The sequence below is a fragment of the Nonomuraea sp. NPDC005501 genome, assembly GCF_040605905.1.
In the GTDB taxonomy this organism is placed as follows: Bacteria; Actinomycetota; Actinomycetes; order Streptosporangiales; family Streptosporangiaceae; genus Nonomuraea.
In genome coordinates this window covers 1-55,905 of record NZ_JBEXDT010000013.1, presented here as the reverse complement: position 1 = coordinate 55,905, position 55,905 = coordinate 1, and the positions used below count along the sequence as shown (strand labels likewise).

Genomic DNA, 55,905 nt, shown 5'->3' with positions numbered 1-55,905 from the left:
CACCATCGAGAACACCCACGAGGTCGCCCAGTTCGCCGACCCCTCGACGCGCGTCGTGTACGTGGACGTCGATCCGTCGGTGGAGCCGCACGCGCGCGCCATCCTCAAGGGCAACCCGCACGTGGTCGCCGTCACCGAGGACGCCCGCGACGTCGCGGCCGTGCTGGGCAACGCCGAGCTGCGGCGGCTCATCGACCTGTCCCGGCCCGTCGCGGTGCTGGCGATCGGGCTGCTGCACCTGTTCCCCGACCAGGACGACCCGCACGGGATCGTCCGGCGCTACATGGACGCGCTGCCGTCCGGCAGTCACCTGGCGGCCTCGAACATGCTGGCCTCGGCCAACCCGAAGGCCCAGGCGCTGGAGGCGATGCTCCGGGTCACGATGGGCACCGGCCACTTCCGCTCCCGCGAGGAGATCGGCCGCTTCTTCGACGGGCTGGAGCTGGTGGAGCCCGGCCTGGTGCGCTTCCCCGAGTGGCGGCCCGACGACCGGCTGCCCCACCCGCCGGCCGCCTGGGAGGAGCTCCTCCTCGGTGGAGTCGCCCGCAAACCGTGAGGCCCCGCAGACCCCGGAGCCGCTAGGGTGAGGGACGTGCCGCGCTTCCTGATCTGCTCCCCGCCGCCCGCCCGGTAGCGGGCGGCCTCTTCTGACATCTCGCCGGATCTGACCGATCCGGGGGTGGTCGCTGCCCGCGTACGGGCCCCCTTCCGACCACTCCATCCGGAGAGATCTGTCATGACGCATGTCCCCTCACCCGTCTCCGCGCGCCGGGGAGCCCTCTACGTGTCCGTGGCGGCGGCCGCCTGGGGCACCGGCGGCGCCGCGGGATCCCTGCTCTTCCAGTCCGGCGGGCTCGGCCCGGCCGGTGTGTCCCTGTGGCGCTACGCCCTCGGCGCCGTCTTCCTGCTCGCCCTCACCCGGCTGACCGGCGGCGTCCTCCCGCGCCTCGACGTCCGGATGGTGGTCGTGGGCGCCGGGATGGCCGTCTACCAGACCGCGTACTTCGCGGCCATCGAGCGGTCCGGCGTGGCCGTCGCGACCGTGGTGACGATGGGCGCCACCCCGGTCGTCACCGAGCTGGGCGGGCGGCTCCTGCTCGGCGAGCGGTCCGGCCGCACCGGCCTGCTCGCCCTGGCCGCCGCGCTCGCCGGGCTGTTCCTGCTCACGGGCGAGAGCCTGCTCGCGGGCGGCGGCCGGCTCGGGGGCGTCGCGTTCGCCCTGGTGTCGGCCGCCGGGTACGCCGCGGTGACGCTGTACTCGCGGCGGCACCGGGAGGACCCCGGCGGCATGGCCGTGGGCGGGTTCGTGGTGGGCGCGGTGTGCCTGGCGCCGTTCGCGCTGGCCGGCGGCGCGGTGCCCGAGCCGACCGTGACGACCGTGGCGCTGCTGGCCTACCTCGGCGCGGTGCCGACCGCGCTGGCCTACGCCCTGTTCTTCCGGGCGCTGACCGCGCTGCGGGCCGCCACCGTGTCGGTCATCTCCCTCGGCGAGGCCGTCGGCGCGGCCGTGCTCGGCGTGCTGCTGTTCGGGGAGCGGCTGAGCGTGGCCGGCTGGGCCGGGTGCGCGCTGCTGGCCGCCGCCGTGGTGGTGCCGGCCCTACGCCCCGAGCAGCGATGACACGGTGACGGACGGTTGATCGAGGGCCGACCGGGGAGCGGGGCGGCGGCGCGGAACGCCGTGCACGTCCCCATATGGGTTAGGGTCCGGTACGGCGACGCATGCCGTACCGTCGCTCCGCTCCCCACTTCGGTCACACTCGTGGAGGTGGGCACGAGAGGAACGCTGCCGGGCAGAGCGCGCGTTGGAGGGACTGTGGCGTCTATTTCCGGAATCTTGAAGAACCTCCTGGACCGGCCGGGAGGAGTGAGTCTGGGCCCGTACCAGAAGGTCGTCAAGGCGGCCCGCGAGCTGGCCGGCCCGGTCGGCGAGCTGGACGAGCTCGCCCGCCCCGCGATGGACGACCTGGCGAGGTTCTGCGCCGTCGCCCGGGAGGCGGCCGACCGCTCGCTCGGGCTCCGGCCGTACGACGCGCAGCTCCTCGGCACGCTGGCGCTGCTCGACGGAAAGGTCGCCGAGATGGCGACCGGCGAGGGCAAGACGCTGTCCGGCGCGATGGCCGCCGCCGGCTACGCGCTGCAGGGCAAGCGCGTCCACGTCATGTCCGTCAACGACTACCTGGCCCGGCGCGACGCCGAATGGATGGCGCCGTTCTACGAGGCCATCGGCGTCACCGTCGGCTGGGTCGGGCAGTCCTCCACGCACGAGGAGCGGCGCGAGGCGTACTCCAGGGACGTCACCTACGGCGCGGTCAGCGAGATCGGCTTCGACGTGCTGCGCGAGCGCCTGCGCACCGACGCCGCCGAGCTCATCGTGCCCGCCCCCGAGGTCGCGCTGGTCGACGAGGCCGACTCCGTGCTGGTGGACGAGGCCCGCGTGCCGCTCGTCATGGCCGGGGCCTCCGACGCGGGCAGCGCGGTCCCCGAGATGGCCGCGCTGGTCAGGCAGCTCGTCCGCGGCTACCACTACGAGGTGGACGACCAGGCGCGCAACGTCTACCTGACCCCCAAGGGCGCCGACACGGTCGAGAACCTCCTCGGCGTCGACCTCTACGACGAGAACGAGCCCGGCACCCTCATCGAGCTCAACCTCGCCCTGCACGCCCACATCCTGCTGGCCCGCGACGTCGACTACATCGTCCGCGACGGCCGGGTGCAGCTCATCAACGCCTCCCGCGGCCGGGTCGCGCTGCTCCAGCGCTGGCCCGACGGCCTCCAGGCGGCCGTGGAGGCCAAGGAGGCGCTGGCGCCCAGCGAGAAGGGCGAGATCCTCGACTCCATCACCGTGCAGGGCCTCGTCCGCCGCTACCCGCAGATCTGCGGCATGACGGGCACGGCCGTCGCGGTCAGCGAGCAGCTCGGCGAGTTCTACGGGCTCAAGGTCGCCGTCATCCCGTCCAACCGGCCCTGCGTCAGGAAGGACGAGCCCGACCGCGTCTACCCGGACGTGCCCGAGAAGGACGCCGCCCTCGTCGAGGAGATCGAGGAGGTCCACGCCACCGGCCGGCCCATCCTCATCGGCACCCTCGACGTCGCCGAGTCGGAGAACCTCGCCGGGCTGCTGCGCCGGCGCGGCCTGGACCCCGTCGTCCTCAACGCCAAGAACGACGCCGAGGAGGCCGCGATCATCGCGCGGGCGGGCGAGCGCGACGCGATCACCGTCTCCACGCAGATGGCCGGTCGCGGCACCGACATCCGCCTCGGCGAGGGCGTGGCCGAGCTGGGCGGCCTGTACGTGATCGGCTCCGGCCGCCACGCCAGCAGCCGGCTGGACGACCAGCTCCGCGGCCGGGCCGGGCGGCAGGGCGACCCCGGTGGCTCGGTCTTCTTCGTCAGCATGCGCGACGAGCTGGTCACCCAGTTCGCGGCCGACGAGCGGCCGCCCGCGGCCGACGCCGACGGCGTGGTCAGGCACCGCCGCGGCGCCTACATCGTGGCCCACGCCCAGCGGGTCGCCGAGGGCGTCAACCTGCAGATCCACCGCAACACCTGGCGCTACACCCGGCTGCTGGAGCAGCAGCGCGAGCTCATCCTGGAGTGGCGCGACAAGGTGCTGCACGGCGACTCCGCCGCGCGGGCGCTGGCCGAGGGCGACCCCGAGCGGTGGGCCTCCATGCCCGAGGAGACCCGCGAGGAGACGGCCCGGCAGATCGTGCTGCACGCCATCGACCGCTGCTGGACCGAGCACCTGGCCTTCCTCACCGACCTGCGCGAGGGCATCCACCTGCGGGCCCTCGGCCGGATGAGCCCGATCGACGAGTTCCACCGGGAGGCGGTCGCCGAGTACAAGGCGATGCTGGCCGAGGTGGAGCGGCGGTCGCTGGAGGCGTTCGAGGCGCCCGAGCCCGACCTCAAGCGGCCCACGGCGACCTGGACGTACATGGTGCAGGACAACCCGTTCGGCACCGAGTGGGACCGGATACTCAAGCGGGTGGGGTCGGGCGGCCGGCGCCGTTAGAAACCGGCCGCCGTACCTGACAGAAGATGGCAGGTACGGCTGCGAGGCTTGGGCCATGACAACGAAGGCGAAGCTCCTGGCCGTCACCATCGACTGCGCGGAGCCCAAGAAGCTGGCCGAGTTCTACCACGAGATCACCGGTCTCGACGTGCAGTACGCCGAGGACGAGTACGCCGCGGTGGGCGACGGCACCACCGCGATCTACTTCGGCCGCGTCCCCGAGCGCGAGCCGGCCCCCTGGCCGGGCGCGGCCAAGCAGTTCCACCTCGACTTCCGGGTGCCCGACGTGGAGAAGGCGGTCGAGGAGTACATCGCGCTCGGCGCGACCAGGCCCGACTTCCAGCCGGGCGTCACGGACGAGGGCGTGGGCTGGATCGTGCTGCGCGACCCCGAGGGGCACCTGTTCTGCGTCTGCCCCGAGCGTTCCTGACGCCGGCTTCGGCCCTGGTCACAGGGCCCGTCCGGGGACTTGGCGGGCTGATGTTGTCCAAAAGGATGATTCGTGTGCTCCGCTTCCCTCTTAAGCTGGAGCAATGCGCCTCCACACGTCCCTGCCCCTGCGTGGGCGCCGATGACCTGGGCCGGACTCCTCATCGCCCTGCTCGGCGCCCTGGGATACGCGCTCGGGGCGGCCCTGCAACAATACGAGGCCGTGGCGGGCGGTGCCTCGCTCAAGCTGGTGAGACGCCCCCGCTGGGTGATCGGCGGGGTCATCGGGTTGACGGGGGCGAGCCTGCACGCCGTCGCGCTCAGCTTCGCGCCGCTGGTCGCGGTGCAGCCCATCAGCGTGGCCACGCTGGTGTTCGCCGTGCCGCTGGCCGCGCTCATGTACGGGCGGCGGCCGTACCGCGCGGAGATCCTCGGCTCGCTCGCGGTCGCCGTGGGCCTGGTGTGGCTCATGCTGCTCGTGCCCGCCCACAACGTCGTCCCGCACCTCACCGACGGGGCCGCGCTCGCGTTCATCGGGGTGATCGCGGCGATCGCGCTCGTCTCCGAGCTCGTCGCCCGCCGGCTGCGCGGCCCCGGCAAGGCGCTGCTGATGTCGGTGGGGGCGGGAGTCGTCACCGCCAGCGTGTCCACGTTCGTGCGCGTGGTGGGCGGCGGCATGCAGGGCGACTGGGGCAGGCTGCTGCACTGGTTCACGCTGGTCGTGCCGGTGCTGCTGGTCTGCGCGGTGGTGCTGCTCCAGCGCTCGTACGCCATCGGCTACTTCGGCATCGCCTACGCGGGCGTCCAGGTCGTCGACCCGGTCACCTCGGTGCTGGCCGGGGCCATCCTGCTGGGCGAGCCGCTGCCGGCCGGCCCGTCCACGGCCGTCCCGGCGCTCCTGGCCGGCGCGCTCACCATCGCCGGCACGATCACGCTGGGGCGCCTGGCCCCCGACCACTCGCGGCCCGTCGCGGTGGAGTCCATTCCAGTACCTCCCGCATTGACTTCGGCATCAGATCGGAGCTGAGCCGGGCCGCCAGGGCCATCCCCGCGTCGCGCAGCGACACCGCGACGGGGTTGCGCACCTTCGTCGCCCGGCACACCGCCGTCGAGCGCCGCACGAGCGTGGCCGTCCGCTCCACGCGGGCCGCCGAGTAGGCGGCCAGATCGCCGCCCGCCACGTACGCGAGCACGACCCCGTCCTCGATCGCCTGGCAGGCGCCCTGCCCCAGGTTCGGCGTCATCGGGTGGGCCGCGTCGCCCACCAGCGCCACCCGTCCCCGGTGGAAGGCGGGCAGGGGCGTGGCGAACGCGTATATGTCGTTGCGCAGGATCCGCTCCGCCGCGACGTCGCGCAGCAGTGACGGGATCGGCTCGTGCCACCCGCCGAACCTGCGCAGCAGCTCCTCCCGCTCGTCGCCGCCCGACTCCCCGGCCGGGGACACGTCGGTCGCGTAGAAGTAGACCAGGCCGCCCGCGAGGAGGTGGGCGCCGAACACCCTGCCCCTGCCCCACGTCTCGGTGCTGGGCAGCGGGCCGCCCGTCCACGGCACCAGCCCCCGCCAGGCCGTCACCCCGGAGTACACCGGGCCCGGGTGGAGGGGGAAGAGGGCGCGGCGGGTCGCCGAGTGGATGCCGTCGGCGGCCACGACCAGCTCGCCCACGCGCTCGCCCTCGCTCGTGCGGACGGTGCCCGTGTCCGGATCCACCTCCGTCACCCGGACGCCCAGGTGAAGGGCGTCCGCGCCCAGCGCCTCCGCCAGCAGCTCCACGAGCGCCGCCCGCGGCAGCACCACGACCGAGTCGCTGAACTCCTTCCTGACGCTCTCCTCCGTGCCGCGCGCCAGCCACCGGCCGTCCGGTCTGCGGATGCCCAGCGTTCCCTGGACCCGGGACAGCGCGCGCACGGGGTCGCCGAGTCCGAGGGTGTCGAGGGCCCGCAGCGCGTTCACCGCCACGGCCAGGCCCGAGCCGACCGGCTTCAACCGCTCGGCCCGCTCCAGCACCGTCACGTCCCACCCCGCCTGGCGCAGGGCGATCCCCGCGGTAAGCCCGCCGATCCCCGCACCGATCACCACAGCAGCCGGCATCTTCGCCTCCTCAACTACGTCTGTAGTTCCACGATACTACTCCTGTAGTGCGAAAACTACAGGGGTAGTGAGTTGCCCGTAGGATCGGGTGCTGTGAAGCGTTCAGAGGCGGTTGCGGAGGCGGCGATCACGCTGCTGGCCGAGCGGGGGATGCGCGGCCTGACCCATCGGGCCGTGGACGAGACCGCCGGCCTGCCGCCCGGCTCGGCCTCCAACCTCGCCCGCACCCGCGCCGCGCTGCTCGAACTCGCCCTGGCCCACCTCGTCGAGCTGGAGGAGCGCGCCCTGGCCCCGGCCCTGGAAGCCGGGCTGCCGGCGCGCGACCGGCGCCCGTCGCGCGAGGACCTGGTGGTGCTGCTCGTGGAGGCGCTGGACGTCCAGCTCTCCGACACCCGGCGCACGCTGGCCCGCTACGAGCTGGCCCTGGAGGCCACCCGCCGGCCCGAGCTGCGCCGCGTCTACGACCGGGCCGGCCGCCGCTTCCGCGACCCCGCCGTGGCGTTGCTGGCCGCACTGGGCTCCCCCGATCCGGTACGGCACGCGCACCAGCTCGTGGCGTACACCGAGGGCGTCATGTTCGACGCGATCGCCGGAGCGGGGGAGCGTCCGTCCAAGGACGACGTCCGGGCGGCGATGCGCGAGCTGCTGACCGGCATGCTGGGAGCCGGCTGAGCCCGTCCCGGCCGGGCGGGCCCGTGCGGCCGGTCCGACGGGGGCTCGTCGGGCGGGCTCGTCGGGCGGCCCCGTCAGGCGGGCCCGTCAGGCGGGTTCGTCAGGCGGTGAGGCGGGCCCGGTGGGGCGGCCACTCCTCCTGGAGGATGCCGAAGAAGACGGTGTCGCGCCAGGTGCCGTCCGGCCGCCTGCGGTGACGCCGCAGCGTGCCCTCGTGGACGCCGCCGATCCGCCGGATCGCGTTCTGCGAGCGCGTGTTGAGCACGTCCGTCTTGAGCAGCACGCGGTTGTACCCCAGCTCGCCGAAGGCGTGGTCGATGAGCAGCACCTTGCAGTTCGTGTTCACGGCCGTGCGCCAGACCGCCCTGCCGTACCAGGTCCAGCCGATCTCCACGCTCTCGTCGAAGCCCGGCACGTCGCCGTAGGTGGTCCAGCCCACCGCCCGGCCGCTCTCGCGGGGGACGACCGCGAGCGGGACGTGCTTGTCGTCCGCCATCAGCCCGGCGGCCACCTCCCTCAGCTCCTCCTCGGTCCGGGGATGCGCCGGCATCCAACGCCACACCTCCGCGTCGTCCCCGCCGGCCGCGAACAGGTCGGGCACGTGGGAGAGGGTGAGGGGTTCGAGCCGGACGACGTCGTTCTCGAGCACCACGGGAGAGGGGAGCCTGGCGGTCATGGCGGCCAGCCTAGGAGATGACCGGAAACCGGGTTATGGCCACATGGCGCCTTTTGACGAAGACCACTGTCTTCGACGCAGACCACTGTCGACACGCATACCGGCCGGTCGGTAGGCTCGGCGGCATGGACTTCGCCTACGACAGCGTCACCCAGGAGTTGCGCGAGCGGCTGCTGCGCTTCATGGACGAGTGCGTCCACCCGGCCGAGGCCGCCTTCGCCGAGCAGGCCGCCACCAGTGGCTGGAGCGCTCCGCCGCTGCTGGCCGACCTCAAGGACGAGGCGCGCAAGCGCGGCCTGTGGAACCTGTTCCTGCCCGGCGCCGACGGGGCCGGGCTGACGAACCTCCAGTACGCGCCGCTGGCGGAGATCATGGGCCGCAGCCCGCACCTCGCTCCCGTCGCCACCAACTGCGCCGCGCCGGACACGGGCAACATGGAGGTGCTGTCCATGTTCGGCGACGACTGGCAGCGCGAGGAGTGGCTGCGGCCGTTGCTGGACGGGGAGATCCGGTCCGCGTTCGCCATGACGGAGCCCGACGTGGCCTCCTCCGACGCCACCAACATCGCCACCTCGATCGTCAGGGACGGCGACGAGTACGTCATCAACGGCCGCAAGTGGTTCATCTCAGGCGCCATGAACCCCGAGTGCAAGATCTTCATCGTCATGGGCAAGACCGACCCGCAGGCGCCGTCGCACCGGCAGCAGAGCATGGTGCTGGTGCCGCGTGACACGCCCGGCATGCACATCAGGCGCGGCATGAGCGTGTTCGGCTACGACGACGCCGACCACGGCGGCCACGCCGAGATCGTGTTCGAGGACGTCCGCGTCCCGGTGGACAACCTCATCGGCGAGCAGGGCGGCGGCTTCGCGATCGCCCAGGCCAGGCTCGGGCCGGGCCGCATCCACCACTGCATGCGGCTCATCGGCATGGCCGAGCGGGCCGTCGAGCTGATGTGCCGCCGCGCGCTGAGCCGGACCACGTTCGGCAAGCCCGTCGCCCAGCAGGGCGTGGTCCAGGACTGGATCGCCGAGTCCCGCGTCCGCATCGAGCAGCTGCGGCTGCTCGTCCTCAAGACGGCCTGGCTCATGGACACCGTCGGCAACCAGGGCGCGCACACCGAGATCCAGGCCATCAAGATCGCGACTCCGGTGACCGTGGAGTGGATCCTCGACAAGGCCATCCAGGTCCACGGGGCGGGCGGGGTCTCGCAGGACTTCCCGCTGGCCGGTCTGTGGGCCGGGGCCCGCTCCCTGCGCCTGGCCGACGGCCCGGACGAGGTCCACAAGCGGTCCCTGGCCTACCGCGAGCTCAAGAAGTACATGTGACACCGATCGGAGGACCCCGAGTGGACGAAGCGCGGCTCAGGGAGCTGGTGGCGGACTTCCTCGCCCGCCACGACCCCGGAGGCGACCGGCTGGAGTTCCTGCGTGCCAGGTTCGACGCCGGGCTGGCCTGGGTGTGGTATCCGGAGGGGCTCGGCGGTCTCGGGCTCTCACCCGAGCTGCAACGGGTCGTGGAGGAGGGGCTCGCCGGCACGCCGCAGATCGACACCGGCGTCCAGGGCATCGGCCTCGGCATGGCGGCGCCCACGATCCTGACGTTCGGCACCGAGGAGCAGAGGCGGCGGTTCCTGCGCCCGCTGTGGACCGGCGAGGAGATCTGGTGCCAGCTCTTCAGCGAGCCCGGCGCCGGGTCCGACCTCGCCACGCTCGCCACCCGGGCCGTCCGCGACGGCGACGAGTGGATCGTGGACGGGCAGAAGGTGTGGACGTCCGGCGCCCACCACGCCCGGTGGGCGATCCTCGTCGCCCGCACCGACCCGGGCGTGCCCAAGCACCGCGGCCTGACGTACTTCGCCTGCGACATGCACGCCCCCGGCGTAGAGGTCCGGCCGCTGCGGCAGATCACCGGCGAGGCGGAGTTCAACGAGGTCTTCCTGACCGGTGTGCGGCTCCCCGACGACCTGCGGCTCGGCCAGGTCGGCGACGGCTGGCGCGTCGCGCAGACCACGCTCATGAACGAGCGCGTCGCCATCGGCGGCGCGCGCGTGCGGCGCGGCGGCGGCATGCTCGCGCCGGTGCTGGAGACCTGGAGCGAGCACCCCGAGCTGCGCACCCACGACCTGCACCAGCGGCTGCTCGCCCTGTGGGTGGAGGCCGAGGTCACCCGCCTGTCGGGCGCGCGGCTGCGCGAGCAGCTCGCCGCCGGCCAGCCCGGCCCCGAGGGGTCGGGCATGAAACTGTCGTTCGCCAGGCTCAACCAGGCGCTGTCGGGCCTCGACGTGGAGCTCCGCCGCGACCTCGGCTACGACGACTGGGCGTTCCGCCGCTCCGACACCGTCGACTTCTACGGCCGCGGCGCCGGCTACCGCTACCTGCGGGCCAAGGGCAACTCCATCGAGGGCGGCACCTCGGAGATCCTCCGGAACATCATCGCCGAGCGCGTGCTCGGCCTGCCCGCCGAACCCCGCGTCGACAAGGACGTCCCCTGGAAGGACCTGCCGCGATGACCCTGCTGTACTCGGAGGTCGAGGAGGAGCTGCGGGCCGCCGTCCGGGCCGTGCTCGCGGACCGCTGCCCGCCCGCCGCCGTCCTGGCGCGCGTCGAGTCCGAGCCGTACGACCCGGGCCTGTGGAAGACCCTCACCGGCGAGATCGGCGTGGCGGGGCTGCTGGTCCCGGAGGCGCACGGGGGAGCCGGGGCCACGGCGAGCGAGGCGGCCGTGGTGCTGGAGGAGCTGGGCCGCGGGGTGGCGCCGGTGCCGTTCTTCACCAGCTCGGTCCTGGCCACGTACGCGCTGGTCCGCGCCACGGGGACGGGCGCCGGTGAGACGGCCGCCGGTGAGACGGCCGCGGGCGTCGGGCTGCTGCGGGGACTCGCGGAGGGCCGGGTGACGGCCGCGTTGGCGGTCCCGTTCGCCGCCTCGCCGTACCGGCCCTGGCACGGCTCCCCGGTGAGCTCCGGAGAGCCCGGAGGCGGCGGCGAGGCGCTGCTGTCGGGGAGCGTGCGGAGCGTGGCGGGGGCCGACGTGGCCGACGTCCTGCTCGTCCCGGTCCCCGGGGCCTCGGCGGGCGGCTCGGCGACCCTCTACGCCGTCGAACGCGACGCCGCGGCCGTCCAGGCGGTGCCGTCGCTGGACCTGACGCGCCCGGTGGCGACCGTGACCCTCGACGGCGCGCCCGGCACGCGGCTCGGCGTGGTGGACCTGGCCGAGGTGCTTCGGTTCGGCGCGGGGCTGCTGGCCTCGGAGCAGCTCGGCGTGGCCGAGTGGTGCCTGGAGACCACGCTCGCGTACGTCAGGGAGCGCCGTCAGTTCGCCCGGCCGGTGGGGTCGTTCCAGGCGGTCAAGCACCGGCTGGCGGACCTGTGGCTCGATGTGGTCAGGGCCAGGGCCGCCGCCCGAGGCGCCGTCTCGGCCTCTGAGGAGGGAGCGCCGGGCGGGGCCGGGCTCGACCCGGTGGCCGTCGCCGTGGCCCAGGCGTGGAACGGCGACGTGGCCGTGCACGCGGCCGAGGAGGCACTCCAGCTCCACGGCGGGATCGGGATGACCTGGGAGCATCCCGTGCATCTCTTCCTCAAGCGCGCCAAGGCCGGAGAGATCGCTCTTGGCACCCCCGGCGACCACCGGGAGGCGCTGGCCTCACTCGCCGGTGTGCCCGGCCCCGGCGCGGAGTGAGGTGAGCAGCAGGTCGGCGAAGTGCCTTCCCACCTGGGCGCCGGTCAGCGGCCCGTCCGCGTGGTACCAGGTGCCCAGGTGGTGGACCGAGCCGAAGAAGTAGTCGACGACCAGGTCGGCCGGGACGTGGTCGCTGAAGGTGCCCTCGCGCTGCCCCTCGGCCACGAGATCGCGGAATCGCTCGTGGTAGCGTCGGCGCTCGGCCCGCACGCTCTTCTGCGTCTCGGGCGCCAGCAGGTGCATCGACCGGAAGAAGATCTTGGAGTCGTCGAGGTTGGCGGTGGTGGTCTCGACGACGTCGGCCGCGGCGGCGTGCAGCCGCTCGGCGACCGTGCCGGAGCCGTCGGCGATCAGGGTGAGCCTGTCCATCTGCATGCGCAGCACGCGAGCGTAGATCTCGTGCAGCAGGTCATCCTTGGAGCTGAAATAGTGGTACATGGCGCCCTTGGTGACGCCCGCCGCCAGCACGATCTCCTGCACCGAGGTGCCCTCGAAGCCTCTCGCGGCGAACAACCGCGTCGCCGCGCTCAGCAGCCGGCCGCGTACCGGTTCTTCCTTCACGTGTCCCCCTTGGTCACCTCCGACAGGATACCGACTGGTCGGTTGAGCGGTCTTCCCGGTGCTATTTCCGTCACCTTAGGGTGCCCTTGCTTGGAGTGGGGTATTACTTGACTTGGCGAGGGATCTTCGGCGTGGCAGATCCCGTTTGGTTCGGTTCGATCTCATCATTCGGGGAGTTTGCCGTGCCCGGTGGCTCTATCTACGTGCAGCAGGACGCGAAGTACGCCGGCTCGTCGCCGCAGTGGTACTACGAGAAGTTCTGGCGTGAGGCGGCCAAGGGCCGCCAGCGGTCCCGGATGGTCAAGGCGGCCGTCGGCTTCGTGGTCGGCATCGGGCTCGCCATCCGCTTCGGTCTCGACCTCGTTCCCCTGTACGGCCTCGCGCTCGCCGGCGTCGTCGCCGCCGCCGACTGGTGGCTCGCCTGGAGCTCGTTCCGGGCCACGGCGGTCTGGCGGGGCCAGCGGCGCGGCGAGGCCATCACCGGCCGCATGCTGCGGCGCTCGCTCCGCAGGCGCGGCTACAAGGTCCTCGACGGCCGCGCCATCCGCGGCCAGGCGTCCATCGACCACCTCGTGATCGGCCCTGGCGGGCTGTGGATCGTGGACAACGAGTCGTGGAGCCCCGACACGGAGATCGCCGCGTACGGCGGCAGGCTCTTCTTCGGCGAGAAGTACGGCACCAATGTCGCCAGACCGCTGGCCGAGACCGCCCGCGCGTTCGCCGAGATGCTGACGCGCGAGACCGGCGTGCCGGTGACGATCACGGTCATGCTGGCCGCGCACTCCGGCTCGCTGCCACGCGGCGGCAGCGTCACGGCGGAGGGCATCACGCTGCTCAAGCCCCGCCTGGTGGCCCGCCGCATCAAGGCGTCGCGGGAGGTCGTGCTGGACGACGACCAGATCGAGCTGCTGACCCGCACGGCGGCCCGCGAGCTCCAGCGCTCCTGACCCGACCCGGAGCCAGGTCAGACGCGGTCGTCGAGGTGGTCGTCGTGGCGTGGGGCGCTCTCGCCGGTGAGGTGGGCGAGGGTGCCGGTCATGTCCAGCAGCCGCTCGAGTGCGGGGCCACGGTCGTCCAGGAACAGCAGCGCGCCCGCCTCGCCCGCCCGGCGGCGGGCCACCAGCAGAGCGGACAGGCCGCTGGAGTCGCACAGCCGCAGCCCGGCGCAGCCGATCCGCAGCTCGCGCGGCGCGCCGGACCCGGTCAGTGCGGCGGTGACGGCTTCGAGGAACTCCTGCGCGGTGGTGTGGTCGAGATCGCCGTGCAAGCAGATGCGGAGGATGTGCGGTGCGGGCGTCTCCTGGGTGAGTTCCAGCGGCTCGGGAACGAAGCCGGTCACGCGCTGCCTCCAGGAGCGTCGACGGCGGGCGAGGGCACAGCGGTGACGTCCACCGCGGGACCGGCCTCGGCGGGGACGCCGGCGGTACGCAGCGCCTCGCGCCCGTACGCGAGAAGGCCCGTCGTCCGGGGGAAGTCGGTGAGCCGCGCGGCGAGCAGGTCCAGCGCGGGCAGCAGCGTGCGCGCGGGGACGCCCCGCGCCGTGAGGATCTCCGCCGTCCACGTCAGGAAGGCGCCGAACAGACCTGGATCGTCCAGGTAGAGGGCAGTCGCGAGGAAGTCCACGACGTGCGCCACGTCCTCGGCGGTGTGGCGGAGCTGCTGGGGGGTGTAGGAGGCCATCGCGGGGACGCGCTCGCGCAGCCCGTCCATGACGTGCCTGACCAGCCGCGGGGCGGACTGGGTGACCAGCGTGTACTCCTGGTCGTCCAGGTGCGGCAGGTCGTCGACGGCCTGGCGGCTCGGGGCAGGGCGGGACGGGGGGCCGTCCGCCAGCCGGTCGGCGGCCGAGCGGGCGTCGGGGGCCCAGGCGTCCGCGCCGAGCAGGCGGGCGTAGCGGCCGTCGGGTCCGAACGCGGCGCCACCGGCCAGCACCGGAGTGCCGGTCGCCTGGCAGGCCGTGATGGCGGCGTGCGCGGCCGGCAGCCGCGTGGCGATCGAGCTGGACAGCGCCACGACGTCCGGGCCGGTGCGGTGCAGGTGCGCGATCAGATGCTGCGTGGGCACCTGCGCGCCCAGGTAGACCACCGTCCAGCCGCGCAGGCGCAGCACCTCGGCGAGGATCCGCGCGGGGAAGGCGTGCCACTCCCCGTCGATGCACGCCACCGTGACACGACCCCCCGCCCGCGCCGCTGCGGAGGCGGACTCGCGCGCCCGCCGGCTCGTACGGGCGGCATCGCGGGCGGCGGGGTGGTGGGCCAGGGCGGCCAGTACGCGCTCGTTGACCGCCGTGATCGTGTGCTCCTGCGCGACCGTGATCAGGTTGGCCGCCCACTCGCGGCCCACCCGTGCCTGCACCGGCACGACGACGTCCATCAGCAGGCTCTCCATGTCGACGCCGTCGTCGAGGGCGGCCAGGACCACGTCCACCGCCGCGTACTCGTCACCGGCCGCCGCGGCCTCCCACAGCAGCCCCGCCCGGTCCGCCTCAGGGCCGTTCGGAGCGTTGCCCGCCATCACCGCTCCACGCCCCGGCCCGCGCGGGGTGCGGTGATGGCGATCACCGCCACGTCGTCGTGGTCGCCGCCGCCCGCCCACTGCGCGGCCAGCATCTGGACGCGCTCGGTGACCGCCTCGGGCGGCATCCCGGCGCACTGCTCCAGCTCCTCGCGCAGCCGCTGCTCGCCGAACAGCTCGTCGCCCAGCGGGCCGCCGCGCGCCTCGGTCACGCCGTCGGTGTACAGCAGGCAGGTGTCGCCCGGCTCCAGCACCACGGACTCGGTGGTGCTGGTGATCCGCTCCAGCATGCCGATCAGGGTGCCCCGGGTGCGGGACTCCTCCACCCGGCCGTCGGCCCGCAGGATCAGGGGAGGCTCGTGGCCCGCACTGGTCAGCCGTACCGTCACCCTGGGGCCGTCCCGTCGTACGGACGCCAGCACCAGCGTGACGAACCTGCTGCGGTCACCCCGCAGCAGCACGTCGTTGAGCAGCCCGAGCAGCCGGCGGTGATCGTCGGCCATGGGCAGCAGCGCGTGCAGCGTGGTACGGATCCGGCCGGTGAGCACGGCCGCCTCCAGGCCCTTGCCGCACACGTCGCCCAGCACCACCAGCGACTCCCCGCCCGGCTCCGTGGCGGGGTGCAGGTCGAAGAAGTCGCCGCCGACCAGCTCGGTCGCACCCGCGGGCCGGTAGCGGGCCGACAGCTCCACCCCGTCCAGGTGGCTGGTCGAAGGCGGCAGGAGCTCGCGCATCAGGGTCTCGGTGATGGCCGTCTGCTCGGCGTACAGGCGCGCGGCGGACATGGCGGCCCCGGCCCGTGCGGCGAACAGCCGCGCGAACACCTCCTCGCCCTCCGAGAAGCCCGCCTGGCCGGAGCGCCGCAGCAGCACGAGCGCGCCCGCCGGAACCCCGTGGCCGGGCAGGGCCGTGACGACCATGGACCCCGGCTCGCCCAGCTCGCCGCGGGCCATCCAGCCGGGGGCCGAGGCGGGGTCGATCCAGCGCGACGGCGTCGGCGGGAACCCCCGCAGCGCCTCGGTCAGCCCCGGTACCTGCATCAGGTCCACGGACAGGCTCTCGCGGACCACGCGGCCGTCCGGCCCGCAGTAGGCCACCGGATGCCTGTGCCCGGACTTCGGCAGGATGACCAGGGCGGCGTCGGCCAGGTGTCGGGCGGCCAGGCGGGCCGTGACCTCCATGCAGCGGCCGAGATTCAGGGAGGAGAGCAGCTCGTTGGACGCCTCGGCGAGGAAGGCGGTTCGCCGGCGCTCGATCCGCAGCGCCTCGGACACCCGGTGGTGGTCGGTGGCGTCCACCAGCCACCAGACCACGGACGAGCCGTCGCCGGGCGACGGGTGCGCATCGAACATCCGATCACCCACCGGCCCGCGTGCGGCGCCCTCGGACGCGGCGCGCGGCTCGGAGAGGGGCGGCGGTGGCACGGGGGAGGACCGGCCGGTCAGGGTGTCGTGGGCCCGGGACAGCCAGGCGGGGACGGCGTCGGCCAGCGGCACCCCCGGGGCGGCCGCGGGCAGCAGAGCCCGGGCCGCGTCGTTGACGAGCCCTATGACGCCGTCACCGTCGATCAGCAGCACCGGATACGGCGCGTCCTGCCACACGGTTCCGGCCCGGCTGTGTTCCGCTTCGCTCGTTGCACCCGTCAAAATCGCGAGCCCCAGGCGGGCCCTGCCTCCTCGATGTCATATCGCCCTTTACGGACTTTCCGCCCACTGTAGCCCACGTTCCCTCGTTCCTACTGGACGGTAACGTGGCCGGAGGGTCAGTCGAGGCTCTCGATGAATGCTGTGAGCTGGGAGACGTTGCGGCACTCGTACATGGGCACGACCCCCGCGTACGCGCTCGCGACGGAGTCGCCGGTGTCCCACTGCGCCTTCGGCTCGGGGTTCAGCCAGTAGGCGTGGCGGGCCCGGCCGGCCAGGGCCCTGAGGGTGTCCAGGGCGGGCGGCTGGTAGTTGGAGCGGGCGTCGCCGAGGATCAGCAGCGACGTCCTCGGCCCCACGGCGTCGCCGTGGCGCTCGGCGAAGCGCTCCAGCGCGTAACCGTAGTTGGTACGGCCGAACCGCACCATGTCGGCCTCGTCCGCCAGCCTGGTCATGGCGTCGACCACGTCCGTCCCGGGCCGGAAGAACCGGGTGATCTCGTCCACCGTGTCCACGAACCCGAACGCCCGTACCTTGGCGAACTGCTCTCTCAGCGCGTACGTGAGCAGCAGCGTGAAATGCGCGAACGACGAGACCGAGTCGCTGGCGTCGCACAGCACGACCAGCTCGGGCCGGTGCGGGCGGGGCGGCCGGAACGACGGCGTCAGCGGCACGCCGCCGCTCTGCAGGGACGCGCGCACGGTCCGGCGGAAGTCGAGCCGGCCCCGCCTGCCCCGCCGCCGGCGGATCGCCAGCCGGGTCGCCAGGCGCCTGGCCAGTGGATACACCTCGCGACGCAGCCCGGCCAGGTCCTCCCTGGTCGCCCGCAGGAAGTCGACCTGGTCGAGCGGCGGGCGCACGGCCGAGCGGGCGATGCGCTCCACGCCCGAGTCCTCGGCGATGCGGCGGCGCACGTCGGCGGCCACCGCCTCCTCGAAGCGCCGGACCCCGGCCGTCACCTGCTGACGGACCGTCCGCTCCGCCAGGCCGCCGCGCTCGCGTCCCGCGAGGACCTCACGAAGGATCCCGGCCATCAGCGTCTCGGGCGACAGGGCCCGCATGACACTGTAGGAGAACCAGTTCTGGCGACCCGGCCCGGCCTGCTGCCGCCCGAACCGCTCCACCATGGCCCGGGCGAACTCCCGCATCTCCGCGTCGCCGCCCCCGGTCACCAGCCCGGCCAGCCGCTCCCGCAACTCGGCGACCGACGCCTCCTCCAGCTCCCACCGGAGACGTTCGTCCGCTCCCCCCGACATGACGGGCGGGAACCACAGGTCGAACAGCACGTCGAACCCCGGCCGATGCGCGGGCCGCTTGACCAGCGTCGCCGCGTAGGCGGCGCGCAGCGACTCGCGCTCGGCCAGGTCGATCACCCGCAGGGCCCGTACCGCGTCCAGCCCCTCGGCCACGGACACGGGCAGTCCCGCCTCCCGCAGGGCCCGCACGAACCCGACATGCCTGCCGACCAGCGACTCACCCACCGGACAGGCCCAGTTCCTTCAACACCCGCCGGTGGTCGGAGGCGTGCTTGAGCACCACGCCCAGCGTCCCGGCGACGGTCGCCTCGTCCAGCTCCTCGCGTCCCAGGGCCAGCAGCGTGTTGGCCCAGTCGACGGTCTCCGCCACGGACGGCGCCTTCTTCAGCTCCAGCCCCCGCAGCGTCGCCACCGTACGGGCGAGCTGCTCCGCCAGGTCCGCACGGATCGTCGGAACCTGCGCGAGCACGATGTCCCGCTCCCGCTCGGGCGTCGGGTAGCCGATGTACAGGTACAGGCAGCGGCGCTTGAGCGCCTCGGACAGCTCGCGGGTGGCGTTGGAGGTCAGCACCACGAACGGCCTGCGGACCGCCGAGATGGTGCCCAGTTCGGGGATCGTCACCTGGAAGTCCGACAGCAGCTCCAGCAGCAGCCCCTCCACCTCGACATCCGCCTTGTCGGTCTCGTCCACCAGCAGCACGGTCGGCACGCCGGCCCGGATGGCCTTCAGCAGCGGCCGTTCGAGGAGGAACTCCTCGCCGAAGATGTCCTCGTCGGTACTGGTGGCCTGGATGCGAAGCAACTGCTTCTTGTAGTTCCACTCGTACAGGGCCCGCGCCTCGTCCAGCCCCTCGTAACACTGGAGCCGTATCAGCTCGGACCCGCTCGCCCGTGCCACGGCCTTGGCCAGCTGCGTCTTGCCCACCCCGGCGGGCCCCTCGACCAGCAACGGCCTGCCGAGCGCGGCGGCCAGGAAGACGGAGGTGGAGATGGCGTCGTCGGAGAGGTATCCCGCGGCGGCGAGCCGCTCACCGACCTCGGCGGGGGAGTCGAACATGAAGGCTCCTGTCGTCACAGCCGAACCTTATTCTAGTCTGCTCGGGTCCGGCGGTCCCGCCCCGCCTGATGCCGGACTCCGACCGATTCGACCAGGATGCCGAGTGCCGGTATATTCCTCTCAGCAACGCGCCGCTAGCTCAGTTGGTTAGAGCAGCTGACTCTTAATCAGCGGGTCCGGGGTTCGAGTCCCTGGCGGCGCACCGCAACAAGACCCCAGGGCGCTCCGGCGTCCTGGGGTCTTCGTGTTGAGGAGACTGGGTCACCCGGGCGCGTGCCCATCCGGCCAGACGCAGGTGGAGGCCGCCCCAAGGTAGAGATCATCCCCGTCTGCCCAGGTGAGGGTAAGGGTGTAGCCCTCAGGGTGGGATGTGCCGCTCAGGTCCGGGTTATTGGTGTTTCCCCCCGCGATGATGTGATGGCCCTGGGCCTCCCAGTAGGTGTGAACCTGCCGTGAAATCGACATGTTGTCGGTCTTCGGGACGTCACGAAGCCAGTAGGCACGGCTCACGATGACTCGGTCTTGAGATTTGTCCTCGTCCAGGCACGGGCTGGGTGCCTCGAAGGAGTGGATCGGTTCCAGTCGCGGTCGGGGAGTGAGGGCGTTGGCAGTGTCGTGAATGAGCTCCTCTACACGAGCGAGTGCTTGGGTGGAGGTGGCTGTGGCTTGGTTCATGGAGCATCCCGAAATGACGAGGACAAGAGCGGCGAAAAGTCGGAACACGTCGTTCACCTCTTCGAACTGGGCGACTCGGGCCCTAGCTCTGGCATGAGGAGTTGGGGGGTGCAGTTCAGCGGCACTGGAGCGGTGAGCATGTCGTATTGACCGTTGATAAGTCGCCCCATGTTGCGCAGCGAAGGCGAATGAGGTTTCCAGTAGCTGCTGTGCGCCTCCGTGAACACCTCTCGTCCCACCGGGAAACGCCTGGCCCCGAACGACTCGTCCCCCGGGTCCCTGCCGAACCTGCCCAGTGCCGCCACCGGGTCGTTGCCGGCCTCGCCCACCCACACGTGCGCCGGGTCGACGCCCAGCCGTGAGGCGTGGTCGACGCCGGTCCCCGGGCTGCCGATGAGGATGAGGTCGTCCGCGAGCCTGCCCGGGCGGAGGGCGGCGGCGTGGCCCGTGGTGAGCGAGCCGTAGCTGTGCCCGATGACGACGTTGCGCGCCGTCCCCGAGGGCGCGTGAGCGGCGTGCAGGCCGTCGGCGAACGCGGCGAGCGCCCTGCCGCCCTTGGCCGCCGCGTTGTCGGCGGCGACGGACCTGGTGATGTCGAACAGGCCCGGGTCGATCTGCGGGGCGTCATAGCCGAGCCAGGTGATCGACGCTATCGAACGTTCTCCGCTGGTCGCGCGCGCCTGCTGCCACAACGCCCGGGACCGCTCCAGATCCCCCCGTGCGGCGTCCAGCCCCGACGTGAGCCCCGACACGGACGTGACCGTGATGTCCGCCGTGTCCGGATCGCCCCAGGCGACGACGAGCCGCCCCTGACCCGTCACGTCGAACGCCAGCAGCAGCGGCGCCGGATGTCCCGCCACCGGGCGGAGCTGCGACTCGATGAGGTCGATGCGCCGCAGCCGGGCGGCGATGCGTTCCCAGCCGCCCAGCAGGCCCGGGTCCGCGAGCCGGCCGAGGTCGGCCGTGGCCGTCTCCAGCTCCCGCTCCAGCCGGGTCCGCTCCTCGGCCAGCCCGCGGCGGTTGGCCCGGTCCCGGACCGTCGCCGGCAGGCCGTTCAGCAGCCCGGACCACGGGAGCGTCACCAGGCGTTCCCGCGCCTCGGGCGGCAGCGTGTGCCACCACGCGGCGACCCGCGCCGCCAGGCCCGCGTCGGTCCCGTTCTCCTGGACGGTCAGCAGCCGCGTCACCGCGTGCTCCTCGCCCGCCGCGATGCGCGCCAGCAGGCGCTCCGCGCCGCCCGGGTCGGGGGCGTGGCCGCCGAACAGCCCGTACGCCGCCAGCCCCGCCGGCAGCGACGGGCCGGGCACCGTCTCGCGGATCAGGTTGAGGCGGCGCCGCAGGTCGTCGCCGTGGGCGGCGGCCCAGGTGGCGATGCGGCGGAGTTCGTGGCCGGGCTCGGCGGGCAGGCCGTGGGCGGACAGCTCGGCGGCGAGGCGCGCCCCGGCGACCGGCAGCGTCTGTGCGGCGTGACCCAGGGACGCCACCAGGGCGGTCATGGCGTTCTGCTCGATGCCCTGGAAGCGGCCCGGGGCGGGGGCCAGAGCCGCGACGGACGTGGTCAGCGCGGGAACGGCCGGTGCCTGTCCGCCGTGCCGTACGACGAGGAGGGCGAGCGCGTGCAGCGCGTCCGCGAGCGAGGACTGGAGGCGGGCCCGGTGGCGGGCCAGGTCCTCCGCGAAGGCGGGGGCGCCGCCGCCGACCCAGGCGTGGGCGTGCGCGAGCCGGGCCGCCGGGTCGAGGCCGGCGTGATGGCCCGCCGCGAGTGCCGCCGCCCGCCCGTACGCGGCCAGTGCCGCCGCCGCCCGCTCGTACGCCGCGAGCGCCGCCGCGCTGTGATCCGCCATGACGCGGCCAAGAATGCCAGGGGAGTCCGCGGGCCCTCAGGCGATCGGCGACTCCTCCGGGTATCGGGGCATGCGGCATGAATCTCCGGTGGGGCGGGGTAGTGAAGTGTTCATGGCTTGTCGGATCAGTGAGTTGGTGCTGGATTGTCGCGACCCCGAGCGGCTGGCGGCGTTCTGGTGTGAAGTGCTTGGGTTCGTGGTGATAGACCGGGATGAGGGGAGCGTGGAGATCGGGCCGGGGGAGACCGGGTTCGGGGGGCTGCAGCCGACCCTCGTGTTCAATCCGTCCGACGATCCGAGGCCCGGGAAGCTCCCGCTGCACATCGACGTGAACCCGACCGATCGCGACCAGGCCGCCGAGCTGGAGAGGCTGCTCGCGGCGGGGGCCCGGCCGGCGGACGTGGGGCAGACCGGCGAGGAGTCGTGGCACGTGCTGGCCGACCCAGAGGGCAACGAGTTCTGCCTCCTCCGCATGAGGCTGGACGACTGAGCTCGCCGCCGCTCGCCGGTGCGCGCGAGTGGTGGTCAGCCGCGGTCGCCGAGCAGGCGGAGGAGCAGCCGGGGCTCGCCCGGCCAGGCGTCCAGCAGCACCTCGCGGGGCACCTGCCGGGCGGCGTACCGCAGGGCCAGGGCGACCACCACGATGTCGTCCAGCGGGCCGATGACCGGCAGGAACTCCGGGATCAGGTCGATCGGGCTGGCCACCCACACACCCGCGATCACGATCGCGATCTTCGCCCGGCGCGGCACCGCGGGGTTGCTCCGGAGCCTGCGGACGGTGGTCAGGCAGTCGGGGATGAACGCGGCGAGGTCCCGCGCGAGCCCGGGCGGCAGGCGGCGCGCCAGCAGGACGAGCACACCCCACGTGGCCGCCACGCACACGACGGTGACCGCCAGCCCGATCAACCAGCCACGCACGACGTTCCGCCCTCTTCCGAGCCGTGACGATCATCGCCCGGCCTCCAGCCGGCACGACCCCCACATCACTGTACGGCGACCCCCCGGCACGCCCGCCTCCGTCCGCACATCCGACGGGTCCACGTGCCCGCCCGCCCCGCCCCCGTCCTCACACCCGACGGCTCCACGTGCCCGCCCTGTGCGTGGCACCCGCACCCCGGGCGCCTGACCACAAGCGTCACCCCCGGCTGGCGAAACCGGTGGGGTCGCCTTCCTCTTTCGGTCGCCCCAGGGGGAGGATGGTCCGCATGAACACGCGACCACTCGGACAAACCGCCGTCAGCTCCATCGGTCTCGGCGCGATGCCCATGTCGGTGGCCGGGCACATGCCCGACGAGGCCCAGTCGATCCGGACGATCCACGCGGCGCTCGACGCCGGCGTGACGCTGATCGACACGGCCGACGCCTACACGCCCTCGTCCGACGAGGTGGGTCACAACGAGCGGCTGGTCGCCAAGGCGCTCGCGAGCTGGGGCGGTGACGGCGACGCGGTGCTGGTGGCGACCAAGGGCGGTCACACGCGGCCCCCGGACGGCGGCTGGGCCGTGGACGGACGGCCGTCGTACCTGGTCGAGGCGTGTGAGCGGTCCCTGAAGGCCCTGGGCGTCGAGGCGATCGGCCTCTACCAGCACCACCGGCCCGACCCGGCCGTGCCGTACGAGGAGACGATCGGCGCGCTGCGCGACCTGCTCGACGCCGGCAAGATCCGGATGGCGGGCATCTCCAACGCGAACCCGCGCCAGATCAGGATCGCCTACGACATCCTCGGCGGCCGGCTGGCGAGTGTGCAGAACCAGTACTCGCCCGCGTTCCGCTCCAGCGAGCCCGAGGTGGACCTGTGCGAGGAGCTGGGCGTGGCGTTCCTGCCGTGGTCGCCGCTGGGCGGGATCAGCGCGGCGGGGCGGCTCGGCGGCGCGCACGAGGGGTTCGCCAGGGTGGCCGAGCAGCGCGGGGTGTCTCCGCAGCGGGTCTGCCTGGCCTGGGAGCTGGCGCGCAGCCCGGTCGTGGTCCCGATCCCGGGGGCGAGCCGGCCGGAGAGCATCCTCGACTCGGTGGCGGCGGCGGACCTGGTCCTGACCTCCGAGGAGCTCGCCGCTCTAGGCGGCTGAGGAGGCCCGCCGGTTTCGCGCGGCGGGTTCGGGCGTGCGAAGCTTTGAATGTCCCCAACACCAGGAGGTCCTCATGACGGAAACACCGGAGCCGGAAGCCAGCGAAGCAACTCCCGAGGACGAGTTGAAGCGCAAGTTCCGTGAGGCGCTGGAGCGCAAGCGTGCCCGGCAGGCCGACTCGGGCGCTGGTGGCAGGGGCGGCGACGCTTCCAAGATTCACGGCGCTCACGGACCGGCCGCCAGCAAGCGTTCCTTCCGGCGCAAGAGCGGAGGCTGAGGCGCCCGGAGCACGGGCTGAGACCTGGTTTCCTGGAGGGGTACGGCATGCCGTACCCCTCTTTTTCTTTGCCTGAAAGGTAGATCTTCGCCCGATTTATGGGCTTACCTTTGCTTTTGTCCGGTTCGCTGGCTAGAGTCAAACACATTCCGGTCAGTGACCTAGCCCTTCGTCAGGAAGCGGCGACTGGCCGGCGCCGAATCCCGCACAGCGCGGGAACCGGGGACCCACTTCTGGGGTGAATCCGGCCGCACCTGGCCGGTAGGGCATCTCCACGTCCGAACCCGTCAGCTAACCCGGTAGGCGAGATGGAGAGGACAAGACTTCATGCGCTACCGCGTACCCCCGGACGGGGCAGTGTCACCAGCCGCCTCCTGAGCGGCACCCGTTCCCCCTGACCTTCTCTCGCGCTCTCGCGTAGCGCCCGTTCGGCGTTCTGCCCGGCTACGCGTCCCCATCTCTTCGGAGCGCGCCCCTCTGTACCCCCACGTAAAGGACTTTTTCAACACATGTCCGAACGACTTGGCATGCGTTCCTTCAGCCTCTTCACGGCGGCCGTACTCGGCGCGCTCACCATCGGCGCCGGCACCACGGCCGCGCACGCCGACACCGACGAAGGCCGGCAGGTTCTCCTCAAGGGCTCGACCACCGCCTCCTACTTCTGGGACGACTCCTCCGGCCGCGCCGGTGACACCGGCCTGCCGGCCAGCGGCAAGCCCATGCAGAAGGGTCTGGCAGCCAGCCCCAGCTGGCCGCTCATGACCGAGGGCTACGTCATGTACAAGGGCAAGAAGGCCCCCTTCTTCGTCGGGGACCGCGGCCCGGGCGTGCCCTCCAGCAGCGGCGTCATGCTCGACCTCGACGCCAAGACCTTCGCCCAGCTCACCGGCGGCCGCTTCAACTCCAGCACGCTCGGTGTGGACGGTGTCGGCGGCCAGGGCCACATCAAGGTGAGCTACGTCATCACCAAGTGGGGCAACGGCGCGGGCAAGAAGAACTACCCGGTCGCCTTCTCCACCGGCGCCTGGCGTCGCGTCGACCACAACCCGGCCAAGCCGCCGGTGCTGGCCGAGGACAAGTCCACCACTCCGGAGGAGTCCGGCGCCGGATCCGCGGGCAAGGGCACCTCCGTCTCCTCCCGTGACAAGGACGACGCCGGCGTGGTGAACGCCTCCGAGCCCACCACCCGCACCGAGGCCCGCGACGCCGCCTCCGGCGACGAGGGTCTGAGCACCTCGGCCAGCCTCGCCCTGGTGGGCGTGGCCGCGGTCGGCGGCGGCCTGTACCTCGGCCGCGACCGCCTGCGCAAGCTCGTCCAGCGCTGACCGCCCGGCCCGCATGCCGCCCCCTCAGGCGGCACACGGGCCGGCACCCGACCATCGGCCGGGTCCGGACGCCACCCCGTCCGGTCCGGCCTCCCCCGGGGGCCTGCCTGCCTCTCCATCCAGGCCCCCACCTCGCCACCCCGTTCCGGAACCGCCGCCGCCCCGGCGGTTCCGGGGCGGGGTGCGCGCATTTCCGCGCACACGGGTCCCCGCGTGGGGGCTTTACCGGCCCGCGATCCGAATGTCATTCTGTTTCTCGTGACCATGCGAGCGAAGGCCAACGGCATCGAGATCGCCTACGAGAGCTTCGGCGCGGCCGGGGGTCGTCCTCTCCTCCTCGTCATGGGCCTCGGCGCCCAGCTCATCCACTGGGACGACGACCTGTGCCACCTCCTCGCCGAGCAGGGGCACCACGTCGTCCGCTTCGACAACCGCGACGCGGGCCTGTCGACGCACCTGCACGACCTCGGCCAGCCCGTGCTCGGGGGCCCGGCGCCGTACCTGCTGGACGACATGGCCGACGACGCCGCCGGGCTGATGGACGCGCTCGGCTGGAGCGCCGCCCACGTGGTGGGCGCCTCGATGGGCGGCATGATCGCCCAGACGCTGGCCATCCGGCATCCCGGCCGGGTGCTCACGCTCACCTCCATCATGTCCACGCCCGGCTCGCGGGTCGCCCCTCCCACGCCGGCGGCGAGCGCGGTGCTGCTGGCCACGCCGCCCGCCGGGCGCGAGGAGGTGGTCGCGCGGGCCCAGGACGCCTGGGCGGTGATCGGCTCACCCGGCTTCGAGCCGGACCGCGCGCGCATCGCGGACGTGGCCGCCCGCGCGTTCGACCGCTGCTTCGACCCGCCCGGCACCGCACGCCAGCTCGCGGCCATCATGGCCTCCGGCGACCGCACCGAACGGCTGCGCCGGCTCGACGTGCCGACGCTCGTGGTCCACGGCGAGGCCGACCAGCTCGTCCCCCTCGCGGCCGGCCGGGCCACCGCCGAGGCCATCCCCGGGGCCAGGCTGCTGACCTTCCCCGGCATGGGCCACGACCTGCCGCGTCCGCTCTGGCCGGACCTCGTCGCCGCCATCGCCAAGCTGACCGCCGGATGACCCCGCCGGCGCCGCCCGGCTAGACGTCCAGCTTCTCCTCGATGGAGCGGAGCTGGTGCCTGGCCATCGCCAGGTTGGCCCGGGCCCGGTCCAGGGCCAGGTAGAGGAACAGGCCCTTGCCGCCGCGCCCGCTGATGGGCCGGATGATGTGGTACTGCGAGCCGAGCGTGATCAGGATGTCCTCGATCGCGTCCTTGAGCCCGAGCGAGTCCATCGTGCGGAGCTTGGCCTTGACCACCTCGGTGTTGCCGGCCCCCGCGACCTGGAGGTCAAGCTCCTTGGAGCCGCCGAGCGAGCCCAGCGTCATGCCGCTGCCGTGGTCGACGACCGCCGCCCCGATGGAGCCGTCGATCGTCATCATCTCCTTGAGAGAGACGTCCATGCTGGCCATGTCATTTCTCCGTTCTCTGCTGATTTCTCTGGTGGACGGTCATCGCGTCCGTGCCGCGATGGCGGCCAGGGCGGCCGCGGTCCTGCGGCCCTCCAGCCGGAGCAGCCCGAGGTTCGTGCCGGGCTGGGCCAGGACTGTGAGGACGATGGTGGGGCCCGCGGCGTAGAACGCGGCGAACCCGGCCGTGCCCGAGATGAGCGTCTCCTCCAGGTCGCCCCTCCCGGAGATCGCGAGCATGCGCCTGCTCATGGCGAGCAGGGCGGCGGTGAGCGCGGCCGTCCGCTCGCCGTTGTCCACGGCGGGGTCGCAGGCGACGGCCAGTCCGTCGACCGTGCAGGCGACGCTGCCGCTGACGTCCGGGGTGCGCTCCCGCAGGAGCACCATCTCCTTGAGCACCTCGTCGTGCAGCTCCACCGGTGGCCTCCTTCTGAACGAGGGCAGTCTCACGACGGTGAGTGGGGGGAACCTCATGCCAGCTCCTCCAGCGCCTTCTTCAGCCGCATGAGCAGGGCCAGATCCCCCGGGTCCGCCGTCACGGCGGGGCCGAGGGGGCGGGCCGCGTGCGGCTGCGCGCCGGCCGCGTCGGGGAGGAGAGGCGGCGGACCGGCCGGCGCCGCGAGCGGCATGCCGGGCGGCCCGCTGGAGACGCCGGGGAACGGGGCGGTGGGAGGGCCGGCCGGATCCGGCGGCTGAGGCGGCGCATCCGCCGGATCCGGGGTCTGGGGGGAGGGGCGGGAGCGCCGGCCGCCGCGTGGCCGCCTGGGCAACGGGGCGTCCTGCTCCCCGCCCGTCGCGGGCTCCGGATGCCCGGGCTCCGACGGCGACCGCGGGTGCGGGGGCGCCTGCGGAGATGTGGGCCGTACGGGCGCCGGCTCCGCGGGCGGGGTGGGGCCGGGGGGCGCGAGCAGCCCGGCCGCCGCCAGCCGTCGTACGGCCAGCAGCACCGAGTACCCGGAGCGGCCCAGCCGCCGGGCCAGGTCCAGCGGCGCGGCCGCGTCGTCGGCGCGGGTGACGACCTCCCACTGGACGGCGCTGAGCGTCACCCCCTGCCCAGGAAGCCGGGGCGCGGGCCGCACCGGAGCGGTGTCCACGTCGGCGGACGGCCAGATCCGGGCCAGGTGCGCCCGGCGGCGGGCGCACTCCCGCACGAGCCCGGACACCTCGAAGTACCACCGGCCGCCCAGCCAGTGCCGCTCGCCGGGCCGGAACTTCGGCCGCGTCCCCGTGGCCGGCAGCAGGAAGAACGCGGCGTCCAGGACGGCGCCCAGCACGCAGTACTGGAGCTCCCCGAGCGTGACCGGGCCCTCGGCGAGCAGCCGCTCGCAGCCGCCGTCCGCCTGGAGGCGGCGCAGCTCGGCCTCGGGGATCCGGCCGCGCGCGGCCAGCAGCCGCTCGACGCCGGGCGTCTGGGCGCACTCCATGTACGTGATCCGTCCCTCGTCGAGGAAGACGGTGCCGGTCCGGCCGACGCGCAGCGCGCCGGTGGGACGGTCGTTGGCGAGGCTCGCCAGCAGCGTGTCGAGGGTCCCCATGGGTCACGCCAGCAGCCGGCCGGAGATGTCCCGCAGGCGGTGGCGCGCGAGCGCGAGGTTCGAGCGCTCCAGGTCGAGGCGGACGTAGATGACCAGCGGCCCCTCGAACACGGTCTCCATCAGCCTGAGCAGGTGGTGCCCGCGGTCGGTGGTGACGAGCATGTCGTCGATGCGGACCGTGTCGCCGGGGCAGGAGCGTGCCAGGCCGTCCATGGTGGCGCGGAGCGTCTCGGTCAGGGCGGCGGCGGAGTGCTCGGTGTCGACGCCCTGGGGCGCGCCGCTGGCCGCCACCGCCATGCCGCTGGTCTGGTCGAGCAGCATGGCGTCCAGCGCGCCCGGTATGGCCATGACCTCGGTCAGGCAGTCGTCCAGCCCGAGCACGGATCCTCCCCTCGCCGTCCCGAAGACTCCTTGAAGACTGGGACAGCGTAGGAGCGCGCCGGTGTCACGCAGCGGAGCCGGTCGGCAGCGGTACGAAAGCTATACGGCGCGGAAGGAGAAAAACCCCACCGCGGCGCAGCTTTCTCCGAGTTATCCGTATTGGGGATGACTTAGACGAATATTCTTCGCCTTTTCGCAGGTCAGGGCCGAGGCCGGGGGCCTCAGGCGGGCTCGTCCGGGAGGATGGCCGCCTCGTCCGGCTTGTGGACGAGGACGTTCTCGATGTACGACTTCACGGCGGTCGCCAGCCCCACGTCCGCGCCCGCCTCCTCCGACAGGTACCACCGGTGGTCGAGGACCTCGTGGAAGAGCTGCGCCGGGTCGAGCTTGGCCCGCAGGCCGGCCGGCAGCGAGTCGATCGTCGGCTGGAACACCTCGGCCAGCCACCGGTGCGCCACGATGGCCTCGTCCTCGTGCCGCAGGCCCTTGGCCACGCGGAAGCCGTCGAGGTCGTTGAGCAGCCGCCGCGCCTGGTTCTCCTCCACGTCGAGGCCGGTCAGGCGGAGCAGGCGCCGCTGGTGGTGGCCCGCGTCGACCACCTTGGGCCGCACGATGAGCCGGCCGGTGCCGACCTTGCGCCGCACCATCATCTCGGCCACGTCGAAGCCGAGCAGGTTCAGCCGCCGGATCCGCTGCTCCACCCGGTGCCAGTCGACCTCCTCGATGATCTCGTCCTGGGTGATCTCCTCCCACAGCCGGTGGTAGCGCGTGACGATGTCCTCGGCCGTCTCCATCGGGTCCACCGACGGGTGCAGCAGGCCGCCGGCCTCCAGGTCGAGCATCTCGCCGAAGATGTTGGTGTGGGCGACGTCGATGTCGGCCAGCCGCTGCCCCTGGCTGAGCATCGGGTGCATCTCGCCGGTCTCGGCGTCCACCAGGTACGCGGCGAACGCTCCGGCGTCCCGGCGGAACAGCGTGTTGGACAGCGAGCAGTCGCCCCAGTAGAACCCGTTGAGGTGCAGTCGTACGAGCAGCACGGCCAGCGCGTCGAGCAGCCGGGTCAGCGTGTCGGGCCGCAGCGTGCCGGACATGACGGCCCGGTAGGGCAGCGAGAACTGGAGGTGCCGGGTGATCAGCGCCGCGTCCAGGCCCTCGTCCCGGCCGGTGACGTAGGCGACCGGCTCCACCGAGGGGGCGTCCAGCCGGGCCAGGTCCCAGAGGAGCTGGTACTCGCGACGGGCGTACCGCTCGCTGATCTCCTTGATCGCGTACACCTTGCCGGAGAGCCGGGCGAAGCGGACGACGTGCCGGGAGATGCCCCGGGGGAGGTCGACGAGGTGGTGCTGGGGCCACTCCGCCAGAGGGCGGTCCCAGGGAAGGCCGATGAGGTCAGGATCATCAAGCGCGCCGGTGATCTGCAGGGGCATTTCTACAGGATATTGTGCGGCAGTGGACGAGTTTCTCAAGTGGTACTTTTCCGGTCGTCCGGTCATCGCCAGCAACCTGGGGGCCGACGGCTACGACCACACACTCGGCGACTTCTCCGCCGAGGCCTGGACCGCCCGCGCCCGCGAGGAAGAAGCCTGGCTGGCACGGCTGTCCGCGACGGAGACCCCGACCCTGGACGACGAGCTCGACAGAGATCTCGTCGTCTCCCAGCTGAGAGGCTCGGTGGCGCTCGCCGCCTGGCCGGAGTGGCGCCGCGACCCGGCCGCGTACCTCGCTCCGATCTTCAACGCCCTCTACACCCCGTTCCAGCAGCGTCTCAAGCCCGAGCCGGAGCTGGTCGCCGCCGCCGTCTCGCGGCTGGCCGAGGTGCCCGGCGTGCTGGCCGCCTGCCGCGCCAACCTCGACCCGGACCTCGCCGCCCCCCTCCTGGTGCAGCGGGCGCTCGGACAGGCCCGGACCGGCCGCAGGTTCCTCACCGAGACCGTGCCCGCCATGGTCGCCGACGCGGACGCGCGGGCCCAGCTCGCCGAGGCCGCCAAGCCCGCCGGCCGCGCCTTCGACGAGCTGGTCACGTTCCTGGAGGGCTTCGAGTGCGGCGGCACGTGGCGGATGGGCGAGCGCCTGTACTCCACGCTGCTGCGCGAGCGCGAGATGCTCGGGTACGGCGCGCCGGAGCTGCACGAGAAGGGCAAGGCCGCCTGGGCGGCGCTCGACGAGCGCATGCGCGAGGTGGCGCGCGGCGTCAACGGCACCACCGACTGGCGGGCCGCCATGGAGTCGCTCATGGACGACCACCCGCCGACGCTGGCGGACATGCGCGCCGAGTACGAGGCCGAGACGCTGCGCGCGCGGGAGTTCGTCCGCGAGCGGGACCTGGTCACCTTCCCCGAGGGGGAGGAGTGCCTGGTCCTGCCGTCGGCCGAGTACACCCGGCCCATCCTGGCCGTGGCCCACTACCTGGCCCCGCCGCCGCTGACCAGCTCGCGCACCGGCGTGTTCTTCGTGCCGTACACCCCGGACGGCTTCACCGAGGAGCAGGTGCGGCAGCGGCTGCGCACGAACTCGCGGGCCCAGATGCCCTCGATCGCCGTCCACGAGGCGTACCCGGGCCACCACTGGCACCTGTCGCACATGGCCGGCAACCCGCGGACGGCGCGCAAGGTGTTCCGCACGCCGTACTTCACCGAGGGCTGGGCCCTGTACGTGGAGAAGGTCCTGCACGAGGAGGGCTACTTCGACACCCCCGCCACCGAGCTGGCCCACCTGGACTGCCGCATCTTCCGGGCCGCCCGGATGGTCGTGGACACCGCGCTGCACTGCGACGACATGACGATCGAGCAGGCCGAGGAGTTCATGTCCACGAAGGCGTCGCTCACGCCGGGGACGGCCCAGGGCGAGGTCAGCCGCTACTGCGCCTGGCCCACGCAGGCGCCGTCGTACCTGACGGGCGCCATCGAGATCGACCGCATCAGGCAGTCGTACGAGGGCTCCCCGAAGGCGTTCCACGACCTGATCGCCGGCTCGGGCGGCCTGCCGCTCGGCCTGGCGGAGAAGGCCGTCACCGGAGCCCCGCGCAGCTGAGCCCCATGCCCTGTTCCGGCGCCGGCCTCAGGCGGGCCGGCGCGGGAACACGGGCGGGTCGAACGCCCGCTCCACCACCGCGTCCAGCTGCTCGGACGTGAGGACGGCCGGCCGTCCCACCCCGAGCGCCCGCACGTACACCTCGCACAGCCACTCCAGCAGCCGGGTCGCCTCGAACGCCTGCTCCAGGGTGGCGCCGATGGTCACCCCGCCGTGGTTGGCCATCAGCGCCGCCTGCCGGCCGTCGAGCGCCTCACGCACGTGCCCGGCCAGCTCGGTCGTGCCGTACGTGGCGTAGGGGGCGACGCGGACCGTGCCGCCGAGCAGCAGCGCGTTGTAGTGGATCGGCGGCAGCTCCGTCATCGTGGTCGCCACCACCGTGCCGAACACCGAATGCGTGTGGACCACCGCCTGGGCCTGCGTGCTCGCGTAGACGGCCAGGTGCATCGGGGTCTCCGACGACGGCTGGAGGTCGCCCTCCACCAGGTGTCCCTCGACGTCCACGACCGGGCACATCTCGGGAGTGAGCCGGTCCAGCGCCACGCCCGACGGGGTGACGGCGACCAGATCTCCCTGGCGGACGCTCAGGTTGCCCGAGGTGCCGATCACCAGTCCCAGCTCGACGGCGCGCCTGCCGTACGCGCACAGCTGCTCACGGGGGCTCATGAGCGGCAATGTAGTCGGTCGTCCGAAATACATCAACGCTGAACGGAGGCCGCGAGGAAGAGGTCAGAGGCGGTCGAGGTGGGTGAGCATGAGGCGTTCGAGGTCCACCCGCGTCAGGCGGGCGGGGTAGAGGAGCAGGTGCAGGCTCAGGCCGTCCACCAGGGCGAGCAGGTGCTCCGTGACGTCGTCCAGGTTGTCCTCGGTGGTCAGCTCGCCCGCCTCCCGCGCCTGCGCGAGCAGGGTCCGCACCGCCGCGCGCAGCTCGCCGCCCTCGGCGCGCTGGACCTCCGCCAGCCGCTCGGCGGCCAGGCTGCGGCTCCAGAAGCTGACCTCCAGACGCGTCTCCTGGGTGCGCTCGGCGTCCAGCGGCAGGTTGTCCAGCAGCACCTCGCGCAGCGCCGCGAGCCCCGTGACGCCGTCCACCCTGCCGGTGATGCGGTCGCGGATGCGCTGGTGGGACTGGCGCAGCGCCGACAGCAGGATCTCGTCCTTGTCGGTGAAGTAGTGGGCGAGCACGCCGTTGGAGTAGCCCGCCTCCTTGGCGATGGCACGCGTGGTGGCGGCGTCGATGCCGTCCCGGACGATCACCCGGCGGGCCGCCGACAGCAGCTCGCGCCGGCGCTCGTCGTGGTCAACGATCTTCGGCAAGGCGTCGTCCCCCCTCGTGCGTCGTACCGCTCCCAGCATATTGACTTTTTATTCGGACGTCTGTCTATTTAGACCATGACCGTCGTCACCGTCGGCGTCCACATCGTCGACATCCTCGCCAGGCCCGTCGAGCGCATCCCCGAGGGCCAGGACACCGTGCTGGTGGACCAGATCCGCCTGACCGCCGCGGGCGCCGCCGCCGGCACCGCCGTTGACCTGGTCAAGCTGGGCAACCAGGTCGTCACCATGGGCGCCGTCGGCGACGACGAGCTCGGTGACTTCCTGCTGGCGGTGCTCGCCAAGCGCGGCGTGGACGCCTCGCGCCTGGTGCGCAGGCCGGGGGAGCAGACGGCCGCGTCGATCCTGCCGATCAGGCCGGACGGCGGCCGGCCCAGCTTCCACGTGCCCGGCGCCAACCTCGGCGTGACGCTCGCCGACCTCGACGTGGAGGCGCTGCGCGGGGCGCGGGCCGTCCACCTGGGCGGGATGGACGTGACGTTCGGGCTGGGCGATCCGCGGTTCTTCGAGCTGCTCGACTCGCTCCGCGCGGGCGGGACCGTCGTGACGATGGATCTGCTGTCGGAGCTGCCCGACCTGCTGGGCATGGCCAGGGTGTTCCTGCCCCACGTGGACTACGTGCTGCCCAACGAGTCGCAGGCGCTGCTCATGGCCGGGCTGGAGCACGGCGACGGCGTCGAAGGCGACGGCGGGGACGTGGCCGAGGCGGCGCTGGAGCTGCTGGCCGACGGACCGCGCGGGGTGATCGTCACGCTCGGCGGCGACGGCAGCCTCGTCGCCACCGCCGACGGTGTCGAGCACGTGCCGGCCCTGAAGGTCGAGGTCTCCGACACGACGGGCTGCGGTGACGCGTACTGCGCCGGCTTCGTCACCGGCCTGCTGCACGGCCAGGACGTGCTGGGCGCCGCCCGCTGGGGGACGGCCGCCGCCGCCCGCGTCGCCACCGGGCTCGGCTCCGACGCCGGCATCACCGACCTCGACTCCACGCTCGCCCTGCTGTCCTGAGGCATGCCCCGAGGCGTGCCCCGAAGCGCGTCCTGACGCGTCCCGACGATCCGAGAGAAGGCCTGACCGATGAAAGACGCCGAGCTGCGCGCGCGGGCGCTGAAAGTCGTCCCCGGCGGCATGTACGGCCACCTCAACGCCGCCATCTTCGCCCCCGGCTACCCGCAGTTCTTCGAGCGCGGCGAAGGCTGCCGGCAGTGGGACGTGGACGGCCGCGAGTACATCGACTTCATGTGCAGCTGGGGCCCCGTCGTGCTGGGCCACCGGCACCCGCGCGTGGAGGAGGCCGCGGCCCGGCAGCTCGCCCAGGGCGACTGCCTGAACGGGCCGGGCCCCGTCATGGTGGAGCTGGCCGAGCTGCTGGTGGACCTGGTCCCCAGCGCGGACTGGGCGATGTTCTCCAAGAACGGCACCGACGCCACCACGCAGGCGCTCATGGTGGCCCGCGCGGCGACCGGCCGCACGAAGGTGCTCATGGCCCACGGCGCCTACCACGGCGCCGACCCGTGGTGCACGCCGTCGACCGCCGGCACCACCCCGAACGAGCGCGCCGACCTGGTGGAGTTCGCCTACAACTCGGTGGAGTCGCTGGAGGCCGCGGCGGCGACCGTCGAGGGCGACGTGGCGGCGATCATCGTGACGCCGTTCAAGCATGACTCGTTCGAGGACCAGGAGCTGGTGGAGCCCGCCTTCGCCAGGGGCGCGCGGGCGCTGGCCGACCGGCTCGGGGCCGCGCTGGTGATCGACGACGTGCGGGCCGGGTTCCGGGTCGACCTGCGCGGGTCGTGGGAGCCGTACGGGGTGCGCCCCGACCTGACGGCCTGGTCCAAGGCCATGGCCAACGGCTACCCGATCGCCGCCGTGACGGGCACCGACGCGCTGCGCGGCGCGGCCCAGACCCTGTACTCGACGGGCTCGTTCTGGTTCTCGGCGGTGGCGATGGCCGCGGCCAAGGCGACGATCGAGACGCTGCGCGACGAGGACGGCATCGCCGCGATGGAGCGCGCCGGCACGCGGCTGCGCGAGGGGCTGTACGCGCAGGCCAAGGTGCACGGCTTCACGGTGAACCAGACGGGCCCGGTGACGATCCCGTGGCTCAGCTTCGACGGCGACGCCGACCTGTCCACGGCCCTGTACTGGAGCGACGCCTGCCTGCGGCACGGGGTCTACCTCCATCCGTGGCACAACTGGTTCATGTCGGCCGCCCACACCGAGGAGGACGTGGCCCGCGCCCTCGAAGGGACGGACCTGGCCTTCGCCGAGACCCGCGCCCACCTGGGCTGACCGGTCTCGGGCGGTTCGCGGCTCTTGCCCTTCTCGCCGGTGGTGGACGATGCTGTCCTGGGATCATCCGGGCGCCACGGGGTCACGGCAGGGTCACGTCTCGATGGCGTCCCCTTGACGCAGCTCGGGGGCCGTCCGTACGTTCGGGCAAACGTTTAGGAAACTTTCCTAATTGCCCTCCAGGAGCCCCCATGACCCACCCCGGAGAGATCACCCGACGGCAGCTCATCCGGCGCATCGGCATGACGGCGCTGATCGTGGGGCCCGGAGCGGGCCTGCTGGGCGGCTGCGCCACCGGCGGCGCCGAGGAGCCGGCCGCGCCCGTCAGCTCCGCCACCGGCTCCACGAGCGCCGCGAACCCGTTCGGGGTGGACGCCAAGAAGCCGCTGAAGGTCACCATCTTCAGCGGCGGCTACGGCGACGCGTACGCCAAGGACGTCCACGAGGCGCTGTACAAGAAGGAGTTCCCCGGCGCGGCGGTCGAGCACAACGCCACCCAGCAGATCGGCACCCAGCTCCGCCCGCTGTTCGTCAGCGGCGACGTGCCCGACGTGGTCAACAACTCCGGCCCCGAGGCCCTCGACCTGGTGGCACTGGCCAAGCAGGGGCACCTGGCCGACCTGACGGCCCTGTTCGACGCCCCCTCGATCGACGACCCCGCCAAGAAGATCCGCGACGTCGTCACCCCGGCCGTCATCGACAACGCCAAGATCGACGGCAAGGACCTCGTCCTCAACTACACGGTCTCCCACCGCGCCCTGTGGTACAACGCCAAGCTGTTCGCCTCCAAGGGGTGGACGCCGCCCAGGACGTGGGCCGAGTTCACGGCCCTGGGCGAGGCGGCCAAGGCCGAGGGCATCCTGCTGTTCGCCTATCCGGGGCAGAAGGGGCCGTACTACCAGCTCTGGAACGTCCTCTACACGGCCGCCAAGATCGGCGGCAACCAGGTGCTCATCGACATCGACAACCTGATCGACAACGCCTGGAAGGCCGACCCGGTCGAGCAGGCCGTCGCCGCCTGGGCGGACATCCAGGCGAAGTACGGCGACAAGGCGTACTTCGGCCTCGACCACACCCAGACCCAGGTCAAGCACCTGCAGGACAAGCTGCTCTTCTACCCGGTCGGCTCCTGGATCGAGAACGAGATGGCCAAGGACAAGCCCGACGGCTTCGAGTACGCCATCGCCCCCATCCCGGACGTGACGGCGGCCGACAAGATGCCGTACGGCGCGATCCAGGTCGGCGTCGGCGAGAACTTCTTCGTCGCGGCCCACGGCAAGAACCCGCAGGGCGGCCTGGAGTACCTGCGGGTCATGCTCTCCAAGGACGGCGCCCGGGGCTTCACCGAGAAGACCCAGAACCTCACGGTGGTGAACGGCGCCGCCGAGGGACTCGACCTCACCCCCGGCCTGCGCAGCGCCGCCAAGGCCCAGGACGCCGCCGGCCAGAACATCATCACCGACGCGCGCTTCGAGGGCTGGTACAAGGAGCTGTTCGACTACGGCGCCGAGCAGATCAACGTGGTCATGGCCGGCCGGATCACCCCCGAGGAGTTCTGCGCCAGGATGCAGGACAAGGCGGACAAGGTACGCAAGGACGGCTCCGTCCCCAAGCAGATGCGGGGCCAGTAGCCGATGGAGCGGTGGCGCGCGTACGGCTTCGTCGCCGGGTTCCTCGCCGTCCCGATCGTCCTGTACACGGTCTTCGTCATCAGCCCGTACGTGCAGGCGTTCCAGATCTCGCTGACCGACTGGAACGGCATCTCCTCGCGCCTGAACTACGTCGGACTGGACAACTTCGGCCGCCTGCTCGGGGACGAGGTGTTCTGGCGGGCCCTGCGCAACCACGGCATCCTGCTGCTGGCGCTGCCGATCGCGACCATCGTGATCGCGCTGTTCTTCGCGTTCCTGCTCAACCTGGGCGGCGGGTCGCGCGGGCCGGGCATGACGGGCGTGCCCGGCTCGGGGTTCTACCGGGTCGTGTTCTTCGTCCCGCAGGTGCTCGCCGTCGCCGTGGTCGGGGTGCTGTTCAAGGCCGTCTACCGGCCGGACGAGAGCGGGGTGATCAACGGCGCGCTGGTCAAGCTCGGGATGGAGCCGGTCGGCTGGCTGATCGAGCCGCGCCTCGCGCTCTGGTCGATCATGGCGGTGATGGTCTGGCAGGCGGTCGGCTTCTACGTGGTGCTGTTCTCGGCCGGAATGGCCGCCATCCCGAAGGACTACTTCGAGGCGGCGGCCCTCGACGGGGCCGGGCGGGTCCGGCTGTTCTTCTCGATCACCCTGCCGCTGCTGCGCGACACCGTGCAGGTGGGCTGGGTGTACCTGGGCATCGCGGCCTTCGACGGGTTCGCGCTCATCCAGGTGCTGGCGGGGGACAAGGGCGAGCCCGACGGCGCCACGACCGTGCTGCCCATCGAGATCTGGAAGACCGCCTTCTCCTACTCCAAGGTGGGCTACGCCTCCGCCATGGGGGTGGCGCTGTTCTTCCTGACCGTCACGTTCGCGGTGCTGACGCTGCGCACCACCCGCCGGGAGAGGATCGACCCCTGACCATGGCACCGCAACCCCCTCGCTCCGGCAGCCCGCGGCCGGGCGTGCTCGGCGGGCTGTCCCACCTCGCGCTCGTCATCTGGGCCGTGCTGATCATCGCGCCGCTGCTGTGGACGTTCCTGGCGTCGTTCAAGAGCAACACCGAGATCTTCGGCGACGCGCTCCAGCTCCCCGGCGAGCTGCGGCTCGGCGCATGGGGACGGGCCTGGAGCAAGGCGCACATCGGGCAGTACCTGGTGAACACCGTCATCGTCCTGTTCTTCAGCACGCTCGGGACGATGCTCTTCGGGTCGATGGCGGCGTACGTGCTCGCGCGCCACCGGTTCCCGGGCAGTCGGATGATCTACTACTACTTCACGGCCGGCATGGCCTTCCCGGTGTTCCTGGCGCTGGGGCCGCTGTTCTTCGTGGTCAAGCGGGTCGGGCTGCTGTACACGCACACCGGGATCATCCTGGTCTACATCGCGTACTCGCTGCCGTTCACGATCTTCTTCCTGACGGCGTTCTTCCGCACGCTGCCCGAGACCGTCGCCGAGGCCGCCCGCATCGACGGCGCCTCGCACACCCGCACGTTCTTCCAGATCATGGTGCCCATGGCGCGGCCCGGCCTGGTCAGCATCACGATCTTCAACGTGCTCGGCCAGTGGAACCAGTACCTGCTGCCCCTCGTCCTGCTCGCCCGCGACCGGGACGACTGGGTGATCACCCAGGGCATCGCCGACATCTCCACGCTGGCCGGCTACGAGGCCGACTGGCCCGGCCTGTTCGCCGCGGTCAGCATGGCGATCCTGCCGGTGCTCGTGGTCTACGTCATCTTCCAGCGTCAGATCCAGTCGGGCCTCGGCGCCGGCGCCCTCAAGTGACCGAACACCATCCGGCCCTCACCACGCATGACAAAAACGCCCTGACCGAGACGGACTTCGCGCCGGCCGCCCTCATCGACGGGATCATCGGCGAACACTGTGCGTAGCCACTCGGTCACCCGCTAGAGTGGTGGCCCTCCACGAGCCGGCCGTACCCGCTCGTGACGCGATCCTTTGTCACCACCCCGGGGGTTTTCCATGCGCATGCCCGTTCCCATAGTGCTGCTCGCCGTTCTGGCGGCAGGCTGTGCACCCACCACGGCCGGTCAGGCCGGCACCGCCCAGACCCAGGACACTCCGGCCCAGGAGGCGGCGGCGCACACGCCGTCGCCGGCGCCCAGCCCCGAGGGCGGCCACCGCGGCGCGTCCGACAAGTCGGGCTCGCTGTCCTCCAGCGGCGACTTCACGCAGGACGGCAAGCGCGCCATCGTCTACGACCGCAAGCTGGCCCCCCAGGGGGCGCGGGCCAGCGTCACCGTCGAGTCGTCCAGCGGCCAGACGCTGTCCTCGCTCGTCGTCGAGGGCCTGCTGCCCGACCGCGCCTACGGCGCCCATCTCCACACCAAGCCGTGCGGCGCCAAGCCCGACGACTCGGGCCCGCACTACCAGCACGAGAAGGGCGAGGCCAGCGCCGCCAACGAGGTCTGGCTCGACTTCACCACCGACTCCACGGGCGCCGGTCGCGCCACCGCGCGCAACGCGTGGACGTTCTCCCCGGGCCGCCGGCCGCACTCGCTGGTGATCCACGCCAAGCAGACGACCGCCAGCGGGCCCCAGGCCGGCGAGGCGGGCGCGCGCGTCGCCTGCCTCACCCTGGGCTGAGCCGCCGCGCCACTCCGCGCTGCACCGCACCGGCCGCCACCCGATCCTCGGGCGGCGGCCGGTGGTCGCTGATCGGCGGCCGGCGGTCAGGCGTGTCCGGCCGGGACGGTGCCGAGGCGGCCGGCCTGGAAGTCCTCGAAGGCCTGCACCAGCTCGGCGTGCGTGTTCATGACGAACGGCCCGTAGTGGGCCACGGGCTCCCCGATCGGCTCCCCGCCCAGGACGATGACGTCCAGCGCGTCCTTGGCCGTGATCGTGATCGACTCGCCGGCCGTGGTGCGCCCGGGCCGGTCGCCGAACCCGTCGAACACCGCGAGCTGGCCGCTCGCGAGCGGCCGCCGCTCCGCACCGACGGTGCCGCGGCCCGACAGGGCGTACACGAGGGCGTTGAAGTCCTTGCGCCACGGCAGCGTGAGCCGGGCCCCGGGGCTGATCGTGGCGTGCAGCATCGTGATGGGCGTCTGGGTGCTGCCGGGGCCGGCGTTGCCCGCCAGGTCACCGGCGATCAGCCGCACCAGCGCGCCGCCGTCGTCGCTGCTCAGCAGCGCGACGCTGGACGCCCCGATGTCCTGGTACTTCGGCGCGATCATCTTCTTGGCGCCCGGCAGGTTGACCCAGAGCTGGATGCCGTGGAACAGCCCGCCCTGCTGGACCAGCCACTCCGGCGGCGCCTCCTGGTGCAGAATGCCGGCTCCGGCCGTCATCCACTGCGTGTCGCCGTTGGTGATCGTGCCGCCACCGCCGTTGGAGTCGAGGTGGTCGATCACACCGTCGATCATGTAGGTGACGGTCTCGAAGCCCCGGTGCGGGTGCCACGGGGTGCCCTTGGGCTCTCCGGCCGCGTAGTCGATCTCGCCCATCTGGTCCATCATCACGAACGGGTCGAGGTACTCCGGCTTGATGGTGGCGAGCGCCTTGCGGACGGGGAAGCCCTCGCCCTCGAACCCGCTGGGCGCGGTCTCGACGGCGAGCACCTTGCGCGCGGGCCTGGCGCCGTCCGGCCGGGGCAGGCGCGGCAGGGCGAGCGGGTTCTCGACGGTTACGGCTGGCATCTCGCGCTCCTTCGCGTGGCGTTGTGCCCCCCTCAACTCAGTACAAGTTTCAACTATTCCGCGAGCGTGACGAGCCGTGGATCGGCGGTGCGGTTGGTCAGCCGAAGACGGCCGGAGGCGGGACCGGGGCGAGGACCGGGTCGCCGTCCCTGATGGGCGCCGCCCCGGCGACGAACCGGGTCAGCGCGTCCCCGTGCAGGCATCGCGCCTGCGTGAGGCCGCCGGCGGCGCGGCGGGTGAGAAGATCGAGCGGCAGGGCCGTCCGTGAGGCGGCCAGGATGAGGTTGCCGAAGCGCCGCCCGCGCAGCACGCCCGGCTCCGACAGCAGGGCCACGTGGCCGAACGTGCCCTGCACCGTGGCCGCCAGCCGCCGGGCGAAGGCCAGGCCCTTGCCGTCGGCGAGGTTGACGAGCAGCGTGCCCGCCGGCCGCAGCACCCGGGCGAGGTCGTCCATGTACTCGGCCGTCGCCAGCTCGACCGGCATGGTCGCCCCGGCGAACGCGTCCAGCACGACCAGGTCGGCCGAGGTGTCCCAGACCCGGGCGGCTCCTTCGCGGCCGTCCATGACGAGCACCTTCAGGCGCGGCACCGAGCGCAGGTCGAGCTGCTCGCGGATGAGGTTGACGAGCAGTCCGTCGGGCTCGACGACGATGTGGCGGGAGCCGGGGCGGGTGGTGGCCACGTAGCGGGGGATCGTGCAGGCGCCGCCGCCCACGTGGACGCAGCTCAGCGGCCCCTCCGGGAGCACGTCGATGACATCCGCCATGAGCTGTACGTACTCGAATTCCAGATATGTGGGGTCTTGTAGGTCCACATAAGACTGCGGTACGCCATCCTTGGACAGTACCCAGCCGTCCGGCCTGTCCAGATCCCGGAGCAGTTCGATCTCGCCGAAGGTGACCGGATACAGGCCGGGCATCGGTTCGCGCTGTGCTCGTGCCACGTTGCTGCCTCCCTGGGAGAACACCGTATGCGACGAAGAAGGCTGATCGTGCTTACCGTCGCGGTTCTGGCGATATTGGGCGCGTACGGCTTCGCGGTCGCCTCGGCCGCCCGGGTGCGGGGCACGGCCGGGCAGGCGGCCGACTCCTACTTCGAGGCCTGGCGGGAGGGGGACGTGCGGGCCATGGCCCGCCTGGTCTACCAGGCGCCCTCCGACTTCGTCTCCCGCCACCTGACCTTCAGCGAGGAGCTGCACGTCCAGAAGATCGAGCTGCGGCCGGGGGCGCTGAGGAGCACGGGGGAGGGGACGGCCGAGGTGCCGTTCACCGGGACGCGCACGCTGCGGGAGTTCGGGGCGTGGCCGTTCGCGGGCACGCTGCGGCTGGCCGTGCGGGACAGGACATGGAAGGTCCTGTGGAGTCCCGAGACGCTGCACCCGCTGCTCGCCGGCGGCGGCACCCTGAAGATCGTCGAGCTGGAGGACGTGAAGGCGGAGTTCCTCACCAGCGAGGGCGACAGGATTCCGCACGACAGTTACGCCGACGCCTATCTCGAACGGCTCGCGCCGGAGTTCGCCGTCGCGTCCGGCGGGCGCGCTCTGGTCGCCGCCGCGCCCGGCCAGCCGGAACGGCGGCTGCTGACACACGCCCTCGACCCGGTGGTCCAGCGCACCACGCTGTCGCGGCCGGTGCAGGCGGCGGCGGCACGGGCCCTGGACGGGGTCGAGGACGCCGCCATCGTCGCGCTGCGGCCGAGCACCGGCGAGGTGCTGGCGGTGGCCGACCGCCTGGGCGACGGCCACAGCGCCTTCGACGACCTGTTCCCGCCCGGCTCCTCGTTCAAGACGATCACCGCGGCGGCCCTGCTGGCGAGCGGCCTCGACCCGGCGGCCGAGCTGTCCTGCCCGGGTGACTACCAGATCCCCCTGCACCGCTCCTTCCACAACGCGGGCTTCGAGGACCACGGCACGGTCAGCTTCACCGACGCCTTCGCCCTGTCGTGCAACACCACGTTCGTCGAGCAGGTCACCACCCGTCTGGCGGCCGGCGACCTGCTCGCGACGGCCGGGCAGTGGGGGTTCGGCAGGTCACTGCCCACGGGCGCGGGCGGCACCTGCGGCACGATGGAGGAGCCGGAGGACACCGACTGGCTCGGCGCGGACGCCATCGGCCAGGGCTCGGTGCAGGCCACCCCGCTGTGCATGGCGGCGGTCGCCGCCGCCGTGCAGAGCGGCACCTGGCGCTCGCCGCGGCTGCTGCCCGAGAAGGAGGTGCGGCGCCTGGAGGGGCCACCGCCCAAGCCGGTCGAGCTCGACGCGGGGATCGTGGACGCGCTGCGCGGCATGATGGCGGCGGTCGTGGACCACGGGACGGCGAGCGGGGCGGGCCTGCCGGCGGGGGTGGCGGGCAAGACCGGGACGGCAGAGACGATCGACGGCGCCGATCACGGCTGGTTCATCGGCTACCGCGACGACCTGGCCTTTAGCGTCTTCGTCCGGCACGGTGGGGCGGGGCGGACGGCCGCGCTGCCGATCACCTCCCGCTTCCTCAACGGGCTGTAGCCGAAAGAACTGTAGCCGAACGGGCTGTAACCTACGGTACCGTAGGTTTCATGACGACGGTCACCATGAAGCCCAGACTGCGTGGCTGGTTGCACACCGGAGCGCTGCCCGTGACCCTGGTCGGCGGGTTCGTGCTCGTGGCGCTGGGCCCCACCCTCCAGGCCCGCCTGGCCGCCGCGATCTACGCGATCACCTCGGGTCTGCTGTTCGGCATCTCGGCCACCTACCATCGCGGCACGCTGGGGCCACGCCTGGCCGAGGTGCTGCGCCGCTTCGACCACGCCAACATCTACCTGATCATCGCGGGCACCTACACGCCGTTCGCGCTGCTCGCGCTCACCGGCGCCGCGCGGGTGGCCGTGCTGTCGGTCGTCTGGGGCGGGGCGCTGGCCGGCGTGGTGTTCCGGGTGTGCTGGATCGGCGCGCCGCGCTGGCTCTACACGGCCCTCTACGTGGTGCTCGGCTGGACGGCGATCTTCGTGATGCCGCAGCTCCTGGAGGGCGCGGGGCCGGCCGCCGTGGTGCTGATCGCCGTCGGCGGCGTCCTCTACAGTGCCGGCGCCATCGTGTACGGCCTGCGCCGCCCCGACCCGTCGCCCCGCTGGTTCGGCTACCACGAGGTCTTCCACGCCTGCACCGTCGCCGCCTACCTGGTGCAGTACATCGCCGTGTCGATCGTCGTCTACGCCCAGGTGTGATCTCCGGCCGGGCCGGTGCGGAGCGTGCAGATCGGTGGGCGGTGGATCGCCGACTTTTGACCGCGTGGTGGTCTGCTTTCGGGATCTTTCTGGAGAAGAGACCGGCATGGAGCAAATCGCGCGGATCTGGTGGCTGATCCTCATCCGGGGCATAGCCGCCCTCCTCTTCGGCATCCTCGCGCTCATCTGGCCGGGGAAGACGCTGCTGATAGTGGTGATCTTCTTCGGTGCCTACGCGATCGTGGAGGGCATCTTCGCGATCTTCGCCGGCGCCCGGCACAACGCCCGGTCCCGGGCCTGGCTCATCATCTCCGGCATCCTCGGCGTCCTGGCCGGCATCGTGGCGTTCCTGTGGCCGGGCATCACGTCGCTGGCGCTCCTGTACGTCGTGGCCTTCTGGGCCATCTTCGCCGGCATCACCGAGATCGTGGCCGGCATCCAGCTGCGCAAGGTCGTCGACAACGAGTGGATGCTCATCATCGGTGGCATCCTCTCGGTCATCTTCGGCGTACTGCTGCTGATCTGGCCGGGCGCCGGGCTGCTCACGCTGATCTGGCTGGTCGGAGTCTTCGCCATCGTGTACGGCATAGCGATGATCGCGCTCTCGTTCCGTGTGAAGAAACTTCAGCCGGCGGCGTAGATTTCCAGAAAATTTCCGGATGAATGGGGATATGGGCGGGGAAGTATGTCCTGTTGGTTCGTTGTGGAGGAATCATGGACGTACACGCCCGTCTCGCCCGCCACCTACTCGTCGACGGCTACCGCCTCGTGCTCGACCTCGACCGCAGCCAGGGCTCCTGGCTCGTCGACGCCCGCGACGGCCGCCGTTACCTGGACTTCTACACCTTCTTCGCCTCGGCGCCGCTCGGCGTGAACCCGTCCTTCGACCCCGAGACAGCCGAGCTGCTCGGCCGGGTCGCGCGCAACAAGCCCGCCAACCCCGACATGTACACCGAGCACCTCGCCGACTTCGTGGAGACCTTCACCCGCGTCCTCGGCGACCCCGAGCTTCCCCACCTGTTCTTCGTCGAGGGCGGCGCCCTGGCCGTCGAGAACGCCCTGAAGACGGCCTTCGACTGGAAGAGCCGCCGCAACGAGGCCGCCGGGCGATCCGCCGACCTCGGCACCCAGGTGCTGCACCTGACCCGGGCCTTCCACGGGCGCAGCGGCTACACCCTCAGCCTGACCAACACCGAGCCCGGCAAGACCGACCGCTTCCCCAAGTTCGCCTGGCCCCGGATCGACGTGCCGGCCGCGCACCTCGGCGACGTGGAGGCGGCGGAGGCCCGCGCGCTGGAGCAGGCGCGAGCCGCCTTCGAGCGGCATCCGCACGACATCGCCTGCTTCATCGCCGAGCCCATCCAGGGCGAGGGCGGCGACAACCACATGCGCGCCGAGTTCCTGCAGGCCATGCAGCGCCTGTGCCACGAGTACGACGCGCTGTTCGTCCTGGACGAGGTGCAGACCGGCGGCGGGACCACCGGCACGCCCTGGGCCTACCAGCAGCTCGGCCTCGCGCCGGACATCGTGGCCTTCGCCAAGAAGGTGCAGGTGGGCGGCATCATGGCGGGCCGCAGGGTGGACCTGGTGCCGGACAACGTCTTCCAGGTCAGCGGCAGGATCAACTCGACCTGGGGCGGCGGCCTGGTCGACATGGTCCGCTCCCGCGCCCTGCTGGAGATCGTCGAGCGGGACGGCCTGATGCCGCGCGCCGGGCTGCTCGGCGCGCTGGTGGTCGAGCGCCTGACCAAGATGCAGGCCGAGCGGCCCGACGTGCTGTCCGGCGTGCGGGGGCGCGGTCTCATGTGCGCCTTCGACCTGCCGGACCGGCAGAGCAGGGACGCCCTCGTCTCCCGGCTGCGGGAGGACCAGGGCGTGCTGGTGCTGTCGTGCGGGCCGCGCTCGGTGCGGCTGCGGCCGGCGCTCAACATCACCGAGGGCGAGCTGGACCACGGCCTGCGCGCCATCGCCACGGCACTGGACGCCTGACACCCCGCGCCTGACACCCCGCGCCTGACACCCCGCGCGCGTGAGGCGTCGTTCCCGGCCTTCCCCGAAAACCGGCAAGGATTGGCAAGGACATCGCCGTGGGTCGGCTTTCCCGCGCCGGCGGGGGCCTGGACGTCGTCAGGCTTGCCCGCATGGCCGAAGCTCCACCCTTTCCGCGTTCAGCGCCTCTCGTCCCCGACCCCCTCACGGAAGGCGCGCCCCCCACGGCCCCGCCCTCGCTGCGGCCGTCCGCCTGGCTGCCGGCGGTGGCCGTGGCCGGTTGCGTCGGGGCGGTCCTCGGGTTCCACGGCGTCCCCATCTCCGACCTGAGCGTCTTCACCCTCTACGCCGCGCTCGGCCTGGCCCTGCCCGGCCTGCTCTGGGTCCGCGTGCTCTACCGGCGCCCGCACACGCTGCCCGAGGAGCTGGCCCTGGGCCTGGCGCTCGGCTACGCCGCCGAAGTCCTGTGCTACCTGCCCGCCCGCGCGGCGGGCGCGCCGCTGCTGGTGGCCGCCTGGCCGATGGGCACCTACGCGCTGTTCGCCGCGGTGCCGCGGTTGCGCGCCCACTGCAGGGTGACCCGCCAGCCCAAGGCCCCGCTGTGGTGGTCGTGGTGCCTCGCGCTGGCCGTGATCGGCCTGACCCTGTGGATCTCCGTTGGCTACTTCGCGACCCACCCGATCGCCGGACCGCGGGGCACGGCGCCGGTCGCCGCCCTGCCCCACCTGGACATGATCGACCGGCTGATCAGCCACGGACCGGGCGGCGGGCCGTTCGGCCACGACTGGTTCGTGCACGCCCATCTCGCCGCCGCGAGCTGGATCACCGGCGTGGAGCCGTCCGTGCTGCTCTTCCGGCTGGCCCCGCTGCCGATGCTGGCCGCGCTGGTCGTGCTGCTCGGCATGGCGGGCCGCCGCTTCACCGGCTCGCGCCGTCAGGCGCTGGCCGCCCTGACGGCCGCCGCGTTCGTGACGGCGCCCAGCCTGTACGCGGGGACGGCCGCCGGTCTCCTCACCTGGACGCCCGCGCAGGAGTGGGCCATGCCCGCGCAGACCTTCGGCGCGCTGCTGTTCGCGCCCCTCGTCGTCCTGCTGCTCGACCTGTTCGGCGACCGGCCGCAGGGGCGGGGCGTGTGGGTGCTGTTCGCCGTGCTGCTCGCGGCCGTCGCCGGGGCCAGGGCCGCCTGCGTGCCGCTGCTGGCGGCCGGGCTGCTGGCGGTCGTGACGGTCGAGGCGGTCAAGTGGTTCTCGCTGCCCCGCCGCGCCACCGCCGCCTTCGGGCTGGCGGCGTGCGCGCTCGCGGCGCAGGCCGCGCTGCTCGGCGCCTGGCAGGGGGTGGCCGTCGATCCGCTGGCGTTCATGCGGGTGTCCTGGGCCGCTCTGACCGGTGCGGGAAGCGCGGGGGACGCGGCGGAGGCGTCGGCGCTCTCGCTGGCCGGCGTCACCGCGCTCTGCCTGCTGTGCGGGGCGATCACCTGGTGCGGCGTGCTCGGGCTGCTCAGGCGGCCCCGGCTGCTGGCGCGCCCGCCGGTCGTGCTGGCGCTCGGCATGGGCGCGGCCGGGCTCGGCGCGCTGCTGCTGCTCGCCGAGCCGTACCAGGCGCAGACGGACTTCCTCCAGGCGGCCTGCCCGTACCTGGCGATGGCCGCGGTCTATGGGCTCGGCTGCGTGGTCAGGAAGGCGGGCGTCTCGTTCAGGGCCGGGCTGTGCGCGGCGCTGGCCGGGGTGGCGGCGGCCTGCGCCGTCCGCTGGGTCTTCGGCGTCCACGTCCCGCTGCGGCCGGGCGGCGGGGAGCTCGCCCTGTACCTGCCGTACCTGACGCTGGCCGGAGTGGTGCTGGCGGTGGCCGCCCTGCTGGGGGCGGCCGGTCAGCCGCGCCCGCGCGTCTGGGCGCTGACGCTCGTGCTGGTGACGGCGGCGGGCACGCCGGCCGCCTGGCTCGGCCGGGCGCTGCCCGTCCCGGACACCGTCGCCACCGCACCGGCGCGGACGGGATTCGCCCCGGCCGGTGAGGTGGTGCGCCGGTGAGCACGAGCGAGCTGACGACCATCCCGTTCACCTTGTTCAGCGCCATGGCGGCGCAGAGCTTCCACAAGACCAAGAACTTTCCACATGGCCAAGAGCACGCGCCTGGACCCCGACCTGCATGACCCGGCCGCGGGCGACGCCTCGGATGGCTCCGCCGCTCCGCCTGACCGCGCCGCGCGGGGGCTCGCGCCGCGACGGCTCCTGAGGTGGGCGCCGGTCGCGGTGGTGACTGCCCTGTCGGTGGCGCTGCTCGCGCGCCACGGCGTCCGGCTCGCGGACGTCACCGTCTTCGGCGGCTACCTCGTGTTCTGCCTGGGCCTCCCCGGCACGCTGCTCGTGCGCGCCGCCTGCGCCCGCGCCCGGACGCGGGCGGAGGAAGCCGCCCTGGGACTGGCGCTCGGCTACGCCGCCGAGCTGGCCTGCTACCTGCCCGCCCGGGCGTTCGGCGTCCCGCTGCTGGTGCTGGCCTGGCCGGCCGTCACGTACGGGGCCTTCCTGGCCGTTCCCCGGCTGCGCCGGTACTGGAGGGCTGGCCCCCGGATGGTGGTGGCGCCGACATGGTGGGCGTGGTGGCTGGCGCTGGTCGTCTCCGGCGTCGTGATCTGGAGCGCCGTCACCTTCTTCGCGTCCCAACGGCTCGGATGGCCCGTTCTGGGGAAGTCCTACCCCGACCTGCCGTTCCACCTCGCGCTGGTCGGGGAGCTGAGATACCACGTGCCGCCGACCGTTCCGATGGTCGCGGGGGAGCCGCTGGTCTACCACTGGTTCGTCCACGCGCACCTCGCGGCGGCGAGCCACGTGACTGGAGTTGAGCCCGTCGTGCTGCTGTACCGGCTGGGGCCGCTGCCCATGATGGCGGCGCTGGCGGTCCTGCTGGCGATGACGGCCAGGCGCCTGCTGCGGTCGTGGCCGGGCGCCGCGGTGGCCGTCACCCTGGCGCTGTTCGTGCTGGCGCCGGTCCTTTACATGGGGCCGGCCATGGGGGCCTTCGACTGGAGCAGCGCGCAGTCGTGGCTGAGCCCCAGCCAGACCTTCGGCGCCCTGCTGTTCGCGCCGGTCGTCCTGCTGGTCGCGGACCTCCTCGAACGGCGGAGGCCGGCGGGGGAGTGGCTGCTCCTCGCCGTCTTCCTGCTGGCCGTCATGGGGGCCAAGGCGACCTACCTGCCCCTGCTCGCGGCGGGGCTCGTGGCCGTCGCCGCGGTGGAGGCGATCGGGCGGCGCCGCGTCCCGCGGCGCGTGCTGCCGGTGCTGGGCATGACCGTGACGTGCCTGGTGTTCGCTCAGGTGGTGCTGTTCGGCGGGGCGCGCCAGGGCATGGTGGTGGACCCGCTCTCCCTGTCGCGGATCACCTGGGCCGAGCTGACGGGAGCGGACGCCGAGACGGCCGCACCGGTCGCTTCGGTGCTCGGCGTGACCATGCTGTGCGTCCTGGGCGGGGTCGTCGCGTGGTCGGGGGTCCTCGGGCTGCTGTCGCGGCCACGGCTGCTGCTGCGGCCCTGGGTCGTGCTCGTGCTCGCGATGGCAGTGGCGGGAGCCGGCATGGCGCTGCTGTTCGCTCAGCCGGGCCGCTCCCAGGTGTACTTCCTGCAGGGCGCCTGCCCCTACCTGGCGATGGCCGCCGTCCACGGGCTGCTCGTCGTCACACGGCGGGCGGGCCTGTCCGCGCGGGATGTGGTCCGCGCGGCAGGCGCCGGCGCCGTGATCGCCCTGCTCGTCCGCGCGCTGTGCGGGGTGACGGTCCCGCTGGAGCCGGGGCGGTCGGAAGGCGCACTGTATCTGCCGTACCTCGCCCTGGTGGCGACCGTGGCCACGGCCGCCACCGTCCTGGCAGCCCTGCGATGGAACCCGCTCCGGATCTCGGCCGTCACGCTGGTGATCGTCACGGCCGCGGGTACGCCTGGCGCTTGGTCGGCGCACGTCCTGCCATGGGCGGACCCGGCGCCGAGCTCGCCCACCCGGCAGGCGGCCCGGTCTGCTGCGCGTCCCCGGCCCGTGCCCGCGGGGCTGGTGGGAGCGGCGCGGTGGCTGCGGTCCCGGTCGGCCCCCAGTGACCTGGTCGCCACGGGCATGCACTGCCGCGTGCGGGGAGGAGGCATGTGCGACCACCGGGCCGCCTGGGTGGCGGCACTGACCGAGCGCCGGGTGCTCGTCGAAGGCTGGACGTACACGGCACGCAACCTGGATCGCTGGCGTCCGGGCGAGGTGGCGTGGCGGCGGCGCTTCTGGGACCGCGACAGGCTCCGGGTGAACGACGCGGTCTTCGAGGCCCCTTCGGCCGCCTCGGTGGCCGCGCTGCGCGATCGTTACGGGGTGCGCTGGCTGCTCGCGGACGAGCGCCGCGCCGGCCGGGGCGCCGCGCTGGGACGTCACGCGGTCCTGCGTCACCGGTCAGGGGACTTCTCCGTCTACGAGATCCCCCCGGCCGGAGGACGTCAGGTCGGGGAGACCACCTTGAACGGCTGGCAGTAGGTGGCGCCCCACTTGAGGCCCGGCGGCGGTGGGGGCGCGGTCAGCGTGCACCTGGTCTGCGCGACCACCCCGCCCGTGGTCACCACCGAGATCAGCAGGGAGTCGGCGGGCGAGGAGGCTGTCGCCGCGGACACGTCGCTCACGGCGGGAGGGTAGCCCGGCACCGACGCGAGGTTGTGCCAGTCGCGGGGCGACGGCGTCCGCGGGTCCCTGACCCACGTCGTTCCGTCCATCGTGAGCACGGTGAAGTCGGTGGGTCCCGGCGCGAATGTCAGCGGGAGCAGGGTGGTGTCGATGCCGGGACTCACGCCCGGCGGCCCCTGGGCGCCCCGCGGGCCGCGCGGGCCCCGCGGCCCGGGAAGGCCCTCGACGCCCTGCGGCCCTTGAGGCCCCGTGGCCCCCTGCGGGCCGGGAGGTCCGCCCGGCCCCGACGGGCCCTGGGGCCCGGGCGGCCCCTGCGGGCCGGTGGCGGTGTGGTCGCCCGCCGGCCCCCGCGGTCCGGGCGGGCCCACCGGTCCCCGAGGGCCGCGGAAGCCCCGTGGTCCCCGCGGCCCCGGCGGCCCCTGCCGGCGGCACGTCCAACCGAAGCAGGAACGCCGTCCGCAACAGCGCCGGTGTGCCGGCCAGGTGAGCGTCCAGGTCGTTCCTGTCATCGCCGCTCGTGGCCAGGGTCGGGCCTCCGTCCGGCCATGGGCGGACGCCGCCGCCGGTGGCGACACCGCCGATCCCGCGACCGCGCAACCCGCGGTCAGCGCGGTCGCCCACACGAGGAGACGACCGTGGGCCAGCATGCTCCTGCGGACGGTCATGCGATTCCTCTCTTCGGCGGCAGCGGACCGCCGCCTCAGTTCACGAGCTGGATCAGCGGATCCGAGACGCTGGGCGTATAGGTGACCCAGTCCTCGTTGACGGCGAACCCGCCGTCCAGGTAGGTGGCGGTGATCTGGTGCCGCCCCGCGGCCAGGCCCGAGGTGGTGAACGTCGCCGTCATGGTGCTGCTCTGGAAGCCGGATCCGATGACGCTCTCCCCGTCCTTGAACAGGACCTTTCCCGTGGGCACCACGGAGGGGTCAGGCCCGGTCACCTTGGCCGTGAAGGTGATGGGTTGTCCCTTCCGGGCGGGGTTCGCCGACGAGGTCACGGTGGTCGTGGTCGGCGGGTACTCCGGCACCATGACCCGGGTGTCCGGCACGCTCGTGCTCCCCACCATCTGGACCATGTCGTCGAGTGCCATGGTGCGCCCGTAGACGACCGCTGCCGGAGACACCATGATCGATTCCTGCGCCAGGATGTTGCCGCGGAAGGTGGACTCGGTGCCCAGCGAGGCGGGTCCCGCCACCTGCCAGAAGACGTTGTTCGCCTGCGCGCCGTCGACCAGGTCGATGTTGCTGACCCGCGCCGTGTTGAGCGAGTCCGACTGGAAAATGAAGACGGCGTCCGGGTCGCCCTCGGCGTCGAGGGTGAGCGTGCCCGTGATCTGGAAGGCGTCCTCTCCCGCCCGGTACACGCCGGGAGGCACGGTCATGCCGCCCAGGTTAGTGGGCATGACGGCGTCGGGCCGGCGCCGGGCCGTGTCCTGGTAGGCGGCGGCCGCGTCGGCCTTGGCCAGCCTGGCCTTGCCGTCGTCCACATGGGTGCTCCCGCGTACCCTCCCCGGGGGGAAACCGCGGACGGTGTCGCCGGGGCTGACGTACACGTCGCCGACGACCAGGCCACGGTCCGTGGCCACCACCGCCATCCCGGCCACGATTGCGCAGTCCGTGGCCTCGCCGAGCTCGACCGGCGGCTGTTCACCCCGTGTGCTGATGCCCGCGCTCAGCGTGCCCGCGAGGAGCGCCGCGGTCAACACCCCCGACAGCCATGAGGGAAGCCGAATCCTGGTCATGGAGACCAGTGTGATCATGGCGGTACGCGCGGCCGGCCAGGGACATTCGGCGGCGGTGAGGCCCTTGCCCATCTTTTGGCGAAGTGAGACCAATGCCGGTCGCTGCCTGCTGAGAGGCGTCCGCACGACACGCCGGAGTCGTCACGTAATCGGGGATGTGGCCGAGCCCTGCTCGTACAGTCGAGCCGATCGCATCTCGATGTGACAGGGGGCTGGACATGAGAAGCAAGCTGGCGGTGGTGGGGCAGGGATACGTCGGCCTGCCCCTGGCGATGAGCGCGGTGAAGGCCGGGTTCGACGTCGTGGGGATCGATGTGGACTCCTGGCGGGTCAAGCGGCTCAACGCGGCCGAGTCCTACGTCGAGGACATCGACGGCGACCGGCTGGACGAGGCCCTGCGCAGCGGGCGATACCTCGCCAGCACCGACTACGCCGACGCAGAGGGCTTCGACGTCTGCGTCATCACGGTGCCCACCCCGCTCAACGAGGGCGCCCCCGACCTGCGGCACATCGGCGCGGCCGGCCGGTCGATCGCACCACTGGTGCGCCCGGGCAGCACGGTGGTGCTGGAGTCCACCACGTACCCGGGGACGACGGAGGAGTACCTGCTGCCCCTGCTCGAAGAGGGCTCCGGGCTGTGCGCTCCGCGCGACTTCTTCCTGGGCTACAGCCCCGAGCGGATCGACCCCGGCAACCCACGCTGGCGGCTGGAGAACACGCCCAAGGTCGTCTCGGGCCTGGACGCGCTCTCGCTGAACAGCGTCGAGGCGTTCTACCGGCACGTCGTCGCCGACGTCGTGCCGGTGTCCTCGCTGCAGGTCGCAGAGCTGTGCAAGCTGCTGGAGAACACGTTCAGGCACATCAACATCGCGCTGGTCAACGAGCTGGCCGTATTTGCCCAGCAGCTCGGCATCGACGTGTGGGAGGCCATCGACGCGGCCTCCACCAAGCCGTTCGGCTTCATGCGCTTCACGCCCGGCCCCGGTGTCGGAGGGCACTGCCTGCCGATCGACCCCTCCTATCTGTCGTGGAAGGTCAAGCGGAGCCTGGGGCACAACTTCCGGTTCGTCGAGCTGGCCAACGACATCAACAACCACATGCCGGACCACGTCGTCCACCGGCTGGCTCTCGCCTTGAACCAGCGACGCAAGCCGGTCAACGGCAGCCGGGTGGTCCTGTTGGGGCTCGCCTACAAGAAGAACTCGGGTGACTGCCGGGAGTCGCCCGCCATCGAGGTCGTCAGGTCGCTGCGCAAGCTGGGCGCCGACGTGCGGGCGGTGGACCCGCTCGTGGACGGCTACCAGCTCCCGGTGGGCGTCGAGCTGGTCGAGCTCTGCCGGAGAGAGCTTTCGGCGGCCGACGCCGTCGTGGTGCTGACCGACCACGACTGCTTCGACTACCGGCTGGTCGAGGAGGCGAGCCCGTTCGTCTTCGACACCCGTAACCGCTGCCGCGGCGGCAACGTCGAGCGATTGTGACCGGCCGGATGTGACGATCCGGGCGCCGCGGTCACCGGTCACCGGTTACCATTACATGGCGTGTCTGACTAGTTCCGGAACCGTACAATCGCAGTACAACTGTGGTGTGATTCGCCTCGATGACGATGGCGCGCAGGCCAGGGCCTGTGTCAAGAACAAGCCCCGGCGCGCTGGCGTCGCTCGGCTGTCGCGCCCCTTTACATCACATGCCGGTCGCTCCCTGCTCGCCGTCGTCCTCGCCATGGGCGGGATCGTCGTCCTCCAGGACGCCGCGTACGCCGACCCGCTCCCCGTGAGCATCGGCACCGCCGACTCCTACGGGGTCCTCGCCGGCTCGTCGGTGACGAACTCGAACCAGACGACAGTCGCCGGCGACCTGGGGGTCAGCCCAGGCAGCACGGTGTCCGGCTTCCCGCCGGGCACCGTCACCGGGTCCGTCCACGCGGGTGACAGCGCCGCCGCGCAGGCCAGGTCGGACGCCGTGGCCGCCTACAACGAGCTGGCCGGGCGTTCGCCCGACGCGACGATCGCCACGCAGCTCGGGGGCACCACGCGCAGCCCGGGCGTGTACAACTCGACCAGCGGGACCTTCGCCCTCTCGGGCACGCTGACGCTCGACGCCCAGAACGACCCCGACGCCGTGTTCGTCTTCCAGGCCTCCTCCCTGACCACGGCCAACGTCAGCAACATCGACCTGGCCGGCGGCGCGCAGGCCGACAACGTGTTCTGGCAGATCAGCGGCTCCACCACGCTGGGCACCCAGTCGACCTTCCGGGGCGACGTCCTGGGCCAGGGCTCCGTCACGGTGTCGTCCGGCGCCGCGGTCTACGGCAGGGTGTTCTCCCTGAACAACACGGTCGCGCTGCAGGGCACCACGTCCGGGCCGGCCACCCGCGTCACCGTGCCGGACGACCCGAAGTCGACCACCAGCGTCTCATCCTCGCTCAATCCCTCGCGCACCGGCGACTCGGTCACCTTCACCGCCACGGTGCGGGGTGTGGGCGTCATGAGCTCGATCGTCCCTGTGGGCCAGGTGGTGTTCAAGGACTACGACACCGTCATCGGCTCCGACACCAACAGCAGCCTGGCGCCGGCCACGCTGACGGTCTCCGACCTCAGGGCCGGTGAGCACCGCATCACGGCCGTCTACCTCGGCGGCGACACCCCGGTGAACGAGGCCATCGTGCACTTCGCGCCCAGCAAGTCGCAGCAACTCATTCAGCTCGTGACGTACACGATCTGGAACGACTCGGATACTCCTGCGGTCTCCTCGCACACCGAGACGCAGCCCGTCACCTTGGGCGTGAAGTTCCAGGCCACCACGACCGGCGTCGTCTCCGGCATACGCTTCTACAAGGGGTCGCTGAACACCGGGACGCACACGGGCAGCCTGTGGACGGCGGGGGGCACGCTCCTGGCCAGCGCCACGTTCAGCAACGAGACGGCGTCCGGCTGGCAGCAGATGGACTTCGCCACGCCGGTCACCGTGACCGCCAACACCACCTACGTCGCTTCCTACCACACCCCCTCCGGGCACTTCTCGTACACGCTGCAGTACTTCACCTCTCAGCACGCCAGCCCGCCGCTCGTCGCCCTCGCGGACGGCGCCGCCGGCGGCAACGGCGTCTACACCTACGGGGCCACGAGCGCGTTCCCGTCGAGCACGTTCCAGTCGACGAACTATTGGGTGGACGTGGTGTTCACCCCGGCCAGCAGCCTCTGGGACCAGAGCGCGACTCCGGCGGTGGCGTCGCACAGCGACACCCAGGCCGTCACGCTGGGGGTGAGATTCCGGGCCGCGACCACGGGACTCGTCCGGGGCATCCGCTTCTACAAGGGGTCGCTGAACACCGGGACGCACACGGGCGCTCTGTGGACGGCGGGCGGCACGCTCCTGGCCAGCGCCACGTTCAGCAACGAGACGGCGTCCGGCTGGCAACAGGTGAACTTCTCGACGCCGGTCGCCGTCTCCGCGAACACCACGTACGTGGCCTCGTACCACACGACGTCCGGCCGGTACTCGATCACCGGCAACTACTTCACGTCGGCGCGCGTCAACAGACCGCTCACCGCGTTCGCCGACTCCTCCGGCGGCAACGGCGTCTACACCTACGGGGCGTCGAACTCGTTCCCGACGAGCAGCTTCCAGGCGACGAACTACTGGGTGGACGTCGTCTTCACACCCTCGAACAGTCTGTGGGGCAGGACGGCGGTGCCGGCCGTGACGTCGAACCCCGCCACCCAGGCCGTCACGCTCGGCGTGAAGTTCCAGGCGCTGAGGAGCGGTAGCATCACGGGCCTGCGCTTCTACAAGAGCCCGCTCGACATCGGGACCCACACCGGCGCCCTGTGGACGTCGGGCGGCACGCAGCTCGGGAGCGTCACCTTCAGCGGTGAGACCGCGTTCGGCTGGCAGGAGGCGACGCTTTCGTCACCGGTGGCGATCTCCGCGAACACCACGTACGTCGCGTCGTACCACACCACGTCCGGCCACTTCGCCTACACGCTGCAGTACTTCACCGACGAGCACACAAGCGGTCCGCTCGTCGCCCTGGAGAACGGGACGGATGGCGGCAACGGCGTCTACACCTACGGGGCGTCCAGCACCTTCCCGTCGAGCACCTACCAGTCCACGAACTACTGGGCGGATGTCGTCTTCAACGTGACCTGATCTACTCAGGAACGTGGAGAAATGAGGCGCCGCTCCGTCGTGACGATCCGATCGTCACGACG

At 72.3% G+C, this 55,905-nt stretch carries 52 protein-coding genes, 1 tRNA gene and 1 riboswitch (1 of these 54 only partly in view); of the genes, 31 read left to right on the top strand and 22 right to left on the bottom strand.

From position 1 onward, the window contains the following. The 5 genes from ABZS51_RS10095 to ABZS51_RS10075 form a co-directional block, all read left to right on the top strand. Window positions 1-556 carry the 3' portion of an SAM-dependent methyltransferase gene (locus tag ABZS51_RS10095; protein ID WP_355438312.1) on the top strand. Its footprint begins 290 nt before the window's first position, so 556 of the gene's 846 nt are visible here — the last part of the coding sequence; its start codon lies off the left edge, out of view; the stop codon is at window positions 554-556. Between the two features lie 180 nt (window positions 557-736). Then, complete coding sequence (locus ABZS51_RS10090; protein ID WP_355438310.1) at window positions 737-1,618, top strand: EamA family transporter; 882 nt, start codon at window positions 737-739, stop codon at window positions 1,616-1,618. Window positions 1,619-1,822: 204 nt separating this feature from the next. Next, window positions 1,823-4,015 carry an accessory Sec system translocase SecA2 gene (gene secA2 / locus ABZS51_RS10085; protein ID WP_310713439.1) on the top strand — a complete coding sequence of 731 codons (2,193 nt, stop codon included), beginning with the start codon at window positions 1,823-1,825 and terminating at the stop codon, window positions 4,013-4,015. A gap of 55 nt (window positions 4,016-4,070) precedes the next feature. Beyond that, on the top strand, window positions 4,071-4,445 hold the full coding sequence (locus ABZS51_RS10080; protein ID WP_355438308.1) for a VOC family protein: 375 nt from the start codon (window positions 4,071-4,073) through the stop codon (window positions 4,443-4,445). 141 nt (window positions 4,446-4,586) lie between these two features. Continuing rightward, entirely contained in the window at window positions 4,587-5,471 is an 885-nt protein-coding gene (locus ABZS51_RS10075; protein WP_310713394.1) for a hypothetical protein, read from the top strand. Here the strand turns inward: ABZS51_RS10075 and ABZS51_RS10070 are convergent. After that, window positions 5,374-6,534, bottom strand: a complete 1,161-nt coding sequence (locus ABZS51_RS10070; protein WP_355438306.1) for an FAD-dependent monooxygenase — start codon at window positions 6,532-6,534, stop codon at window positions 5,374-5,376. The two genes, ABZS51_RS10075 and ABZS51_RS10070, sit on opposite strands and share 98 nt — an antisense overlap. A 93-nt stretch (window positions 6,535-6,627) precedes the next feature. On the opposite strand from ABZS51_RS10070, the gene ABZS51_RS10065 reads away from it, so the two are divergent. After that, the gene (locus ABZS51_RS10065; RefSeq protein WP_355438304.1) at window positions 6,628-7,206 is read left to right on the top strand and encodes a TetR family transcriptional regulator C-terminal domain-containing protein; all 579 of its coding nucleotides are present in this window, start codon (window positions 6,628-6,630) and stop codon (window positions 7,204-7,206) included. 100 nt (window positions 7,207-7,306) lie between these two features. Here ABZS51_RS10065 and ABZS51_RS10060 read toward each other — a convergent pair whose 3' ends face one another. Continuing rightward, complete coding sequence (locus ABZS51_RS10060; protein WP_355438302.1) at window positions 7,307-7,882, bottom strand: GNAT family protein; 576 nt, start codon at window positions 7,880-7,882, stop codon at window positions 7,307-7,309. A gap of 125 nt (window positions 7,883-8,007) precedes the next feature. Here ABZS51_RS10060 and ABZS51_RS10055 point away from each other — a divergent pair, with 125 nt between their 5' ends. From ABZS51_RS10055 to ABZS51_RS10045, 3 genes are read left to right on the top strand one after another with little or no spacing between them, the layout of a single operon-like run. Continuing rightward, the gene (locus ABZS51_RS10055; RefSeq protein ID WP_355438300.1) at window positions 8,008-9,210 is read left to right on the top strand and encodes an acyl-CoA dehydrogenase family protein; all 1,203 of its coding nucleotides are present in this window, start codon (window positions 8,008-8,010) and stop codon (window positions 9,208-9,210) included. 20 nt (window positions 9,211-9,230) lie between these two features. Then, window positions 9,231-10,394 carry an acyl-CoA dehydrogenase family protein gene (locus tag ABZS51_RS10050; RefSeq protein ID WP_355438298.1) on the top strand — a complete coding sequence of 388 codons (1,164 nt, stop codon included), beginning with the start codon at window positions 9,231-9,233 and terminating at the stop codon, window positions 10,392-10,394. Next, window positions 10,391-11,560 (top strand): acyl-CoA dehydrogenase family protein, encoded by a 1,170-nt coding sequence (locus ABZS51_RS10045; protein ID WP_355438296.1) that lies wholly within the window; start codon window positions 10,391-10,393, stop codon window positions 11,558-11,560. Before ABZS51_RS10050 ends, ABZS51_RS10045 begins: the two co-directional genes overlap by 4 nt. Here ABZS51_RS10045 and ABZS51_RS10040 read toward each other — a convergent pair. Further along, the gene (locus ABZS51_RS10040; RefSeq protein ID WP_310713406.1) at window positions 11,525-12,121 is read right to left on the bottom strand and encodes a TetR/AcrR family transcriptional regulator; all 597 of its coding nucleotides are present in this window, start codon (window positions 12,119-12,121) and stop codon (window positions 11,525-11,527) included. The genes ABZS51_RS10045 and ABZS51_RS10040 overlap by 36 nt on opposite strands. Before the next feature lie 182 nt (window positions 12,122-12,303). Here ABZS51_RS10040 and ABZS51_RS10035 point away from each other — a divergent pair, with 182 nt between their 5' ends. Further along, window positions 12,304-13,068 (top strand): nuclease-related domain-containing protein, encoded by a 765-nt coding sequence (locus ABZS51_RS10035; protein WP_355438294.1) that lies wholly within the window; start codon window positions 12,304-12,306, stop codon window positions 13,066-13,068. 17 nt (window positions 13,069-13,085) lie between these two features. Here ABZS51_RS10035 and ABZS51_RS10030 read toward each other — a convergent pair whose 3' ends face one another. The 5 genes from ABZS51_RS10030 to ABZS51_RS10010 form a co-directional block, all read right to left on the bottom strand. Then, entirely contained in the window at window positions 13,086-13,460 is a 375-nt protein-coding gene (locus ABZS51_RS10030; protein WP_355438292.1) for an STAS domain-containing protein, read from the bottom strand. Further along, window positions 13,457-14,635 (bottom strand): cobalamin B12-binding domain-containing protein, encoded by a 1,179-nt coding sequence (locus ABZS51_RS10025; protein WP_355438290.1) that lies wholly within the window; start codon window positions 14,633-14,635, stop codon window positions 13,457-13,459. Before ABZS51_RS10025 ends, ABZS51_RS10030 begins: the two co-directional genes overlap by 4 nt. Beyond that, window positions 14,635-16,212: a PP2C family protein-serine/threonine phosphatase gene (locus tag ABZS51_RS10020; RefSeq protein ID WP_355438288.1), complete on the bottom strand. Its 1,578-nt coding sequence runs from the start codon at window positions 16,210-16,212 to the stop codon at window positions 14,635-14,637. Before ABZS51_RS10020 ends, ABZS51_RS10025 begins: the two co-directional genes overlap by 1 nt. 185 nt (window positions 16,213-16,397) lie before the next feature. Then, a complete protein-coding gene (locus ABZS51_RS10015; protein ID WP_355438286.1) occupies window positions 16,398-17,759 on the bottom strand; it encodes a VWA domain-containing protein in 1,362 nt (453 codons plus the stop codon). Then, the gene (locus ABZS51_RS10010) at window positions 17,752-18,591 is read right to left on the bottom strand and encodes a MoxR family ATPase (protein WP_355438406.1); all 840 of its coding nucleotides are present in this window, start codon (window positions 18,589-18,591) and stop codon (window positions 17,752-17,754) included. The genes ABZS51_RS10015 and ABZS51_RS10010 overlap by 8 nt, the downstream gene beginning before the upstream one ends. A 128-nt stretch (window positions 18,592-18,719) precedes the next feature. Here ABZS51_RS10010 and ABZS51_RS10005 point away from each other — a divergent pair. After that, window positions 18,720-18,793: transfer RNA gene (locus tag ABZS51_RS10005), tRNA-Lys, on the top strand. A 59-nt stretch (window positions 18,794-18,852) separates the two neighbouring features. Here the strand turns inward: ABZS51_RS10005 and ABZS51_RS10000 are convergent. Beyond that, entirely contained in the window at window positions 18,853-19,323 is a 471-nt protein-coding gene (locus ABZS51_RS10000) for a hypothetical protein (RefSeq protein WP_355438284.1), read from the bottom strand. Then, the gene (locus ABZS51_RS09995) at window positions 19,320-21,110 is read right to left on the bottom strand and encodes an alpha/beta hydrolase (protein WP_355438282.1); all 1,791 of its coding nucleotides are present in this window, start codon (window positions 21,108-21,110) and stop codon (window positions 19,320-19,322) included. The genes ABZS51_RS10000 and ABZS51_RS09995 overlap by 4 nt, the downstream gene beginning before the upstream one ends. A gap of 112 nt (window positions 21,111-21,222) precedes the next feature. Here ABZS51_RS09995 and ABZS51_RS09990 point away from each other — a divergent pair, with 112 nt between their 5' ends. After that, window positions 21,223-21,600: a VOC family protein gene (locus ABZS51_RS09990; RefSeq protein ID WP_355438280.1), complete on the top strand. Its 378-nt coding sequence runs from the start codon at window positions 21,223-21,225 to the stop codon at window positions 21,598-21,600. A 35-nt stretch (window positions 21,601-21,635) separates the two neighbouring features. Here the strand turns inward: ABZS51_RS09990 and ABZS51_RS09985 are convergent, their stop codons facing one another. Beyond that, window positions 21,636-22,028 carry a DUF1232 domain-containing protein gene (locus ABZS51_RS09985; RefSeq protein WP_355438278.1) on the bottom strand — a complete coding sequence of 131 codons (393 nt, stop codon included), beginning with the start codon at window positions 22,026-22,028 and terminating at the stop codon, window positions 21,636-21,638. A gap of 287 nt (window positions 22,029-22,315) precedes the next feature. Here ABZS51_RS09985 and ABZS51_RS09980 point away from each other — a divergent pair, with 287 nt between their 5' ends. From ABZS51_RS09980 to ABZS51_RS09965, 4 genes are all read left to right on the top strand, one after another. After that, the gene (locus ABZS51_RS09980) at window positions 22,316-23,176 is read left to right on the top strand and encodes an aldo/keto reductase (RefSeq protein WP_355438276.1); all 861 of its coding nucleotides are present in this window, start codon (window positions 22,316-22,318) and stop codon (window positions 23,174-23,176) included. 73 nt (window positions 23,177-23,249) lie between these two features. Continuing rightward, window positions 23,250-23,453 (top strand): DUF5302 domain-containing protein, encoded by a 204-nt coding sequence (locus ABZS51_RS09975; protein WP_310713424.1) that lies wholly within the window; start codon window positions 23,250-23,252, stop codon window positions 23,451-23,453. Window positions 23,454-23,637: 184 nt separating this feature from the next. Then, a riboswitch (cyclic di-AMP (ydaO/yuaA leader) is annotated at window positions 23,638-23,774 on the top strand. 188 nt (window positions 23,775-23,962) lie between these two features. Then, window positions 23,963-24,778 carry a hypothetical protein gene (locus tag ABZS51_RS09970; RefSeq protein WP_355438273.1) on the top strand — a complete coding sequence of 272 codons (816 nt, stop codon included), beginning with the start codon at window positions 23,963-23,965 and terminating at the stop codon, window positions 24,776-24,778. Window positions 24,779-25,042: 264 nt separating this feature from the next. Then, window positions 25,043-25,882 carry an alpha/beta fold hydrolase gene (locus ABZS51_RS09965; RefSeq protein ID WP_355438404.1) on the top strand — a complete coding sequence of 280 codons (840 nt, stop codon included), beginning with the start codon at window positions 25,043-25,045 and terminating at the stop codon, window positions 25,880-25,882. A gap of 19 nt (window positions 25,883-25,901) precedes the next feature. Here the strand turns inward: ABZS51_RS09965 and ABZS51_RS09960 are convergent, their stop codons facing one another. From ABZS51_RS09960 to ABZS51_RS09940, 5 genes are all read right to left on the bottom strand, one after another. Beyond that, the gene (locus ABZS51_RS09960; protein WP_355438271.1) at window positions 25,902-26,273 is read right to left on the bottom strand and encodes a hypothetical protein; all 372 of its coding nucleotides are present in this window, start codon (window positions 26,271-26,273) and stop codon (window positions 25,902-25,904) included. Window positions 26,274-26,312: 39 nt separating this feature from the next. Continuing rightward, on the bottom strand, window positions 26,313-26,744 hold the full coding sequence (locus ABZS51_RS09955; protein WP_355438269.1) for a roadblock/LC7 domain-containing protein: 432 nt from the start codon (window positions 26,742-26,744) through the stop codon (window positions 26,313-26,315). Continuing rightward, window positions 26,741-27,805, bottom strand: a complete 1,065-nt coding sequence (locus tag ABZS51_RS09950; protein WP_355438267.1) for a hypothetical protein — start codon at window positions 27,803-27,805, stop codon at window positions 26,741-26,743. The genes ABZS51_RS09955 and ABZS51_RS09950 overlap by 4 nt, the downstream gene beginning before the upstream one ends. 3 nt (window positions 27,806-27,808) lie before the next feature. Beyond that, complete coding sequence (locus tag ABZS51_RS09945; protein ID WP_355438265.1) at window positions 27,809-28,186, bottom strand: roadblock/LC7 domain-containing protein; 378 nt, start codon at window positions 28,184-28,186, stop codon at window positions 27,809-27,811. Window positions 28,187-28,407: 221 nt separating this feature from the next. Continuing rightward, on the bottom strand, window positions 28,408-29,613 hold the full coding sequence (locus tag ABZS51_RS09940; protein ID WP_355438263.1) for a DUF4032 domain-containing protein: 1,206 nt from the start codon (window positions 29,611-29,613) through the stop codon (window positions 28,408-28,410). A 22-nt stretch (window positions 29,614-29,635) separates the two neighbouring features. On the opposite strand from ABZS51_RS09940, the gene ABZS51_RS09935 reads away from it, so the two are divergent. Then, entirely contained in the window at window positions 29,636-31,216 is a 1,581-nt protein-coding gene (locus ABZS51_RS09935; RefSeq protein ID WP_355438261.1) for a DUF885 domain-containing protein, read from the top strand. 27 nt (window positions 31,217-31,243) lie between these two features. Here the strand turns inward: ABZS51_RS09935 and ABZS51_RS09930 are convergent, their stop codons facing one another. Continuing rightward, window positions 31,244-31,882, bottom strand: coding sequence for a class II aldolase/adducin family protein (locus ABZS51_RS09930; RefSeq protein ID WP_355438259.1), 639 nt, complete (start codon window positions 31,880-31,882; stop codon window positions 31,244-31,246). Between the two features lie 63 nt (window positions 31,883-31,945). Continuing rightward, complete coding sequence (locus tag ABZS51_RS09925; protein WP_355438257.1) at window positions 31,946-32,530, bottom strand: TetR/AcrR family transcriptional regulator; 585 nt, start codon at window positions 32,528-32,530, stop codon at window positions 31,946-31,948. A gap of 75 nt (window positions 32,531-32,605) precedes the next feature. Here ABZS51_RS09925 and ABZS51_RS09920 point away from each other — a divergent pair, with 75 nt between their 5' ends. From ABZS51_RS09920 to ABZS51_RS09895, 6 genes are all read left to right on the top strand, one after another. Beyond that, the gene (locus ABZS51_RS09920) at window positions 32,606-33,553 is read left to right on the top strand and encodes a PfkB family carbohydrate kinase (protein WP_355438255.1); all 948 of its coding nucleotides are present in this window, start codon (window positions 32,606-32,608) and stop codon (window positions 33,551-33,553) included. 69 nt (window positions 33,554-33,622) lie between these two features. Beyond that, window positions 33,623-34,837, top strand: a complete 1,215-nt coding sequence (locus ABZS51_RS09915) for an aminotransferase class III-fold pyridoxal phosphate-dependent enzyme (protein WP_355438253.1) — start codon at window positions 33,623-33,625, stop codon at window positions 34,835-34,837. Between the two features lie 191 nt (window positions 34,838-35,028). Further along, on the top strand, window positions 35,029-36,468 hold the full coding sequence (gene ngcE, locus ABZS51_RS09910) for an N-acetylglucosamine/diacetylchitobiose ABC transporter substrate-binding protein (RefSeq protein ID WP_355438251.1): 1,440 nt from the start codon (window positions 35,029-35,031) through the stop codon (window positions 36,466-36,468). 3 nt (window positions 36,469-36,471) lie between these two features. Continuing rightward, window positions 36,472-37,386: a sugar ABC transporter permease gene (locus ABZS51_RS09905; RefSeq protein ID WP_355438249.1), complete on the top strand. Its 915-nt coding sequence runs from the start codon at window positions 36,472-36,474 to the stop codon at window positions 37,384-37,386. A gap of 2 nt (window positions 37,387-37,388) precedes the next feature. After that, the gene (locus tag ABZS51_RS09900; RefSeq protein ID WP_355438247.1) at window positions 37,389-38,249 is read left to right on the top strand and encodes a carbohydrate ABC transporter permease; all 861 of its coding nucleotides are present in this window, start codon (window positions 37,389-37,391) and stop codon (window positions 38,247-38,249) included. 204 nt (window positions 38,250-38,453) lie between these two features. After that, window positions 38,454-39,071, top strand: a complete 618-nt coding sequence (locus ABZS51_RS09895) for a superoxide dismutase family protein (protein ID WP_355438245.1) — start codon at window positions 38,454-38,456, stop codon at window positions 39,069-39,071. An 86-nt stretch (window positions 39,072-39,157) separates the two neighbouring features. Here ABZS51_RS09895 and ABZS51_RS09890 read toward each other — a convergent pair whose 3' ends face one another. Together ABZS51_RS09890 and ABZS51_RS09885 are read right to left on the bottom strand one after the other, a co-directional pair. After that, a complete protein-coding gene (locus ABZS51_RS09890) occupies window positions 39,158-40,123 on the bottom strand; it encodes a pirin family protein (RefSeq protein ID WP_355438243.1) in 966 nt (321 codons plus the stop codon). 97 nt (window positions 40,124-40,220) lie between these two features. After that, window positions 40,221-41,066 carry a fused MFS/spermidine synthase gene (locus ABZS51_RS09885; protein WP_355438241.1) on the bottom strand — a complete coding sequence of 282 codons (846 nt, stop codon included), beginning with the start codon at window positions 41,064-41,066 and terminating at the stop codon, window positions 40,221-40,223. Window positions 41,067-41,114: 48 nt separating this feature from the next. Here ABZS51_RS09885 and ABZS51_RS09880 point away from each other — a divergent pair, with 48 nt between their 5' ends. The 6 genes from ABZS51_RS09880 to ABZS51_RS09855 all read left to right on the top strand — a co-directional run bounded on the left by ABZS51_RS09880 (window position 41,115) and on the right by ABZS51_RS09855 (window position 49,809). Then, window positions 41,115-42,626 (top strand): penicillin-binding transpeptidase domain-containing protein, encoded by a 1,512-nt coding sequence (locus ABZS51_RS09880; RefSeq protein ID WP_355438239.1) that lies wholly within the window; start codon window positions 41,115-41,117, stop codon window positions 42,624-42,626. Between the two features lie 50 nt (window positions 42,627-42,676). Next, entirely contained in the window at window positions 42,677-43,324 is a 648-nt protein-coding gene (locus ABZS51_RS09875) for a hemolysin III family protein (protein ID WP_355438237.1), read from the top strand. Between the two features lie 106 nt (window positions 43,325-43,430). Further along, window positions 43,431-43,964 carry an HdeD family acid-resistance protein gene (locus ABZS51_RS09870; RefSeq protein WP_355438235.1) on the top strand — a complete coding sequence of 178 codons (534 nt, stop codon included), beginning with the start codon at window positions 43,431-43,433 and terminating at the stop codon, window positions 43,962-43,964. A gap of 74 nt (window positions 43,965-44,038) precedes the next feature. Continuing rightward, window positions 44,039-45,313, top strand: a complete 1,275-nt coding sequence (gene lat / locus ABZS51_RS09865; protein ID WP_355438233.1) for an L-lysine 6-transaminase — start codon at window positions 44,039-44,041, stop codon at window positions 45,311-45,313. A 152-nt stretch (window positions 45,314-45,465) separates the two neighbouring features. Further along, window positions 45,466-47,340, top strand: coding sequence for a hypothetical protein (locus ABZS51_RS09860; RefSeq protein WP_355438231.1), 1,875 nt, complete (start codon window positions 45,466-45,468; stop codon window positions 47,338-47,340). An 84-nt stretch (window positions 47,341-47,424) separates the two neighbouring features. Further along, a complete protein-coding gene (locus ABZS51_RS09855) occupies window positions 47,425-49,809 on the top strand; it encodes a hypothetical protein (RefSeq protein ID WP_355438229.1) in 2,385 nt (794 codons plus the stop codon). Here the strand turns inward: ABZS51_RS09855 and ABZS51_RS09850 are convergent. Then, window positions 49,773-50,117: a hypothetical protein gene (locus ABZS51_RS09850; RefSeq protein WP_355438227.1), complete on the bottom strand. Its 345-nt coding sequence runs from the start codon at window positions 50,115-50,117 to the stop codon at window positions 49,773-49,775. The genes ABZS51_RS09855 and ABZS51_RS09850 overlap by 37 nt on opposite strands. A 536-nt stretch (window positions 50,118-50,653) precedes the next feature. Then, window positions 50,654-51,694 carry an ice-binding family protein gene (locus ABZS51_RS09845; protein WP_355438225.1) on the bottom strand — a complete coding sequence of 347 codons (1,041 nt, stop codon included), beginning with the start codon at window positions 51,692-51,694 and terminating at the stop codon, window positions 50,654-50,656. 218 nt (window positions 51,695-51,912) lie between these two features. Here ABZS51_RS09845 and ABZS51_RS09840 point away from each other — a divergent pair, with 218 nt between their 5' ends. Both ABZS51_RS09840 and ABZS51_RS09835 read left to right on the top strand, forming a co-directional pair. Next, entirely contained in the window at window positions 51,913-53,172 is a 1,260-nt protein-coding gene (locus ABZS51_RS09840) for a nucleotide sugar dehydrogenase (protein ID WP_355438223.1), read from the top strand. A gap of 241 nt (window positions 53,173-53,413) precedes the next feature. After that, a complete protein-coding gene (locus tag ABZS51_RS09835; protein ID WP_355438221.1) occupies window positions 53,414-55,843 on the top strand; it encodes a DUF4082 domain-containing protein in 2,430 nt (809 codons plus the stop codon). Window positions 55,844-55,905: the final 62 nt, after the last annotated feature.

Coding starts and splice junctions, on each gene's coding strand:
- ABZS51_RS10090 (WP_355438310.1), top strand. CDS start 737: ATGACGCATGTCCCCTCACCCGTCTCCGCGCGCCGGGGAGCCCTCTAC.
- ABZS51_RS10080 (WP_355438308.1), top strand. CDS start 4,071: ATGACAACGAAGGCGAAGCTCCTGGCCGTCACCATCGACTGCGCGGAG.
- ABZS51_RS10075 (WP_310713394.1), top strand. CDS start 4,587: ATGACCTGGGCCGGACTCCTCATCGCCCTGCTCGGCGCCCTGGGATAC.
- ABZS51_RS10070 (WP_355438306.1), bottom strand. CDS start 6,534: ATGCCGGCTGCTGTGGTGATCGGTGCGGGGATCGGCGGGCTTACCGCG.
- ABZS51_RS10060 (WP_355438302.1), bottom strand. CDS start 7,882: ATGACCGCCAGGCTCCCCTCTCCCGTGGTGCTCGAGAACGACGTCGTC.
- ABZS51_RS10055 (WP_355438300.1), top strand. CDS start 8,008: ATGGACTTCGCCTACGACAGCGTCACCCAGGAGTTGCGCGAGCGGCTG.
- ABZS51_RS10045 (WP_355438296.1), top strand. CDS start 10,391: ATGACCCTGCTGTACTCGGAGGTCGAGGAGGAGCTGCGGGCCGCCGTC.
- ABZS51_RS10025 (WP_355438290.1), bottom strand. CDS start 14,635: ATGGCGGGCAACGCTCCGAACGGCCCTGAGGCGGACCGGGCGGGGCTG.
- ABZS51_RS10010 (WP_355438406.1), bottom strand. CDS start 18,591: ATGTTCGACTCCCCCGCCGAGGTCGGTGAGCGGCTCGCCGCCGCGGGA.
- ABZS51_RS09995 (WP_355438282.1), bottom strand. CDS start 21,110: ATGGCGGATCACAGCGCGGCGGCGCTCGCGGCGTACGAGCGGGCGGCG.
- ABZS51_RS09990 (WP_355438280.1), top strand. CDS start 21,223: ATGGCTTGTCGGATCAGTGAGTTGGTGCTGGATTGTCGCGACCCCGAG.
- ABZS51_RS09980 (WP_355438276.1), top strand. CDS start 22,316: ATGAACACGCGACCACTCGGACAAACCGCCGTCAGCTCCATCGGTCTC.
- ABZS51_RS09975 (WP_310713424.1), top strand. CDS start 23,250: ATGACGGAAACACCGGAGCCGGAAGCCAGCGAAGCAACTCCCGAGGAC.
- ABZS51_RS09970 (WP_355438273.1), top strand. CDS start 23,963: ATGTCCGAACGACTTGGCATGCGTTCCTTCAGCCTCTTCACGGCGGCC.
- ABZS51_RS09965 (WP_355438404.1), top strand. CDS start 25,043: ATGCGAGCGAAGGCCAACGGCATCGAGATCGCCTACGAGAGCTTCGGC.
- ABZS51_RS09960 (WP_355438271.1), bottom strand. CDS start 26,273: ATGGCCAGCATGGACGTCTCTCTCAAGGAGATGATGACGATCGACGGC.
- ABZS51_RS09955 (WP_355438269.1), bottom strand. CDS start 26,744: ATGAGGTTCCCCCCACTCACCGTCGTGAGACTGCCCTCGTTCAGAAGG.
- ABZS51_RS09950 (WP_355438267.1), bottom strand. CDS start 27,805: ATGGGGACCCTCGACACGCTGCTGGCGAGCCTCGCCAACGACCGTCCC.
- ABZS51_RS09940 (WP_355438263.1), bottom strand. CDS start 29,613: ATGCCCCTGCAGATCACCGGCGCGCTTGATGATCCTGACCTCATCGGC.
- ABZS51_RS09930 (WP_355438259.1), bottom strand. CDS start 31,882: ATGAGCCCCCGTGAGCAGCTGTGCGCGTACGGCAGGCGCGCCGTCGAG.
- ABZS51_RS09920 (WP_355438255.1), top strand. CDS start 32,606: ATGACCGTCGTCACCGTCGGCGTCCACATCGTCGACATCCTCGCCAGG.
- ABZS51_RS09915 (WP_355438253.1), top strand. CDS start 33,623: ATGAAAGACGCCGAGCTGCGCGCGCGGGCGCTGAAAGTCGTCCCCGGC.
- ngcE (WP_355438251.1), top strand. CDS start 35,029: ATGACCCACCCCGGAGAGATCACCCGACGGCAGCTCATCCGGCGCATC.
- ABZS51_RS09905 (WP_355438249.1), top strand. CDS start 36,472: ATGGAGCGGTGGCGCGCGTACGGCTTCGTCGCCGGGTTCCTCGCCGTC.
- ABZS51_RS09900 (WP_355438247.1), top strand. CDS start 37,389: ATGGCACCGCAACCCCCTCGCTCCGGCAGCCCGCGGCCGGGCGTGCTC.
- ABZS51_RS09895 (WP_355438245.1), top strand. CDS start 38,454: ATGCCCGTTCCCATAGTGCTGCTCGCCGTTCTGGCGGCAGGCTGTGCA.
- ABZS51_RS09890 (WP_355438243.1), bottom strand. CDS start 40,123: ATGCCAGCCGTAACCGTCGAGAACCCGCTCGCCCTGCCGCGCCTGCCC.
- ABZS51_RS09875 (WP_355438237.1), top strand. CDS start 42,677: ATGACGACGGTCACCATGAAGCCCAGACTGCGTGGCTGGTTGCACACC.
- ABZS51_RS09870 (WP_355438235.1), top strand. CDS start 43,431: ATGGAGCAAATCGCGCGGATCTGGTGGCTGATCCTCATCCGGGGCATA.
- lat (WP_355438233.1), top strand. CDS start 44,039: ATGGACGTACACGCCCGTCTCGCCCGCCACCTACTCGTCGACGGCTAC.
- ABZS51_RS09860 (WP_355438231.1), top strand. CDS start 45,466: ATGGCCGAAGCTCCACCCTTTCCGCGTTCAGCGCCTCTCGTCCCCGAC.
- ABZS51_RS09855 (WP_355438229.1), top strand. CDS start 47,425: ATGGCCAAGAGCACGCGCCTGGACCCCGACCTGCATGACCCGGCCGCG.
- ABZS51_RS09845 (WP_355438225.1), bottom strand. CDS start 51,694: ATGACCAGGATTCGGCTTCCCTCATGGCTGTCGGGGGTGTTGACCGCG.
- ABZS51_RS09840 (WP_355438223.1), top strand. CDS start 51,913: ATGAGAAGCAAGCTGGCGGTGGTGGGGCAGGGATACGTCGGCCTGCCC.
- ABZS51_RS09835 (WP_355438221.1), top strand. CDS start 53,414: ATGGGCGGGATCGTCGTCCTCCAGGACGCCGCGTACGCCGACCCGCTC.